Raw genomic sequence first — 56811 nt, 5'->3', positions numbered from 1 at the left:
GGCTGTCCAGGACCCAGCTGATGGCCAAGGAGATGGGCATCTCGTCGGCCTTTTTCGACAAGGCCAACCTCAGGAACGTGTCGTTCTCGCTCGGTACATCGACGCCCAGCGCCATTCGTATGGCAGACGCGTACGGCGCCTTCGCCAACGACGGCAAACACTTTGAACCGTTCTCCGTCACCAAGGTGATCAAGGATGGCAGGGAGCTCCCCGGGTTCGAGAAGCCGGAGGGGGAAGACGCCATGGAGCCGAACGTCGCGAACAACGTGACGGACGTCCTGGAGAACGTCGTCAAGAACGGCACCGGCAAGAAGGTCGCGGACATCGGGTTCCCGGTGGCCGGCAAGACGGGTACGACCGACGAGAACAAGTCGGCGTGGTTCGTCGGCTACACCAGGGAACTGTCCACGGCAGTGACGCTGTTCCGCACGGACCCCGCCAAGGGCAAGCTGCTGTCCATGAACGGCACCGGTGGCGTGCCGTCCATCCACGGTGGTGACATCCCGGCGCAGGTCTGGAAGGACTACATGGTCGAGGCCATGAAGAGCTGGGACACGCCTGAGCCCTTCCCCGAGGCCGAGCCCATCGGTGAAATCATCAACGACACCCCGACACCGAGCGCGATTCCCACTCCCACGGAGACCGAGGAAGAGAGCCCGAGCCCGACGCCGACGCCCTCCGAGTCGCTCACTTCGCCGTCGCCGTCGCCGACCGAGACCTGCGGAGAGTTCGACTGGCAGTGCAACAACGCCAACGGCGGACAGAACGGCGGCTCAGACGGAGGCACGACGACGTCACCGACACCCACGGAGACGGAGACGGACAACTCCGGAGGTAATGCCAACGGCAACGGAGGCATCTTCGGCGGGTCGTCAGGCTAGATCGACAGCCGAACGCGAGGCAGAAGGCCGGTGGCCGGTACCCATGGAGGTGGGTGCCGGCCACCGGCCTTTGTCGCCTCTACGGCCCATCGCATGGCGGCCTGTTTCACGTGAAACGTCGGTTTCACGTGAAACACTCAGCCGCCGCGGGCCCAGCGTCCTCGCCCCGTTCTCAGACAGGTACGGCAGGATGTGCCCCATGCCCAGTGCAGAGACGACGCCCACGAGCGTGCACGAGCCCGACCCGGTGCGGCCGACCGCGGAGGACGAGGTCGCCGCCAACGGGAGTGAGCTGATCGGCGGCCCCATCGGCCGGCGTGCCCTGCTCGGGACGTCCTGGTGGACTCCCGTGCGGATCATCGCGCTCGTGGCGATCGGTATGTTCGCCCTCGGCCTGGTCCAGAAGGCGCCCTGCTACAACGGCGCCTGGTTCTTCGGCGCCAGCTCGCAGTACACACATGCCTGCTACTCGGACATCCCGCACCTCTATCAGGGGCGTGGCTTCGCCGACGGGCTCGTGCCGTACTTCGACAAGCTCCCCGGCGACATGGAGTACCTCGAGTACCCGGTGCTGACCGGCGTGTTCATGGAGGTCGCCTCCTGGCTCACGACCGGGAGCGGCACCATCCAGCACCAGGAGCAGTGGTACTGGATGGTCAACGCCGGAATGCTGATGGCGTGCGCGGCCGTTATCGCCGTCTGTGTGAGCCGCACGCACACCCGGCGCCCCTGGGACGGGCTGCTGGTCGCTCTGGCGCCCGCCTTCGCGCTGACCGCGACCATTAACTGGGACCTGCTGGCCGTCGCCCTGACGGCCGCAGCGATGCTGATGTGGTCACGCGGCCGCGCCCTCGCCTTCGGCATCCTGCTGGGGCTCGCCACGGCCGCGAAGCTCTACCCGGTCTTCCTGCTCGGGCCGCTGCTCGTTCTGTGCTGGCGTGTGGGCAAGTGGCGGGACTTCGGGAAGGCGCTTGGCGGCACCGTAGTCGCCTGGCTGGTCGTGAACCTGCCGGTGATGCTGCTCGCCTGGGACGGGTGGTCGCAGTTCTACCGGTTCAGTCAGGAACGGGGCGTCGACTTCGGATCCTTCTGGTTGATCTTGGCCCAGAACTCCACCGACCCGCTCAGCACAGAGACGGTCAACACGCTTGCCACGCTGCTGATGCTGCTGTGCTGTGCCGGCGTCGCCGCGCTCACGCTCACCGCGCCGCGACGTCCGCGGTTCGCCCAGCTGGCCTTCCTGATCGTCGCGGCGTTCATCCTCACCAACAAGGTCTACTCGCCGCAGTACGTCCTGTGGCTGGTGCCGCTGGCCGCGCTGGCCCGGCCGAGGTGGCGGGACTTCCTCATCTGGCAGGCGTGCGAGGTTGCCTATTTCCTCGGGATCTGGCTCTACCTCGCGTACACAACCAGCGGGGACGCCCACAAGGGGCTGCCGCCCGACGGCTACCACTGGGCCATCGGCGTGCACCTGCTGGGGACGCTGTACCTGTGCGCCATCGTCGTACGGGACATCCTCATGCCGGACCGCGATCCGGTGCGCCGGGCCGGCGAGGACGACCCGTCGGGCGGGGTGCTCGACGAGGCGGAGGACGTGTTCGTGTTCGGGCCCGCGGCCCATCCGCCACGGCACGCGGCCCACTTCGACGGCCCGTATGTGGAGTGGGGCAGTCCGGGGAAGGCGACCGAAGGTTCGCTCTGAGCGAACAGGCAAGGTGGCGCAAACAAATGGCCGTACACGGAGGAGTTCCGTGTACGGCCTTTCGCTGTTAGGGCGCTGTCGAGCAGGTTGCTCAGCGGTCGACGATCCTGTCGAACTGCGTGGTGGTGTGCCGCAGATGGGCGACCAGCTCGTCGCCGACCTTCGGCTCGGGGGCGTCCGCAGGGACGAACAGGATGGACACTTGCATGTGCGGCGGCTCGGCGAACCAGCGCTGCTTGCCGCCCCACACGAAGGGAGAAAGGTTCCGGTTGACCGTGGCGAGGCCGGCCCGGGCGACGCCCTTGGCGCGCGGCATGACGCCGTGCAGGGCCTTGGGGGCCTCCAGGCCCACCCCGTGCGACGTACCGCCCGCCACGACCACCAGGAAGCCGTCGGAGGCCGTCTTCTGCTGCCGGTAGCCGAAGCGGTCGCCCTTGGAGACGCGCGTGACGTCCAGGACCGCGCCGCGGTACTCGGTGGCCTCGTGGTCGCCGAGCCACAGCCGGGTGCCGATGCGGGCCCGGAAGCGGGTCTGCGGGAACTGCTGTTGCAGACGGGCGAGTTCCTCGGCTTTGAGGTGGCTGACGAACATCGTGTGCAGCGGCAGCCGGGCCGCACGCAGGCGGTCCATCCAGCCGATGACCTCCTCGACGGCGTCCGAGCCGTCGGTGCGGTCCAGCGGCAGGTGGATGGCGAAGCCCTCGAGCCGGACATTCTCTATGGCGGCGTGCAGCTGCGGCAGATCGTGCTCGCTCACGCCGTGCCGCTTCATCGAGGACATCACCTCGATGACCACGCGGGCGCCTACGAGGCCGTACACGCCGTCCACGGACGACACCGAGCGGATGACCCGGTCGGGCAGCGGTACCGGCTCCTCGCCGCGCCGGTACGGCGTCAGCACCAGCAGGTCACCACCGAACCAGTCCTTGATGCGCGCGGCCTCGTACGTCGTTCCGACGGCGAGGACGTCGGAACCCAGGCGCGTGGCCTCTTCCGCCAGCCGCTCGTGCCCGAACCCGTAGCCGTTGCCCTTGCAGACCGGGACGAGTCCCGGGAACTGCTCCTGCACGTGCTTGTGGTGCGCCCGCCAGCGCGCGGTGTCGACGTAGAGCGTGAGCGCCATGGCCGGACCTGGAACCTTTCTCGGGGCTGCGGTGTATCAGAGGTATGGAAGCTATCGACGGTGCAGCTGTTGACGGTATCGAAGTAGAGACCGCGAGGTCAGCGACGCGACATGTAGATGTCGAGCGCCTTGTGGAGCAGCTTGTTCAGCGGGAAGTCCCACTCACCGAGGTACTCGGCGGCCTGCCCGCCCGTGCCCACCTTGAACTGGATCAGGCCGAAGAGGTGGTCGGTCTCGTCCAGCGAGTCGGAGATGCCGCGCAGGTCGTAGACGGTGGCGCCGAGCGCGTAGGCATCGCGCAACATCCGCCACTGCATCGCGTTCGAGGGCCGGACCTCACGGCCGATGTTGTCGGAGGCTCCGTAGGAGTACCAGACGTGTCCGCCGACGATCAGCATCGTCGCCGCCGACAGGTTCACACCGTTGTGGCGGGCGAAGTACAGCCGCATACGGTTGGGGTCCTCAGTGTTCAGGGCCGTCCACATGCGCTGGAAGTACGACAGCGGACGCGGCCGGAAATGGTCGCGCACAGCCGTGATCTCGTACAGCCGCTGCCACTCCTCCAGGTCCTGGTAGCCGCCCTGGACGACCTCGACGCCGGCCTTCTCCGCCTTCTTGATGTTGCGTCGCCACAGCTGGTTGAAGTTCTTGTGGACCTCTTCCAGAGACCGGTTGGCCAGCGGCACCTGGTAGACGTAGCGGGGCTGTACGTCGCCGAAGCCGGCCCCGCCGTCCTCGCCCTGCTGCCAGCCCATACGGCGCAGCTTGTCGGCGACCTCGAAGGCGCGCGGCTCGATGAAGTCGGCCTCGATGTCGCGCAGCCGCTTCACGTCCGGGTTCTGGATTCCCTGCTTGATGGAGCCCGCCTCCCAGCGCCGGATGATCACCGGTGGGCCCATCTTCACGGAGAAGGCGCCCTGCTGCTTCAGGTGCGCCAGCATCGGTTCCAGCCACTCCGTCAGATTCGGCGCGAACCAGTTGATGACCGGACCCTCGGGCAGATAAGCGAGGTAGCGCTTGATCTTGGGCAGCTGCCGGTAGAGGACGAGTCCGGCACCGACGAGTTCGCCGCTCTTGTCGAACCAGCCGAGGCTCTCCGAGCGCCACTCAGCCTTGACGTCCGCCCAGGCCGGGACCTGCATGTGGCTCGCCGACGGCAGGCTCTGGATGTACGCCAGATGCTGCTCGCGACTGATCGTCCTCAGGGTCAGGCTCATTCGGGGCGCTCCTCGGGCTGGTGTGTCCCCATGGGTACAGGGGCTCCGGCTCTCGCGCCGAAGCCTACTGCGCCTGGCGAGCGCCCCGACTGGGCGTACGGAAGCTTCGCCCCGGCCTGGTGGCCGCCGAGGCGTTCGAAGGTGCGCTATGCGGGGTTCTACCGGTGTTCGGAGGGCGGTCTCCGTGACCGGTGCGGGGAGGACAGTGCCCCTGGCGTCAGAAGACCCCGCCGAAGAGGCCGCCGTGCGCCATGCCGAGGAAGAAGCCGACCGCCGAGGCACCGAGACCGATGATCAGTCCGAAGCGCTCGCGGGTCGTCTCCGAGATCCACTGCCCGTACGCGCCGGTGAGGATTCCCACCAGGCCGGTCCAGGAGCTGAGCAGGTGCAGGTTGTGGAACATCGCCGTGACGAAGGCCGTGATGCCCAGCACCAGGGTCACCACGAGCAGGGTGTCTTGGAGAGGGTGGGGCTTTCCGTCCGTGGCGAAAAGGCCTCCGACGGTGTTGGGTCGCAATGCCTGTGCCATAGGGCACCTCCTGCGGAAGGCGGCGCATCGTAGCGCCATACACACCCGATGTGTACAGATTGTGGCCGCCGGCGGCCGGATTTCAACCGGAAGCCGGTGTGCGGGTACTGTGTAGCGTCTGCAGCGGTGTCTGCCCGGGCCAGCTCGGGGGCAACCGTGAGGTCACCCCCGATTGTCAGTGGCGGCCGATACCGTTGCGTACGCATCACAACCCTCCTGCCACGGAACGACCGTGGCCGCTGAGTCCAAAGGAGGTGGGTTCCACATGCGTCACTACGAGGTGATGGTCATCCTCGACCCCGATCTGGAGGAGCGCGCTGTCGCCCCCCTGATCGAGAACTTCCTCTCCGTCGTCCGTGAGGGCAACGGAAAGGTCGAGAAGGTCGACACCTGGGGCCGTCGTCGTCTCTCGTACGAGATCAAGAAGAAGCCTGAGGGCATCTACTCGGTCATCGATCTGCAGGCTGAGCCCGCGATCGTCAAGGAGCTCGACCGCCAGATGAACCTGAACGAGTCGGTCCTCCGGACCAAGGTCCTCCGCCCCGAGACCCACTGAGCCTTCCCGCTCAGCTGAACTCGGGATTCGAGTAGCAGCAACCAAGCAGCCAGAGCAGCAAACCCGCCGAGAGGTTCCCCCATGGCAGGCGAGACCGTCATCACGGTCGTCGGCAATCTTGTCGACGACCCCGAGCTGCGCTTCACCCCGTCCGGTGCGGCGGTCGCGAAGTTCCGTGTCGCGTCCACCCCCCGCACCTTCGACCGCCAGACGAACGAGTGGAAGGACGGCGAGAGCCTGTTCCTGACCTGCTCGGTCTGGCGTCAGGCGGCGGAGAACGTCGCCGAGTCGCTCCAGCGAGGCATGCGCGTCATCGTGCAGGGCCGGCTGAAGCAGCGGTCCTACGAGGACCGCGAGGGCGTCAAGCGCACGGTCTACGAGCTGGACGTCGAGGAAGTCGGCGCCAGCCTGCGTAACGCCACTGCCAAGGTCACCAAGACTTCCGGTGGCGCTCGCGGTGGCCAGGGTGGTTACGGCGGCGGTGGCGGCCAGGGTGGCGGCGGCTGGGGTGGAAACTCCGGCGGCGGTCAGCAGGGCGGCGGAGCTCCCGCCGACGACCCGTGGGCGACCGGTGCTCCCGCCGGTGGCCAGCAGGGCGGCGGCGGTGGCGGCGGCTGGGGTGGAAACTCCGGCGGCGGTCAGCAGGGCGGCGGCTACTCGGACGAGCCCCCCTTCTAGGCCCTCGGGCCGAGGGTGGGTCGTACCCACACTTCTTGATCACACAGGAGAAACATCATGGCGAAGCCGCCTGTGCGCAAGCCGAAGAAGAAGGTCTGCGCTTTCTGCAAGGACAAGGTCACGTACGTGGACTACAAGGACACGAACATGCTGCGGAAGTTCATTTCCGACCGCGGCAAGATCCGTGCCCGCCGCGTGACCGGCAACTGCACGCAGCACCAGCGTGACGTCGCCACGGCCGTCAAGAACAGCCGTGAGATGGCGCTGCTGCCCTACACCTCCACCGCGCGATAAGGGAAGGGTGACCGACCAATGAAGATCATCCTCACCCACGAGGTCTCTGGCCTCGGCGCCGCGGGCGACGTCGTCGACGTCAAGGACGGTTACGCTCGCAACTACCTGATCCCGCGGAAGTTCGCTATCCGCTGGACCAAGGGTGGCGAGAAGGACGTCGAGCAGATCCGTCGTGCTCGCAAGATCCACGAGATCCAGACCATCGAGCAGGCCAACCAGATCAAGGGCCAGCTCGAGGCGGTCAAGGTTCGTCTGGCCGTCCGCTCCGGCGACGCCGGTCGTCTCTTCGGCTCCGTCACCCCGGCTGACGTCGCTTCCGCGATCAAGGCCGCCGGTGGTCCCGAGGTCGACAAGCGCCGCATCGAGCTCGGTGCGCCGATCAAGACCCTGGGCGCTCACGAGACGTCCGTGCGTCTGCACCCCGAGGTTGCCGCCAAGGTCAACATCGAGGTCATCGCGGCCTGATTGCCGCGCTCGGCTTGGACAGCTGAGAGGAGGGGCCGTACCCGTTGGGGTACGGCCCCTCCTCTGTGCGGCCAGCGGCAGCGTCTTCCTGGTGCGAGCAGACGGTTTCGAGGCGCGGGCAGCTGATCGCGGCAAGTCCGTTTCACGTGAAACCGCGTGTTTCACGTGAAACATTCAGCGCGTCGCACCCGTGACGATCCAGCGGCCCGAGCGGGTGCGGAGCCAGAGGGTCAGCATGCGCACCGTCATCATCAGCGTCATGGCTGCCCACACTGCGGTGAGGCCGCCGCCGGTCATGGGGACGAGTAGAGCCACTGGAATGAACACAGCCAGGGTGATCACCATGGCCCACGCCAGGTACGGTCCGTCGCCTGCTCCCATGAGGACGCCGTCGAGGATGAAGACGATGCCGCAGATCGGTTGGGAGAGCGCCACCATGAGCAGGGCAGGGAGGGCTGTGTCCTGGACGACCGTGTCGCTGGTGAACAACGGCAGGAAGAGTGGCCGGGTGATCACCACGAGCAGTCCGAGTACGACGCCGGCTGCGATCCCCCACTGCACCATGCGGCGACAGGCAGCTCGGGCGCCCTCGGCGTCGCCGGCACCGAGGTACCGGCCGATGATGGCCTGTCCGGCGATGGCGATGGCGTCCAACGCGAAGGCGAGCAGGCTCCACAACGACAGGATGATCTGGTGCGCGGCGATGTCGGCGTCTCCGAGGCGGGCCGCGACAGCCGTGGCAATCATCAGAATCGCTCGCAGCGAGAGGGTGCGGACCAGCAGCGGCACCCCGGCCTGTGCACAGGCCCTTATGCCTGCCGCGTCGGGGCGTAGGGAGGCACCGTGCTCGCGGGCGCCGCGGACGACGACCACGAGGTAGACCGCGGCCATGCCGCACTGGGCGATGACGGTGCCCCAGGCGGATCCGGCGATGCCGAGGCCGACGCCATAGACAAGGCCTACGTTAAGGACGGCATTGGCGACGAAGCCCGCTCCGGCGACATAGAGGGGAGTCCTGGTGTCCTGCAGTCCACGCAGGACGCCGGTGGCAGCCAGTACGACGAGCATGGCCGGGATACCGAGGGCGGAGATCCGTAGATAGGTGGTTGCGTACGGGGCCGCTGTGTCCGAGGCGCCGAAGAGTTCCACGATGAACGGTGCCATGGGGAGGACGACCGCGACGACGACGGCGCCGAGAAGGAGGGCCAGCCAGATACCGTCCATGCCTTGGCGGATGGCGGCCTGGAGGTCGCCGGCGCCTACGCGGCGGGCAACGGCCGCTGTGGTGGCGTAGGCGAGGAAGACGAACACGCTGACGGCTGTCATGAGGAGGGCTGAGGCGACTCCGAGTCCGGCGAGTTGTGCTGTGCCGAGGTGGCCGACGATCGCGCTGTCGGCCATGACGAACAGGGGCTCGGCGACGAGTGCGCCGAAGGCCGGAACGGCCAGGGCGACGATCTCTCGGTCGTGCTGTCGCCGGGCGGCCTTGGGAGTCGCGGGAGCCTGTGTCATGGCCACCAATCTAATCGTCCACAGGTAAGAGATGCAATGGAGTAGTGACCCTTACTTGCTCACTTGTGGTGTGTGCTTGCGCGCACCGTTCGAAGAGATCTTGGTCCGACTGGGAAAGTTTTTCTTCTGCACAGTCGGTGGACGGTAAACAAGCAGGTCAGGAGCATTGTGTGCGAACCTCTGGGGGCTTGTTCACAGGGCTGTCCACCGTGTCGTGCACAGGTTTCGTGGAGTTCTCCACAGCATCGGGGCCGTCGTCCACATGGCCTGTGGATAACCAGATTGGCTGACGGTGCCGACAGGCCTACCGTGGTCCGGCGCCCACTCCGTCCGTCGGTCGGGAAAACGTCACAAAACCGACGTGCCAGGACCGGAGCTGGGCCTCTTATTTGTCAGTGGCGTGCCGTAGAACTGAGGGGCACGGCGAGGTCCGCTCGGCGGACGGGAGGAGGTGGCTCGGTGAGTATTTCCGAGCCCTTGGACGACCCCTGGGCCGACAGCGGTCCCAGTGATCGTCTGCCCGCCTCCCGCCGACGTGGTGACGGCGGCCGTGGACGCGACGAGCAACATGATCGCGGCCGGGACAGCGGTCAGTGGGACGGCGGAGGTTCGGCCTTCGAGCGGGTACCGCCGCAGGATCTCGACGCCGAGCAGTCCGTCCTCGGCGGCATGCTGCTGTCCAAGGACGCCATCGCCGATGTCGTCGAGGTCATCAAGGGCCATGACTTCTACAAGCCCGCGCACGAGACGATCTTCCAGGCGATCCTCGACGTATATGCCAAGGGTGAGCCCGCCGACCCCATCACCATCGCCGCCGAGCTCACCAAGCGCGGCGAGATCAACAAGGTCGGCGGCGCCGCGTACCTTCACACGCTCGTCCAGACGGTGCCGACGGCGGCGAACGCCGAGTACTACGCGGAGATCGTCCACGAGCGGGCCGTCCTGCGCCGCCTCGTCGAGGCGGGCACCCGCATCACGCAGATGGGATACGCGGCCGACGACGACGTCGACGAGATCGTCAACCGCGCCCAGGCCGAGGTCTACGCGGTCACCGAGCAGCGCACCAGCGAGGACTATCTGCCGCTCGGCGACATCATGGAGGGCGCGCTCGACGAGATCGAGGCGATCGGCTCGCGCTCCGGCGAGATGACGGGTGTGCCCACCGGGTTCACGGACCTCGACTCGCTCACCAACGGACTGCACCCGGGACAGATGATCGTCATCGCGGCCCGTCCGGCCATGGGTAAGTCCACGCTCGCCCTGGACTTCGCGCGGGCGGCGTCGATCAAGCACAACCTGGCGAGCGTCATCTTCTCCCTGGAAATGGGGCGCAACGAGATCGCGATGCGTCTGCTGTCGGCCGAGGCGCGCGTGGCCCTGCACCACATGCGTTCCGGAACCATGACGGATGAAGACTGGACCCGCCTGGCGCGTCGGATGCCTGAGGTGTCGGCGGCGCCTCTCTACATCGACGACTCCCCGAACCTGTCGATGATGGAGATCCGGGCGAAGTGCCGTCGGCTGAAGCAGCGCAATGACATCAAGCTCGTGATCATCGACTATCTGCAGCTGATGCAGGCCGGTGGGTCGAAGCGTTCCGAGAGCCGTCAGCAGGAGGTCTCGGACATGTCCCGTAACCTCAAGCTGCTGGCCAAGGAGCTGGAGGTCCCGGTGATCGCGCTCTCGCAGCTCAACCGTGGTCCCGAGCAGCGTACGGACAAGAAGCCGATGGTGTCCGACCTGCGTGAGTCCGGCTCCATCGAGCAGGACGCCGACATGGTGATCCTGCTGCACCGTGAGGACGCCTACGAGAAGGAGTCGCCGCGCGCGGGCGAGGCGGACATCATCGTGGGCAAGCACCGTAACGGTCCGACGGCGACGATCACGGTCGCCTTCCAAGGGCACTACTCGCGTTTCGTCGACATGGCACAGACCTGATCCACGGTGTAGGTTCTCTGTCTCCGCGTCATTTTCTCTGCCGCCGTGGCATGGCGATGGCAGTCCTGACAGCGTCTGGAGAACCACAGTTCAGGGGCATCACCCGATCAGGTGATGCCCCTGAACTCTGCCTCCTGCGGTTCATGCCCGGTGCGACTCTCGTCGTGTCGAGCTGAGTGGCCGACAGGGGATGGATCGTGGAGATCGGACCGGCCGAGGACGTGACGGTGAGCCGCCGTCGTGTCGATGGGGCTGTGGAGGAGAACCGCCCCTGGGAAGCTGTGGATATCTCCCGGCTGTCGCAGGCATCGCCGTGGCGTACGTACCGCTGGTACAGCGGGCAGCAGCACTACTCGGGTACGTACTGGTCGGTGACGGTACGCGACCACGTGATCTACGAGTCGAGGCTGGAGCTTGCGCGGCTGCTGCTCGCCGACTTCGATCCGTCGGTACGGCACATCGCGGCCCAGCCGTTCCTGCTGAAGGCGCAGGTGCAGGGCAAAGTCCGCAAGCACATCCCCGACTACCTGCTGCTGACGCGGGAGGGCCCGCTGGTCGTCGATGTGAAGCCGAGTCGCCGACTGGAGAACCCGGAGGTGGTCTTCACCTTCGCCTGGACACGCCAGGTCGTGCAGGACCGCGGGTGGGCCTATCAGGTGCTGAGCGAACCGGAGCCGGCGTTGTTGGAGAACGTGCGGTTCCTCGCCGGATACCGCCGTGTCTGGCTCTTCCCCGCTGATGTACTGGAAGCAGCCGATGGGGCCATCGTGGACGGGATGCCCCTCGACGAGGCCCTCGGCGCGGTGGGCGGGTTCGCCCCCGAGCTTGTCCGGGCCGGGGTCTTCCACCTGCTGTGGTCAGGCCGGTTCACGACGGACCTTCGACAACCGCTCGGTCCAGCGCATGTGCTGCGGAGGCCGGCCTGAGTGGGGCGGGCACACGGGTGGGTATCGGCACCCACTTCCATTACGACGGCGAGACCGTCGAGGTGGTGGAGATGGCCGCGACCGCCGCGGGCAACGAGGTGGTCCTCAAGAACGCCCGCGGAGGACTGCTGCGGGTCAGCCTGAAGGAACTGCTCTTCTCCGAGCGGGCAGCAGTCATTCCCTGCTCAGGGCGGCCCCGATGCCACCGACGAGGGGGGACTCGCAGGGGTCGTGCTGGGACAGCTGTCGGAGCCGCAACGACGGCAGGTGATTGAGCAGGCAGAGCACGTCCGGGAGGTGCTGACAGGCTTCCGCTCCGGTAGCCGCGAGCTGTCCCGTGGCGGGGAACCACGCCCGGAGTTCGCACCGGACCTTCCCTTGGACGCTCGTTATGCCGCCAAGGCGGCCGAACTCGGCGTCGCGAACCGCACGGTCCGACGGTGGGCGGCCGCCTACCAGCGCGGCGGCGAAGCAGGGCTGGCGCCGCGGACACGGCCGGCGAAGTCCGCTGCTGACCGGGTAGACGAGCGGTGGGTCGAGACCGCGCTGGAGGTGATGGTCGAGCACACCGACGCCTCGAAGCCGTCGCGCAAGATGGTGATCGACCGTGTCAGGGCCCGCGTCATCGCCCGCTACGGGCCCGAGGTGGTGCGACTGCCGAGCCAAGCGGTCGCCTACCGGGTGTTGGCGGAGCTGGAGTGTCGACATCCGCTGTTCCGGCTGAGTACGAAGCGGAACCGGGACATCGCCGACCGGCCGGAGGGACCTTACGGGAAACTGCGGCCGACGCGACCGGGTGAGTATTTGCTGATGGACTCCACGCGGCTGGATGTGTTCGCGTTCGATCCGCTAACACTGCGGTGGGTTCAGGCCGAGCTGTCGGTGGGGATGGACTGGTACACCCGCTGCATCACCGGAATCAGGGTGACGCCGGTCTCCACGAAGGCTGTGGACGTCGCGGCGGTCCTCTTCGAATCCTTCCGCCCTTGGCCGTTCGGGAAGGACTGGCCGCGCGGGGCGGTCTGGCCCGAGCACGGCATCCCGCGCACCGCGCTGGTCGACGTCGCCGTCGAAGGGATCGGCTTGGCCTCGCCACCGATCGCCCCGGAGACCCTGGTGGTCGACCACGGCAAGGTCTACCTCTCGGACCATCTCAGCAGCGTCTGCCGCAGGATGGGCATCTCCATCCAGCCAGCCCGCTTGCGCACGGGGCGGGACAAGGGGCCGGTGGAGCGGTTCTTCCGCACCCTGCGCGAGGATCTGCTGCAGGCTCTGCCCTGCTACAAGGGACCCGACATCCACTCCCGCGGCGAGTACGTGGAAGGGGAGGCGTTCTTCTTCCTCGACGAGCTGGAGGAGATCATCCGGGAGTGGGCCGCGACGGTCTACCACTGCCGACCGCACTCCAGCCTGGTTGACCCGGGCCTGCCGGGGCTGCGTATGTCTCCGGCCCAGATGTTCGAGCACGGCATGGCCCGAGCCGGGCACATCGAGGTGCCCCGCGACCGTGATCTCGCATTTGAGTTCCTGCCCACGAAGTGGCGCACGATCCAGCACTACGGCGTCGAGATCGACGGCCGCCGCTACCGCGGTCCCGGCCTGCCGGCGGCTAGCACAAAGAGCCCGTACACCTACCGTGGTAAACACGATCACTGGCCGTTCCAGGTCAACCCCGACGACATCACGACGGTTTGCTTCCGTGATACTGACCGGGGCTGGCACAGGCTGCAGTGGGAGCACGCTCCGGTGATCCGGATGCCGCTGAGCGAGGAGGCCCTGGTCTTCGCTCGGCAGCTTGCAAAGAGGAAGTACCGCTACCCCGACGACCAACTCGCCGTCGCCGACCTGCTGGAACGGTGGAACGTCGGACTGGGCACCACCTCGGCCGAGCGGCGCATGGCACTGCGTCTCTCAAGAGAACAGGTCGCCCTGGAGCTGCCCGAGACTGCTGAAGAGACGGCCGTTTCCCTTCCGTCCGTACTCCGGGCCCTGGGTGAGGCGGAGGAGACGTCGTGCCTCGGTCTGGAGAGAGTCGGGGACATGGAGGGCGGGGACGACGACGAGGCGGATCTGGAAGATTCGATGGTGATTTCTATGCCGACGCCTTGGAGGACGCGTGACGGGCGCTGCAAGCCCGGGCCTGGGAAATCTGGCGCTCTCGCGCAAAGAGGGCTTTCGGGCCTTTGCTGAGGCGCCCCGCCGAATCCAGCCCGAACTTCTCAAGCGGACTGCGCTGCAGGGCTTGAGTAGTGACGCGCGAGCTGAGTACGACCGGCGACGCCGGGACTGGCATGCCAATCTCGGCCCGCTAAAGACGCCGCAGTTGGCGTGCCTTGCACGAGGACTTGTGGGACATCCTGGACAGCAATCTGCAGGACGGGGACAAGGCCAAGGGCGCGGTGGCTGTCGATGCCTTTCCCGGGCTGGGGAAGACCACCTCGGTGCTTGCGTTCGCCCGGGATTTCCACTGCCGGGAGATTGCTGAACGCGGCCGTTTCACCGATCAGGGGCACGAGCGGTGGCCGGTCTGCCGGGTGGGCCTGACCGGGAACACCAGCCTGAAGGACCTCAACCAGGCGATGGTGGAGTACTTCGCTCACCCCGGGCGTCTGCGTGGCACAACCGCTCAGCTCGGCCGCCAGGCACTGGACTGCGTGCTGTCCTGCGAGGTACGTCTGCTCATCCTGGACGACCTGCACTTCTTGAAGTGGCGGCACACCAACGGGATGGAGCTGAGCAACCACCTCAAGTGGATTGCCAACGAGTTCCCGGTCACCCTACTCAAGGTCGGCGTCGGGCTCGCTGACAAGGGACTCTTCAGCGAGGGAGAGGCCAGCGGGGATGCCGCCCAGGCCCAGACCGGCCGCCGCACCACCCGTCTGGACATGCCTCCTTTCACGATCACCAGTGAGACGGGCCGTCGTCAATTCCGGAAACTCCTGCTGGCCCTCGAACAGCGTCTGGTTCTGGCCGACAAGTGGCCCGGCATGCTCGCGGACGACCTGTCCGACTACCTCTTCGCCCGCAGCACCGGCCACATCGGGTCGCTGATGACGCTGATCAACCGGGGATGCCAACGCGCGATCCGCAACCGTTCCGAGTGCCTATCCCGGGAACTGCTCGATGGAGTGAAGAACGATGCGGCAGCCGAAGAAGCCCGCAGAGAACTGGAAGTGGCCTTGGACCAGCGGAAGCTGACCAGCCGCCCCCGCGCTGACCGGGGCACCGCGGCGTGAACGCGAACCTGGTGCGGACCCTCCCGATCCGGGTGCGGCCGTTGCCGGGCGAAGGACTCGACTCGTGGCTGGAGACCACCGGTGCCCGACTGGGGGTGAAGCTCGGCCAGCTCGTGACGGCTCTCTCTCCGCCGCGTTCGCCCAGCGCCAGCCGGGCAAACGATGTCACTCACCGGTGGACGGTGCTGCTGCACGCATCCCAGGCCGACTTCTTGTCCGCCGCGACCGGGACCGCAGCGGCTGACCTGCATGCGATGACACTCGCCCGCTTCGACGGCACAGCACTGCTGATCGACCGCACGCGACACCAGATCAACCGCCGACGGCTGTGGGGACGACAGCGCGGATCACGCTTTTGCCCGCAATGCCTGGCCGAGAACGGAGGACGCTGGCCGCTGTCCTGGCGACTGGGCTGGTCGTTCGCCTGCCTGCACCACCAGTGCCTGCTGGCGGACATGTGTGCCTCCTGCGGGCGCATGCAACGTCAGCGCCCCTACGCGGCACATTGCATCCCCAGGCCGGGACTCTGCATGAACACCCATGCTCCAGGGGCAGCGGGCCCTTCCAGCGAGCGATGCGGCTTCCCTCTGTCCGACGTCCGCACACCGCAACTCGCGCCGGACCACCCAGCGTTGACGCTACAGCGGACGTTACTGCTGGGCATGGATCAAGGGCGCATCAGCTTTGGTGTTTACGGTGATCAGCCCCCACAGGTGAGCATGGTGCTTTCCGACATGAGGAGCTTCGCCAGCCGCATTCTCAGCTTCGCGTCCCGAGAAGACCTCGCATCACTTCTGCCGACGGACCTCCTGCATCTGCACGAACAGGCCGCCCAGCACCCGCACCGAGGCAGCACCTACCGACGCGCGGGTTTCATGGCTCCGCCTCACGCCGCCACCACGGCCGTCGGACTCACCGCAGCCGCCCAGATCCTCGGCCAGTCCGACATCCACGAAGCAGGAGCGATGCTGCGGGGTCTGACCAGGACAGGCACCGATGGGGCCCAGCCTCTGATGCCCAACGACATCGCACCCTGGGGAGGAGAAGGCACCAGCACGACACTGAGATCGGTACAGCTCTCCAGTCTGACCCCGAGGATGAAAGCCACCTCGAAACTACGTCACCGGACCGCAGCTCCGGCACCCACGGACCCCGCCCTCACCAGCGCGGCCGAACAGCGGGCCGCGGGCATGCCCTCGATGCTCTGGACACATTGGGCACTACCGCTGACACCCTTGCGCCGCACGAGCCTGCACACGCTGCGAATGGCAATGCCCTGCTGGTTGCTGACCTCCGGCATCGCCATCAACCTGAAATCCGCCTCCGCGCTGCTGGGCACGCTGCTGGAGAACGACACCCTCTCCACCACCCTCCACGAACTCCACATTGGTCCGCACTGGGACACAGTCCACCAAGCACTGATCCGCCTCGCCGATTGCCTGGACGCCTATCCGACGCCCATCAACTACCAGCGCCGCCGGAGGCTGGACTACACCGAGCTATTGCCGAAGGAGACATGGATTCAGGTCTGCGAACGGGCAGGAGTGAACCGAGGACTGGAACGCAAGCACCGTCTCGCCCAGTGCTACCTGTTCGAGCGGCTCAGCACCCTGCCGGCGGTTCGCGCTCCAGCCGCATACGCAATCACCGACAGACATCTACGGCCGAAGCTCGTCGAGTTCCCCAGAAACCTCACCCCCCGCCTGGCAGACGAACTCGACCGCGCAGGTGTCGATTTCCTGGCCCCGCATGCCCCTGGTGAGCCGGTCATATGGGAGCCGCCCCTGCCGCTGCAGGACCTGACGCTGACCGGACCTGATCCGGACAGCGTCGACATCGACAGCCTGCACCACCTGATCCGCAGCGAGAACCTCTCCACACGCCAGGCAGCCGACCGTCTCGCCACCACCTCAGAGGTCGTCCGATACTTGCTGACCCGGCACCCTGCTCCTCCGAGTCCCAGCCGGCAGCGGGCCGTCGGCGCCGCAGCAGCCGACCTCAAGCGGCGACTCCCCGCAGCACGACTGGAGGAACTGCGCCGCACCCGCACTCTCGCAGAGATCGCCTCCCAGTTCGGCACCAACAGAACGATGATCAAGAAACTGAGCAAGCAGTACGACCTGCCGGACCGGTCACACGGGCGGCCCTGCCGCCATCCCGAGGTCAACCGCGAAGGGCTGAGCGAGCAATACCTCGCTCGGCGGAGACCGCTTCCCGAACTCGCCCGGGAAGCCGGGATGAGCACGAGCCAGATGAGCAGGCAAGCGCAGACGTGCGGCATCCCGCTCCGACGGCCCGGCGGGGCCAGTCACGCGGCCATCCTGCAAGCTGAAGCCCGCGCTGCAAACGCACCCAAGGTTCTGCACCCCGTGCTCACAGGACGTCATGCGCGCCAGCGGCTGGCCCGATACGCCGTCGCGATCACATACGACACCCTCACCGGAGGCCGCTATCGGCCTCAGCATGGCCAAGGGGCACCTGATCAACCAGATCGGCATGCTTGAGGCACAACTGGGAGCATCCCTGCTCACCAGGGCTCAGCGCGGGCATCCCATGAAATCGACATCTTTGGGGCGAGAGGTACTTACCGCCATGAAGCGACTCGGCATTACACCCGAGGAAGCCAAGCCAAGCAAGAAGTAGCCCCGCTGACTGTCAGTGAACCTTTCCCGGTAATGGCTCATGACGTTGCGTGATCGTTCAGATGGCTCGGCCGTAGTCGTTGGAGCAGGACGAGAGCTGCGGCGATCGAGCCGCGACTGGCTCCCCAAGTAGGGGGGAGGCTGCCGAGTAGGCGGGAGAGAGCGGGGGCAGTGGATTGCTGCTTGTCTACGCTGGTGCACACATTCACTCGTTGGGGGACTCCGTTGCCAGCGGGATACCGCACCGCCAGCAGTCGTTCGCGTGGTCGTCCTGGCAGACGTAGCCGATGGCACCATCCACGCACCATTCGGCGGCCTCCTCGGACAGCAGGTCGGGCCCGGCAAGGAGCAGCCGACGAAATTCCGTGGTGTCCGCAATGTCGGCCGGCCGGTTGGTGAACCACTCGTCGAACCAAGGCTTGTCCCGGTGTATGCGCCAGTGCGCATTCTCCCGGTCGTCGACAGCCGTAAGGAACCGATCGACGATGCGCCCCCAACTCGGTGCTCCGAACCAGCCGTTGTCGGACGCACAGAAGGATTCGATCAGGGTTCGCAGGCCGAACTCCTTCTGGCGAAGGCAGTACCTTCGCCCCCACGAGATCGCGACCTGTGCCATCTCCGCGAGTTCTTCTCGCGGATCAACCTCGTGCGCCGGGTCGTCAGGGTTGTGGCAGGCCAGCCCGAGCTCGAGTACGGACTGCCCTGTCGGTAGAACCCGGGACGGATTGACGATCGCGAGACCGAGACCGATCCAGTCGACATGGTCGAACGACAGCATCGAGCGCACGAGTCGGGTGGTTGCCGTGTTGATCCGCATCATTGTGCCGTCGTGGAGCGGACTCTTCCCGGCATGCCAGTTCTCGACGGGTGTGTTGCGCCACACGGCGAGCGTGATGCGGGTGGCAGCGAGCCACAGCAGGGCGTCGTCGTCGAGGTGCCCGAACCGCTTGGCACACTCCTGGGCGCCGTAGGTGATCAACTCTTCCGGTTTCGGCCACCTGTGGCTGTCGGGCCCTTCAGGCCCTTCAGGCGCGTACTCGTAGTCGTCGGCGTACTCGTCGAGGATCGCGCTCAACTCGGCTGCGCTGTAAGCCTCGCTGTACTCGGAGCTGTCCGGCTCCTCGACGGTGTACATGTCGTGGTCCCAGGAGACGTACACGTCGCCCCAGAGCACGACGTCATCGCACTCGCTGGCGTTGTCCGTCACAACCGGCCTGATGGTGATCGGAGCAGTACGCCCGTCGGTTCGCTCGCCGTCCTTCTTGGCGGCCCATGCGCTGATGATCCCGAGCGGCTTCGGAAGGAGAGGGCCGACCTCGGTGATGCTGAACGGCTCGTCGTCGTCATCGGTGTCGAACCGGCTGTTGACGAACGCGACCGCCTCGGAGGGCGTGCTGACGATGGACTGGGTACCACTCTGGTTGTCAACCACTCGCCACAACGGGCTGTTCTTCACGATGCTCTCCGATCGCGGTGAGTGCACCCGGGGTGGGTGCGATGCGCCGGGTCGCTCGGCACTGACACCAACTTATGGGCTGATCAACCCATCCGTAGTCCCGAAGGTGCTTGTCGGCGATGACGTTCGGTACGTTCGCGTGCAACCTGCTTTTCGCGACCGCGGCGACACAGCAGAGTCCAACAGCGGAGGAGGCGAAGATGGCGCTGAGCAAGAAGGGTTCCCGGCGCATAACCGTTGACGGGATCGAGTACCGCTGGCGGATCCGCAGGAAGCCCTCCTACATGCAGGGACTCTGCTGGATGCCGATGACCTATGCAGTTGAAGCGGCCAGCGGCAGCCAGCCGGGCGCGACCTTGATCGTCACCAGCGGCCAGGCCCATCCCAGCAACTGGGTGGGTGCCGAGGCAGTGCCCATCCGCCCAGCCCACGTTGCTGCCAGCATCCGAGAAGCACGGGACCGAGGCTGGGAACCAACCAAGGCCGGATCTCCCTTCCAGCTCGACCGATCTGCAAGGTCCATCGCCCAGCCGTGAGACAAAGCGAACAAAAGCAGTCCATATCGGTCGAACTGCCGCAGAGGATCCAGGCCTGGTTCGCCGAGCATGAGGAACGCCTGTAATCCTGCGGAATCACGGGTGCGGTCCAGCAGTCGTCCGAGGACGGCCGAACCAAGAACAGCACCTGGATGACGCTCGAAAACGATGACTTCGTCGCCGTGCTCATCGTCTGGAGCAGCGGGGAAGCCGAGCTTGAGTACGGGGACATGGCAACAGGCTGGGTCCGACAACAGCGCCGGTATCTCTGCACCTTGCAGGACCTCCTCGACGCCATCGAGACCATCCACGAATGGATCCGCATAAAGGGCGAGCCGACCGTGGAAGGGTGACCTCCGGCGAGTTCGAGAAAGCCTGGGCCGAGTTCCTTGACAGATTGCAACCCGACCCCGCCGACCTCTCGGTGTTCCGAGAGCTTCTTGGCATCATCGCGACATGACCCCGACCCTTCCCCGCACCATCCGAGCCGTCGACAGCGCTCAGCTGCTGGACCTGGCCCAGGAGGCCGCCATGCATGGCTTCAGCCAGCGGCTCCCGGTCGACTGGCTACGAGAGCACCTCGCCGCAGAAGCGACGCATTACCTGTTCCCGACGCTCGTGCAGCGGCTCACGCACCGTCCCGAGGTGCCGCTGCAGTGGAGGTGCCAGCAACTGCTGACCGTCAGCACCGGCGAACAGATCTGGGGTCTGATCGATGTCCTTCCCGACACCTTCGACAAGATCCCGGAGACCTTGGACACGGCGTCCAAGAAGGACATCGTCAACCGCATCGAGCAAGCAGTGACGGTGCGGGAGTGGATAGAACGGACGGCTGCCGATGCAGGTTCATGAGGTACGGCGCAGCCGGCTGGGCAGTCTGAGGAAATGACATCGATCTGAGACAGCCGCTTGCCGACACGTCGTGAGACTGGAGGGGAACGTCCAGGTCATAGCGTCGGCGCCTGACACCGAAAGTGAGAACCTACAGCCCCTGCGGGGGATATGCGCTCGACTGCCGGCTGCTCACCGGGATGGACTGGGGGCATGACGACATCTCAGGAAGAGCTGCTGCCCAGCACGCGCCGGGCGCTTCTGCACTGCATCGCCGTGGCCCAGGCCGAAGGCCGTGCGCCCTCGCTGGTCGCCGCGGTGGTACGGGACGGCAGGGCTGTGTGGCACGGCTCGCGTACCTCGGTGGACGGGCATGGACCGGACGAGAGCGTGCAGTACCGCATCGGCTCGATCACCAAGACCTTTACCGCCGTTCTCGTACTACGGCTGCGCGACGAGGGGCTCCTCGACCTCGGCGACCCGCTGGAGAAGCATCTGCCGGGCACCGGTGCGGGGGAGGTGACCATCGCCGAACTGCTCGCGCACACGGCCGGGTTGGCGGCCGAGTCGCCGGGGCCCTGGTGGGAGCGGACTCCCGGGTCGCTGCGGCCCGAGTTGTCGGACGTGCTGGGTGAGCAGCCCTTCCCGCATCCGTCGGGACGCCGGTTCCACTACTCGAACCCCGGCTACACGCTGCTGGGCGCACTGGTCGAGAGGCTCAGGGGCGCGGCCTGGGAGGACGTACTCAGGCGAGAAGTGCTCGAACCGCTGGACCTGAACCGCACGAGTACACGCCCGCAGGCACCGCATGCGGGCGGCTGGGCCGTGCATCCCTGGGCCGATGCGATGCTTCCCGAGCCCAGCGAGGACCTGGGCCGGATGGCGCCGGCCGGCCAGCTGTGGTCGACGACTGCCGACTTGGCTCGGTTCGCCGTCTTTCTGGCCCAGGGTGACGACCGTGTGCTCAGCGACCGGTCCGTACGGGAGATGCGGACGCCGGCAGCGCCGCCCGAGGCCGCGGATGTGGTGGACAGAGCGGCCTACGGGCTCGGTATGCAGATCCAGCACAGGGACGGGCGGCTCCTTGTGGGGCACGGTGGATCGTTGCCGGGCTTCCTGGCGAGCTTGATGATCAGCGTGGAGGACGACGTGGCTGCCGTGGTCCTGGCCAACTGCACCTCCGGACCGCTGGTCTCCCTCGTCGCCGCCGATCTCGTCCGGATCGTCGCGGAGGCCGAGCCGCGGATTCCCGAGCCCTGGCGGCCGATGCATGAAGTCGACGCGGCGGAACTGGAGTTGGCGGGGCAGTGGTACTGGGGGACCCACGCCTTCGCCCTCCGACTGACCGCCGACGGCCTGGCATCGCTGGAGCCCCTGTCCGGCAAGGGGCGCCGCTCACGGTTCCGGCCCAACGGTGACGGCACATGGACGGGCCTGGAGGGGTACTACGCCGGCGAGCTCCTGAAGGCCGTACGACGCCCGGACGGCATCGTGGACCATCTGGACCTCGGGTCGTTCGTCTTCACGCGTCAGCCGTACGGCGAGGGGGCTGCCGTGCCGGGCGGAGTGGATCCGGACGGGTGGCGGGGGAGCGGCTCGTTCTGACGGCCCGGCGCTGCGCTGTTTCACGTGAAACAGCGCAGCGCCCTGTCACAGCTGGAGCTTGAATCCCACATGCGAGGCCGTGAAGCCGAGGCGCTCGTAGAAGCGGTGGGCGTCGGTACGGGAGGTGTCGGAGGTCAGCTGCACCAACTGGCAGTTCTGACGCCGGGATTCAGCGACGGCCCACTCGATGAGCTGCGTCCCCAGCCCGCTGCCGCGCTCATCGGCATGGATGCGTACGCCTTCGACGATGGAGCGCGTCGCGCCCTTGCGGGACAGTCCGGGAATGACCGTGAGCTGGAGCGTGCCGACGATTCGGCCCTCACGGACGGCGACGACCAGATGCTGGTTCGGGTCGCCGCTCAGCCGCTCCAGTGCGGCGAGGTAAGGCGCCAGGTTGTCCGGCGACTCGCGCTGGGCGCCCAGTGGATCGTCCGCGAGCATTTCGACGATCGCGGGGATGTCGTCGGCGACAGCGGCTCGTATCTCAAGATCTCCCATGACCGCACCCTATGCGGGCACCGGGAGTGACTCCACGACGCGGACCAGCGGGGCTAGTTCGGGGTTCTGTGCGGCTTGGGCGAGGGCTTCGCGGAGGGCTTTGTCGTTGGTGGGGCGGGCTTCCTGCAGGAGGTGGAGGCCTGCTTCGGTGACGTCGGTGTAGATGCCGCGGCGGTCGGTGGGGCAGAGGTAGCGGGAGAGCAGGCCGCGGTCTTCGAGGCGGGTGACGAGTCGGGTGGTGGCGCTCTGGCTGAGGGCGACCGCGTCGGCGACCTGTTTCATCTGGAGGTGGCCGCCTTCGCCGTCGTGCTGGCGGCTGAGCACGTCGAGCAGGGAGTACTCGCGCACGCTCAGCTCGTGTCCGGTCTGAAGGGCGCGCTCGATGTGCGCCTCGATCCTTCCGTGCAGCAGGGAGAGCGCGCACCAGCCCTGGGCGAGGGCGGTGAGTGCGGGGTCCGTCGCTGTCATGGCGTATTCCTCCGTCCCGGAGCGGCCTGAAGCCAGGGTAGAGCAAGGCTGCAATAGCCTGCGTTTGCAAGTAGAGCGCGTCTGCAAGTATTGTTGTCGGGCGTAAAGCGCTCCTGCAATCTTCTGGGAAGGTGTACCCCTTCATGCCTCTCGCGCTTCTGGCCCTCGCGATCGGGGCCTTCGGAATCGGAACGACCGAGTTCGTGATCATGGGCTTGCTGCCCGAGGTCGCGGGCGACTTCGGGGTCTCCATCCCCACGGCCGGCTTCCTGGTGACCGGCTACGCGCTCGGCGTGGTCCTCGGCGCTCCCCTGATGACCGTGCTCGGCACCAAGGTCTCCCGCAAGCGGATGCTGATGCTGCTGATGGGACTCTTCATCGTCGGCAACGTGCTGTCCGCTCTCGCCCCCGCCTTCTCCGTCATGCTGATCGGCCGCGTGGTCGCCTCGCTCGCCCACGGCGCCTTCTTCGGCATCGGCTCGGTCGTCGCGGCCAAGTTGGTAGCCCCGGACAAGAAGGCCGGAGCCATCGCGATGATGTTCACCGGTCTGACCGTCGCCAACGTCGTCGGCGTCCCGCTGGGGACGTTCGTCGGACATGCCGCGGGCTGGCGGGTCACCTTCGGCATCGTCGCCGTCCTCGGGCTCGCCGGCCTCGCCGGAATCGCCAAGCTGGTCCCCGACATGCCCAAGCAGCAGGGCGTACGCCTGCGTCACGAACTGGCCGCGTTCAAGAACGCCCAGGTCCTGCTGGCTATGGCGATGACGGTCCTCGGTTTCGGCGGCGTCTTCGCGGCCATCACCTACATCGCGCCGATGATGACCCATGTCGCCGGCTTCGCCGACGGATCCGTCACCTGGCTGCTGGTCCTGTTCGGACTCGGCATGGTCGGCGGCAACCTCGTCGGCGGCAAGTACGCCGACCGTGCGCTGATGCCCCTGCTCTACGTGTCCCTGGGCGCCCTCGCCGTCGTGCTCGCGCTCTTCACGCTCACGGCCCACAACAAGGCCCTCGCGGCTGTCACCATCGCACTGATCGGCGCCCTGGGCTTCGCGACCGTGCCTCCGCTGCAGAAGCGGGTCCTCGACCAGGCGCACGGTGCTCCGACTCTCGCCTCGGCCGTGAACATCGGCGCCTTCAACCTCGGCAACGCCCTCTCCGCCTGGCTCGGTGGCATCGTCATCTCCGCCGGGTTCGGCTACACCTCCCCCAACTGGGTGGGCGCCGCCCTCGCCGCGGCCGCGCTGCTGCTCGCGTTCCTCTCGGCCGCGCTGGAGCGCCGCGCCGGCGACCCTTCCGGCACCGTCGTCACGGGTACGGCGCCCGTCGAGCATCGAGCCGTCGTCCACCACTGAGCCGACCCGAGTGCGGGGTCAGGGCCGCCCCGACCGCACCCCTGTGTCCAAAACGAAAACGCCGGCCCCTGACGGGGGACCGGCGTTTCCTCATGCGTGCCGCAGTCCGCAGCCGAGGACCTCAGCCCGCGGCCACCGTCAACGGAGCGAACCGTCGGGTCCAGTCGCCGGGCAGCTCCGAGAGGCCGGACATCATGACCGAGTTGAAGGTGACGGACGCCAAGCCGTGCTCCTTCGCCCAGATCAGCAGTTCCTCGTGGCGTACGTCGACATCGGTGCGCAGCGGTTGGTCGGTGTGGGCGGCGAGGGAGGCGATGAGCGCCTTCGCGGTCTCCGTGTCGCGAGCGATCAGTGGGCCCACGACCTGCGTGGCCATGTTGGGCCAGGCGCCCGCGTAGCCGATGATCCTGCCGTTCTCCTCGGCGACCCGCAGTTGGTCGAGGAAAGCGGGCAGCCGCGTGATGATGTGCGTGCGATCGGCGCCGAACACCTCCTCGTCGAGCCGGAGGATCGCGCTGAGATCCTCCGCGGTGGCCGCACGGGTGGCCACCGCGGGCTTCCAGGTGCCGGGCACGAAGGTCCCGCGGAGCATCTCCGCCCGGCCCGTTGCCTTGAAGCCGAGTTCCTCGTAGAGCGGCCGTCCGTACGGCGTCGCGTGCAACGTCAGCGGTGTCGTACCCATCGCGGAGATGACGTGTTGCATCAGCCGGCGTCCGATGCCCTGGCGGGCGTGGCGCTCGGCGACCAGGACCATGCCGATGGCCGCCAGGTCGGGTCGGTCCCTCGGTCCGTACTCCGTGATGACGCAGGCGCTGACGAGTCCGCCGGTGGGGTCGTCGATCCCGTAGCCCTTCCCGGCTGTCAGAAGGAAGCTCCACTTGTGTTCCTCACGGGGCCAGCCCCGGTCCTCGGACAAGTCGGCGCAGGCGGTGAGGTCGCGAGGCGAAAGACGGCGGATGGGCAGAGCGGCGAGGGAAGGAGTCGGCACGCAGGTCAGGCTGTCTGACGACTGCACTGGTCGTCCAGCCGTTTCCGGGGAGACGTACGAGCTTTTGGCCATGTCATGGTCCACCGCGTGGCGCGCCGATGGCCGTCGGGTGTTTCACGTGAAACACGGGCGAACGTGGGGCGTCCATCGCGGCAACTCGACCTGGAGACGGAGACCGTCGCGTCGGAGGCGTATGCAACCCCGCTGATCCATGGGGATGGGTCTGTGGGAAGCCCATGAATTGGTGCGCAGACGCCGGTAATTGAGGGAAATGCGGCACGTTCGCCCCTCTACCCATTCGTGAGGAAGGAAGGGGGGACTTGTGATCGGCGTGGCTGCCGGTATGGTCGACTCCGGTTCGTGTCCGAGCTGTGATCGAGGCTCACTGCGGCGACCGAGCGCAAGGCAATGCAGCTTAACGGGACGGAGAGATCGAAGACCCGCGTTCTCGGTTATGCGACCGAGCGTCCGCACGCGATGGGATGCTGCGGTGAGAGTACTGCGGTCAATGTCACACTCTCGCCTTACTTGTCCGTACTGGGTGTGAATACGGGTTGAATGTCGCCGTATTGGGTTGTGGCAACGAACGGCGACAAACGGGGAATGCAAGCCGTCGCGGGGGAAGCAGGCACCTTCCGATCCAGGAAGTGCGCAGACCGACCGAAATATGTTCGAGGCGAGGCACACCATGGACGCTCCGACCACCACGTCGGCCGACAACGGCACTTCAGGCGGCGGGGGTGGCTGGTTCACGCCGCGCGAGCAGTCGGCGACGACTCCGGGCAGCGAACAGGAGACGGCCGAGGGCAGCCGCTTGGCGGCGATGCGCCCGGTGGGCAGGACGGCGACAGCCGATGGCCCGATACCCCCGCCCCAGGACGGCCCAGAGCTCACCACGACGGGCGCTCCGGCAGGACCCACTGTGCCGCCGGACCCCGGCTCCTTCCCCGCCGCCCCGGCGCCCACTGGGCACCAGACCCCGGAGTGGGAGACACCGATGGCGCTATGGCCCCCCGCCACACCCGCCCCGAGCCACCTATCGCCCGCTGCGGCACAGCCGGAGATATCCGGCCCCACCCCCCTCGCCCCGCCCGCCCCGCACGTACGCGTGCCGCCTCAGTGCCCGGCGCCGGCACTCACCGCCTCCCCCGACGCCATCCTGATCCGCCGGACGATGGCCGAGATCGGGCCCGTGGCCGACAAGGTCACCTCCTACTTCTACGCGCTGCTCTTCGTACGCCACCCTGAGCTGCGCTCCCTGTTCCCCGCCGCGATGGACACCCAGCGCGACCGGCTGCTGAGAGCGCTGCTCACCGCGGCCGAACACATCGACAACACGCCGGTTCTCGTCGACTACCTTCAGAACCTCGGGCGCGGCCATCGCAAGTACGGGACCCGGGCCCAGCACTACCCGGCCGTCGGTGAGTGCCTGATCGGCGCGCTCAGCAAGTACGCCACCGGCGTCTGGGACGGGGAGACCGAGGCCGCCTGGATCCGGACGTACACGACGATCTCGCAGGTCATGATCGACGCGGCGGCGGCGGACGAACTACGCGCCCCGGCCTGGTGGTACGCGGAGGTCGTCGCACACGACCTGAGAACCTCGGACGTCGCGGTCATCACCGTCCGCCCCGACCAGCCCTACCCCTTCCTCGCCGGGCAGTACACGAGCCTGGAAACGCCCTGGTGGCCCCGGATCTGGCGGCACTACTCCTTCGCCTCGGCGGCCCGCTCGGACGGCCTGCTGACGTTCCATGTGAAGGCCGTGCCCGCAGGCTGGGTCTCCAACGCGTTGGTGCATCGCGCCCGGCCGGGCGACATCGTCCGGCTCGGCCCGCCGATCGGTTCGATGACCGTGGACCACACCAGCGACAGCAGCTTGCTCTGCCTGGGCGGAGGCACCGGCATAGCGCCCATCAAGGCATTGGTCGAGGACGTCGCCGAGCACGGCGAACGGCGAACGGTCGAGGTCTTCTACGGCGCCCGCAGCAACCAGGACCTGTACGACATCGACACGATGCTCAGGCTCCAGCAGTCCCACCCCTGGCTGGCGGTCCGCCCGGTGGTGGACCGGCACGGACTGCTACAGCTTCCCGACGCCATACGCGAGTACGGGCCCTGGGCCGAGTACGACGCCTATGTGTCGGGCCCGCCCGGCATGATCCGCAGCGGCGTGGACGCACTGCGAGGCGTCGGTGTCCCGTCCGAGCGCATACGCCATGACTCGGTGGAGGAACTCGTCGTCATCGGGGACTGACGAGCCGCCGTCGCGGACGAAGCCGGCGGGCGCGGACAGAGTCGGCGGTCCGTATCAGCCCAAGTCAGGGGCGTGCATGGCGCGGACGCCCTCGATGTTCCCGTCCAGGTAGTGCCGCAGCGACAGCGGTACGAGATGGACGGACGCGATCCCGACCCGAGTGAACGGCACCCGCACGATCTCGTACTCGCCGATGGGTTCGTCCACTTCCGGTCCGTGCCGCAAGGACGGGTCCATGGACTCCAGGTGGCAGACGAAGAAGTGCTGCACCTTCACGCCGGTCGCTCCGCCGTCGTCGCCGATGTGCTCGACGGTGTCGACGAAGCAGGGCACCACGTCGGTGATCTTGGCGCCGAGTTCCTCGTACACCTCGCGGTGCAGGGCGTCGACGACGGTCGTGTCCGACGGCTCGACCCCACCTCCGGGCGTGAGCCAGTAGGGATCCACGCCGGGCTTGGTGCGCTTGATCAGGATCAGGTCGTCACCGTCCAGCAGAACGGCGCGGGCGGTGCGCTTGACCACGGGTCGGACGGTCATGCAGGAAATGTGGCCCGGCTGGTTCCACGTGAAACATCGCGAGACGTCACTGGTCGAGTTCATGGCGTGACGGCCACCGAAGAGCTGATGAGAATCAGTGGAAAACCCCTGATCAGGCCCCGTGGAAGACACTGCTCGGGCCCCGGCCGGCAGGCACTGTTCAAGCCCGTCGGCAGGCGCTGCTCAGGCCCAGTCGGCAGGCGCTGCTCAGGCCCAGTCGGCAGCCGCCCGCAGCAGCCACTCATGGGCCCGTGCGATGTGCGGCATCGCGAGCGTCCCGGTGCGGGCCACCAGGAAGTACGTCCGCAGCGGCGGCACCGGCGGATCGTGCAGCGGGACGACGTCCCCGCGCTCCAGGGCGGCCGCGCACAGATAGCGGGGCAGCACCGCGAGCCCCGCGCCCGCGACCGCACAGGCCAGGGCCGCGCGCAGGTCGGGGACGATCACAGTGCCGGGGGTGGCGGGACGGGAGTCGTAGACCGAGGCCCAGTAGCGGGAGACGAAGGGCAGTGACTCGTGCACCTCCACCACCGGGATGTCCTCCAGCGCGTGCGCCCCCTTGCCGCGCAGCATCGCCGGGCCGATCCGTTCCTCCCAGCGGGGGGCGGCCACGAGGACGTGCTCCTCGTCGCAGAGCGCAGTCGCCGTGAGCAGGGCGCCCCGCGGACGGGCTGTGGTGATGGCCAGATCGTGATGCCCGGCGGCCAGCCCCTCCAGGGTCTCCTCGGCATTGCCGAAGGACGCGCGCAGCGCGAAGCCCTGGCCGTCCTCGCCGGTCAGTTCGGTGAGCGCGGGCAGCGCCCGCTCGGCGGTGAACTCAGGAGGGCCGGCAAGGTGCAGCGTGCGTAAGGAGGACTCGTCGTCGAGGCCCGTCTCGGTGATCTCCACCAGGGCGTCGAGATGTGGGGCCGCCTTGTGCGCGAGTTCGTCGCCGATGGTCGTGGGCGTCACTCCGCGGGCCTGCCGCAGGAACAGGGGGCGGCCCAGCTGCCGTTCCAGGGTGCGGATCTGCGAGGTCACGGCCGGCTGCGACAGCCCGAGCAGCGCGGCGGCGCGGGTGAAGGAGCCGGCCCGGTGCACGGTCACAAAAGTGCGCAACAAGGCCAAGTCCATGCCACACCCTCCCCTTCCCCGCCCTTCTCCCCACCCCCAGGGCAGGGCCCAACTATAAATAAGTCGATAGGTCGCTGTCGCTACTGTGATTGGACACTGACAGAGAGTCAACTAGCCTTGTTCGCGCGGTTCTTCGCGCGCAGAACCGAGGGCGGTCCGAGCCACGAGGGGGGAGGTTCGGACCGCCCGTTCTCCGTAGTCGAACGTAGGTGGACGCAGCAGGACAGCGACGGACGCGGTGCCGGGCCCGGTCACCGATCCGACTCGTCCAGCGCCCGCAGCACATCCGCCACGAGGTCCTCGGGGTCCTCGGCGCCGACGGACATACGGATGAAGCCCTCCGGTACGGCGTCGCCGCCCCAGCGTCCGCGCCGCTCGGCCGTGGAGCGCACCCCGCCGAAGCTGGTCGCGTCGTCGACGAGCCGCAGTGACTCCAGGAAACGCTCGGCACGCGCGCGCGTGGGCAGCGTGAAGGACACCACGCAGCCGTAGCGCCGCATCTGCCGCGCGGCGATCTTGTGCGAAGGGTCGCCCGGCAGCCCCGGATACCGCACCCCGAGCTCCTCCGGCCGGTCCCGCAGCGCCTCGGCGAGCGCGAGGGCGGTGGCGTTCTGCCGCTCCACCCGCAGCTGGAGCGTGGCGAGGGAACGGTGCGCGAGCCAGGCCTCCATGGGCCCCGGGATCGCCCCGACGATCTTCCGCCAGCGCCGTACGGCAGCCATGGCCTCGGCGTCGCGACCGCTGACGTATCCCAGCAGCACGTCGCCATGCCCCGTCAGCTGCTTGGTGCCGCTGGCCACCGAGAAGTCGGCGCCGAGCTCCAGCGGCCGCTGCCCGAGCGGTGTCGCGAGCGTGTTGTCGACGGCGACGAGGGCGCCACCGGCGTGCGCCGCCTCGACGAGTCGCCGGATGTCGCACACGTCGAGGCCGGGGTTGGACGGCGTCTCGATCCACAGCAGCTTCGCGCCGTCCAGGACGCCGAGCTGGGCATCCCCGCCGGTCGGCGCCGTGCGCACCTCGATGCCGTATGCCTCCAACTGCGCGCGCACCAGGGGCAGTGCCTGGTAGCCGTCGCTGGGCAGGACGACCGTGTCCCCCGCCCGTAGCTGCGAGAAGAGCACCGACGACGTGGCGGCCATGCCCGACGCGAAGACCAGCGTCTCGACGCCGTCCTCCCCCGGCGCCTCCAGCTCGCCGATGGCGCGCTCCAGATGCGTCCAGGTCGGGTTCTCGTCCCGGCCGTAGGTGTACGGCCCCGTGGGCTCGCCCGGCAGGTGGAAGTGGGCGGCGAAGACCGGGCCCGGCAGGGTCGGCTCGTACGCCACCGGCTCGGGCAGCCCGGCCCGCACCGCGCGCGTGCCGTCTCCGCCGCCCGACGCCCGTCCCTGGTCCTCCGTACCGCTCATGCCGCCTGCCCTTCCACCTGTTCGCGGACCGCCGTGAGGAGGCCCGTACTTGCCGCCTCCACCATCTCAAGGCACTCCTCGAACCCGTCCCGGCCCCCGTAGTACGGGTCGGGCACGTCGAGGTCGTCGCCCGCGGCGGGGTCGTACGAACGCAGCAGCCGTACCTTCGCCACGTCCTCCGGCGTGGGCGCGAGGCGGCGCAGGGCCTTGAGATGGCCGGTGTCGAGCGCGATCACGAGGTCGACGCGCTCGAACCAGGACGTCTGGAACTGCCGGGCCGTGTGGCCGCTGTCGTAACCGTTCTCCTCCAGGACGGAGACGGTTCGCGGGTCGGCAGGGTCGCCCTCGTGCCAGCCACCGGTGCCGGCGCTGTCGACCTCAACCCGCCCGTCGAGCCCGGCCTCCGCCACGCGGGCGCGGAAGACGGACTCGGCCATCGGGGAGCGGCAGATGTTGCCGGTGCAGACGAAGCAGACGCGGTAGGTCATCGGATGTCAGTCCCCGTCAGGCAGGACGACGTGCAGCGCCCAGGAGACGATCGAGATGATCAGGCCACCGAGCACGGCCGTCCAGAAACCCTCGACATGGAAGCTCAGATCGAACCTGTCGGCGAGCCACGAGGTCAGCAGCAGCATCAGCGCGTTGACGACCAGGGTGAACAGGCCGAGCGTCAGGATGAGCAGCGGGAGGCTCAGGAGTTTCACGATCGGCTTGACGACGAAGTTCACCAGGCCGAAGAGCAGCGCGACGACGAGCAGGGTGCCTATCTTCTTGCCCGTGCTGTCACCGGTGAGGGTGATCTTGTCTATCAGCCAGACGGCGACCGCCAGGGCACCCGCGTTGGCGATCGTCTTGACTACGAAATTCTTCATGTGTCTGATCGTGGCAGACGAAATCGGCCAAGAGCACGGGGACGAGGGCGGACAAGAACGATGAAGGCATTCCGGCTGGACGAACTGGAGGCGGAGCGCGCCGCCAACGAGGGTGCCTACCTGCAGTTTCTGCGGGAGCGCAACATGTCGGTCGGGTTGTACGCGCTCAACGCCGGAGAGCACGATCCACAGAAGCCGCACAACCAGGACGAGGTCTACTTCGTTGTGAGCGGCCGCGCCCACATCACCGTCGGCATGGAGACCACACAGGTGGCGCGCGGCAGCGTGGTGTACGTCCCGGCCGGGGTCGCCCACAAGTTCCACCACATCAGCGAGGACCTGAGGGTGCTCGTGGTGTTCTCTCCACCTGAGAGCTGACACGAGGCCTCGGGGTTCCCTAGGGGATCGATCAGGGGAGGACAAGGGCTGCGAGGGCCCCGCCGGGGCACCTGCCGGACCTAGCATCGAGGGCAGGGAATCAGCGGATTCGACCCGATGGAGTCGAAGTCGGCGGATTCGAAGGATCAGCACCCGGCACAGAGACGGGCGGAGAGGTAAGGACGAGGGCGATGCGTGAGATCTTCGCAGGAATGCCGTGGTGGGTTAAGTGGATCGCGGTGCCCGTCATCGCCCTGGTCGTGTTCGGCGGGCTGATAGCCAGCGTCGTCGGATTCGTCATCGGACTGCTCTTCAAGCTGTTGGTCTTCGTGGCCCTGGTCGGTGGACTGATCTACGTCGTACGGAAGTTCACGTCGAGCTCCTCGTCGCGCAGCGACTGGTGAGGTCCGTGAGGGCCGTGGGGACCGGTGGGCGGTAACAGGAATCACCGGTTCCCTCGGGCGAGGGAAGTTTCCCGGGCGGGGCGTCGGCGAACGGTGGCCGACGCATAGAGTCCGGAAATCGACGCGGGGACCCCCCCGCGTGCGGCGTGCACCCCCACCCGTGTTCCCCGCACGGGCTCCCCCCTCGCGCTCCGGGAGTGACCCATGGCCACGGTTGACACCGCACCTTCAGACCCCCACCCACCCGTCGGGCGACCCCGTTCCGCCGTGCCCCAGGTACCGCGGCAGGCTTCCCCGACCCCCACCGAGCAGCCGCAGTCCGCGACGCTCATCGGATCCGTCCAGCGCGCGATGCGCCTGCTGGAATGCGTCGCCGAGCACGAGTACGGCGCTCCCGCCAAGCAACTCGCCCGCGAGACGGGCCTGGCGCTGCCCACCGCCTACCACCTGTTGCGCACCCTGGTGCACGAGGGCTATCTGCGCCGCGACAAAGGGCTGTTCTTCCTCGGCGAGGCAGCTGTACGGCTGAGCAGCAGCGCGGCCCAGCAGAAACGTCGCAGCACGGTTGCCGACGCGCTCGCTCAATGGCGTGATGTCATCGGTGTCCCCGTTTACTACGCCCAGTACCGCGACGGTGAGATCGAGGTCATGTGCGTCTCGGACACCCCGGGCAATCCCGCGGTGGAGGAATGGGCCGACTTCCGGGAGACCGGCCATGCACACGCCATCGGTCAGTGCCTGCTCTCCCAACTGGACGACGAAGCCCGCCGCGATCACCTCGACCGCCATCCCGTGCAGGCCATCACCCCGTACACCGTGCGCGACAGCCGCACCCTGCTACGACGCCTTGAACGGACCCGTCGGATGGAGCCGGTGACCGAGCGTCAGGAGTACGCGCTGGGCACGGTGTGCGCGGCGATTCCGATCACGGTCGGCACCACCGCCGCGACGATGGCCATTTCCCTGCCCGCCCATCAGGCCGACCGGCTGCTGTCGGCGGCACGGCAGCTGCAGGACGAGATCGGGCGGCTCCTGGGGTCACTCGCGATCTCTATCAGTATCTGAAAACTCACTCCTTGTGATCTCTCGTGTACGTTCAGCAAGATTCCACCAGTGTCGGGCTCCGGTCCCGGCCAGTCGACGGCAAACGACGGGGTAGGCGATGCGCGAGTCCGTAGAGGCAGAGGTCATGATGAGCTTTCTCGTGTCCGAGGAGCTCTCCTTCCGCATCCCGGTGGAGTTGCGCTACGAGACCTGTGATCCCTATGCCGTACGGCTGACCTTCCACCTGCCCGGCGATGCCCCGGTGACCTGGGCGTTCGGCCGGGAGCTGCTGGTGGACGGGGTGGGCCGACCGTGCGGGGAGGGAGATGTACGGGTCTCGCCGGCCGGTTCCGAGACACTGGGCGATGTGTTGATCCGCCTTCAGGTCGGTGCCGACCAGGCGCTGTTCCGTTCCTCGGTGGCGCCGCTCGTGGCCTTCCTCGACCGCACCGACAAGCTGGTGCCGCTCGGCCAGGAGGGCGCGCTCGCCGACTTCGACGCCCATCTCGACGAGGCACTGGACCGCATCCTGGCGGAAGAGCAGAGCGCGGGCTGAAGCGTTACGGCAGCCTGGTGCGGGAGTGGCGTAACGCTTCAGCGGCACGCAAGGGGCGCGTGGGAGCGCTTCCGCATTGCCGGGTGTGCTTCACGCTCCGCCGGACGGGCGGAGTGGTTGCCCCGGCTGGAAGGACTTCGCCCGTCACCGTTTGCGCCGACGCCCCCGCCCACCGCGTCCCGGAGCCGGCTGTGCGCCGGTCGAAGCCGACGACGCGCCCGCCGGGACCGGCTGGGTTCCCGTCGACGCCGCCCCCTTCTCCGGGCGGTCGGCCGAGACGACCAGGGCCGCGAGGGCCGTGGTCACCGGCACCGACGCGACCAGGCCGATGGAGCCCACCAGCGTCCGCACGATCTCCTCCGCCACCAGCTCGCTGTTGGCGACCGTCCCCACACCGCTCTGCGCGATCGAGAAGAGCAGCAGCAACGGCAGCGCGGCACCCGCGTAAGCGAGGACGAGGGTGTTGACGACGGACGCGATGTGGTCGCGGCCGATGCGGATGCCCGCCCGGTACAGCCCGCGCCAGCCCATCGTCGGGTTGGCCTCGTGCAGCTCCCAGACCGCGGACGTCTGGGTGACCGTCACGTCGTCGAGGACACCGAGCGAACCGATGATGACGCCGGCGAGCAGCAGACCGCTCATGTCGATCGACGGATAGAGCCCGTGGATCAGTCCGGTGTTGTCGTCGGTGTTGCCGGTGAGCGCGGCCCAGTCGATGAAACCCGAGCCGAGGAGGCCGATCAGCAGCAGCGAGAGCAGCGTGCCGAGTACCGCCACGGAGGTGCGGGCCGACAGGCCGTGGCACATGTAGAGGGCGATCAGCATGATGGCGCTCGCCCCCACCACCGCCACGACCAGCGGGTTCGAGCCTTGAAGGATCGCCGGCAGGATGAAGAAGGTCAGCACGAGGAAGCTGATGGCCAGGGCGACCAGCGCCATGACACCGCGCATCCGGCCCACCACCACGACCGCGAGCGCGAAGATGCCGGCGAGCAGCGCCATCGGGAACTTGCGGTTCACGTCGGTGACCGAGTACTGGAGATCCTTCGGCGCGGAGGGCTCGTACGCGACCACGACCTCCTGGCCCTCGTGCAGCTGGCGCGACTGGTCGGGCTGCACGATCTCCGTGAACGTACGGCCCTTGTCCTTGCCCGTGTCGACGCGGATCGTCGCCTTCTTGCAGGTGCCGCTCTCCTGCTGCACGGCGGAGGAACCCTCGGCGGTGGAGGTGTCGCCGGTCGGGGGCACCCCCGTGGCGTTGACGTCCTTGCAGCTCAGCGCGACCACCTTGGTGACCGTGGCCTGCTGGGTCTGCCGGTCGAAGCCGACACCGGTGCGCTCGTGCGGCGGGGCACCGCCCGGCCACAGCACCGCGAGCCCCACCACCACCGCCGCGGCGAACGGGATCAGGATCGCCGCGATGACCTTGCGCAGATGCCGGGATACGGGTGCCGCCGGGCCATGGGCGTGACTGTGCGAGTGCCCGTGCCCATGGCCGTCGCCCCCATCACCACCTCCCTGCCGCCCGCCGGATCCGGGGCCGTGACCATGGCCACCACCGGCGTCCTGGCCGGACCGGTCACCCGGACCGTGCCCCTGCCCATGCCTCTGCCCCGGCCCTGCCGAGCCGCCGGCCTGGGCACCGTGGTCGTACGGGCCACCGGAGCCGGGTCCGCGCTCCTGCCCGCCACCGACGCCGTCCCCGTGCGCAGGCATCCCATCCCGTCCGGGGCCGCGCTCGTGCCAGTCACCGGCCCCGCCTTCGCGCTCACCCATCCCACCGGGCCCGGTGCCGTGTTCGTGCCACCCGCCGGTTCCAGCCGCGTGATCATCGTGGCCGTCACCGGAAGCACGGCCGTACGCACCGTCGTATCTGCCTCCGGGCACGCCTGAACCCCGGCCGTCCATACGGCCGTTGCCCCGCACGGGGCCGTTTCCGGGGCCGTTTCCGGAGCCGGAGCCGCGCCGTGGCTCGTGCGGTGGGTAGGGAGGTTCATGCGTCGTGGTCACCGACCGATCATCGCAAGAACGACCGGGGCCCTCTGTTCACCGCGCCCGAATTGACGCTAGCGTGGTGCCACCTTTGTACACGCGGGAGCTCGGAGCACCGGGCTGAGAGGGCGCTGACCTCCGTCCCAGCGATGTTTCACATGAAACATCACCCATCGCGAGTGATGTTTCACACGAAACGTCGGCAGACGGAAGCCGCTGCGTCGACCGCCGAACCTGTTACCGGGTAATGCCGGCGTAGGGAGTAGGTCTCATGACCATCAAGGACGCGCGCACGCCTGCCTCCGTTCAGGACGACAAGTCCGAGGAGGCCGGGAAGTCCATCGGCTGGCACAAGGCGTATGTCGAGGGCTCACGCCCCGATCTGCGGGTGCCGGTCCGCCAGGTGCACCTCACCAACGGGCAGTCCGTCACGCTGTATGACACCTCCGGCCCGTACACCGATCCACTCGCCGACACCGACGTCCGCAGGGGGCTGCCCCCGCTGCGGGAGAACTGGATCATCGCCCGCGGCGACACCGAGGAGTACGCGGGCCGTCCCGCCCGTCCCGAGGACGACGGGATCAAGCACACCTCGCCACGTGGCGGCCTGCGCAACCTCGACGCGGTCTTCCCCGGGCGTCCGCGCCAGCCGCGTCGCAGCCGGGACGGCAAGGCGGTGACACAGCTCGCCTACGCTCGCCGCGGTGAGATCACTCCGGAGATGGAGTACGTGGCCATCCGGGAGAACGTCTCTCCCGAAGTGGTCCGCGAGGAGATCGCCGCGGGCCGGGCGGTGCTGCCCGCGAACGTCAACCACCCGGAGATCGAGCCGATGATCATCGGCAAGCGGTTCCTGGTGAAGGTCAACGCCAACATCGGCAACTCCGCGGTCACCTCCTCCATCGAGGAAGAGGTCGAGAAGATGACCTGGGCGACCCGCTGGGGCGCCGACACGGTCATGGACCTGTCGACCGGCCGCAACATCCACACGACCCGTGAATGGGTGCTGCGCAACTCCCCCGTCCCCATCGGCACGGTCCCGCTCTACCAGGCGCTGGAGAAGGTCGACGGCCGCGCCGAGGAGCTGACCTGGGAGATCTACAAGGACACGGTCATCGAACAGGCCGAGCAGGGCGTGGACTACATGACGGTCCACGCGGGCGTGCGCCTGCCGTACGTCCCGCTCACGGCCAACCGCAAGACCGGCATCGTCTCGCGCGGCGGCTCGATCATGGCGGCGTGGTGCCTGGCGCACCACAAGGAGAGCTTCCTGTACGAGAACTTCGAGGAACTCTGCGAGATCCTCGCCGCCTACGACGTCACGTACTCGCTCGGCGACGGCCTGCGGCCCGGTTCGATCGCGGACGCCAACGACGAGGCGCAGTTCGCTGAGTTGAGGACGCTCGGGGAACTCAACACGATCGCCAAGCGTTTCAACGTACAGACCATGATCGAGGGCCCGGGACACGTCCCGATGCACAAGATCAAGGAGAACATCGACCTTCAGCAGGAGATCTGCGATGAAGCTCCGTTCTATACGCTCGGCCCGCTGACGACCGACGTCGCCCCGGCCTACGACCACATCACCTCCGGCATCGGTGCCGCGATGATCGCCTGGTGGGGCACGGCCATGCTCTGCTACGTCACGCCCAAGGAGCACCTGGGCCTGCCCAACCGTGACGACGTCAAGACCGGCGTCATCACCTACAAGATCGCCGCCCACGCGGCCGATCTCGCCAAGGGGCATCCCGGTGCGCAGGAGTGGGACGACGCGCTGTCCGACGCCCGCTTCGAGTTCCGGTGGGAGGACCAGTTCAATCTGGCGCTCGACCCGGACACGGCACGCGAGTTCCACGACGAGACGCTGCCGGCCGAGCCCGCCAAGACGGCCCACTTCTGCTCCATGTGCGGGCCGAAGTTCTGCTCGATGAAGATCTCCCAGGACATCCGCCGCCAACACGGCGGATCCCAGCAGGAGATCGAGGAGGGCATGGCCCAGAAGTCGAAGGAGTTCGCAGCGGCGGGCAACCGGGTGTACCTGCCGATGGCGGACTGAGCGCGTGACGGCCGGGCAGGGGAGCAAGCTCACCGCACACCGCGGCGCCCCTGCCTGCCGCCCGCGGTAAGTCGGCCGCCCGTAACGGTACGGGCACGACGCTGCTCCGCCCGATCAAGATCTTTAGGGTTTCGTGTGTGAGTGGGATCGATGTCACCAACGGCGTGGTCGGCGCCTTCATCGGCATGCTGTTCGCGGTGCTGTTCCAGCAGCCCCTTCAGAACGGCTGGTACCGGCTGCGCAGGCGGTCGGCGAGTGCGCTACGCAGCATGCGGCGGAAGGAGGAGTCCGAGCCGGCCTGGAGCACGTTCTCGCTGGGGCCGCTGCAGACGTCGGCGCTGATCGTCGAGGGAGACGGAGACAAGCCGATACCCCCGGAGGCGGTGTACATCCATGTGCTCGACGGTGAGGTGGAGTTGCCGTCGGACATGGCCGGCTGGCGTGCGGAGATCGCCGAGGAGAGCGAGCGGCTGAGGGCCGAGGGACGAACCCCGTTGTGGAACGGGCCGCGGTACGCGGTCGAGTCGGTCGACATCTCCCGTACCGCCCTCGAGGAGTCGCCCGAAGTACATCTGCGGTTGCGGCCGACGGATTACTACACGTTCCTGGCCGCTCAGCAGCTCGACCGTCGGCTGCCCGACGGCACGACTCCCCGCTCCCGTTACCTGGATCCGGAGAGGCCGCTCCAGGCACCGGAGTTCCTCCAGTGCAGCTTCGCGGTCAACGTCGCGGTCATCACCGCCGACGACATGCTGGTGGTCAGCCGGCGCAGCGACCGGGTGCGCATGGCGCCGGGCGTATGGAACTCCTCCGTCAACGAGGGGCTGTCGCGGCACATCGACTCCTCCGGCAGAAGCGCACCGGATCTGCACGGGGTGGCCCGGCGCGGCATGCGGGAGGAACTGGCCCTGGAGCCGCACGAGTACACCCTCGAACTGCTGGCGTTCGTGCTGGACATCCACAAACGCCACTGGAGCGGACACTTCTACGCCAGGCTCAAGGAGCTGACGAGCTCGGATCTGCAGGCGCGGATGAGCCGGGGCGTCGCGGACCGGTGGGAGCACGAGACCATCGAGTACGTGCCCTTCCGGCCGGCCGCGGTGATCAAGTACCTGTTGCGTGAGGACCGGGTCCATCGTTGGGCTCCCCTGGCACCGGCCCTGTTCCATCTGTCCCTGGTGCACGCCTTCAGCCGGACGCTCGTGGAACGCGTGGAAGCGCAGTGCCTTCGGCGCCTGTAGCCCCGGCCGACGTCCATGTCCCAGGGCATCGAGGGCCGGAACCTCCGGTTCACCACAGGCCGTATCCCCGACCATGCTGCCCCGTGGATCGGCTCTCGCGCTTGCGCTCCCCAGGACGGGGGCGCAAGCCGAGGGCGCTTTCGGCCGACGTCACTCCGGCTGGTGTTCCGGCCCTCCGAAGTCCGGGCTCGTGTAGTCCGGGCTGGTGTAGCTCGGACGGGAGCCACGGGAGGCGCCGTCGTCCGGGCTGCTGAAACCCGGGCGGTCGTAGCCGAGGTTCGGGATGCGGCCGGCCGGGGTCGACGGTGGCGTGCGGTGCAGGACCGATGCCGTGCCGGGGTCGGCGAGTGCCTCCCGGAGGAAGGGCAGGATGCCGCGCTCAAGCAGGGCCTCGCGCCAGGCTTCCTGGGCTCGGGTGACCTCCTCGCTCAGTTCGCCGTAGGGGCCGCCGTCGAGTGCCGGCCGGTTGCGCAGGGCGGTGAGCAGGAGCCCGACGCCGGCGACCAGGATCGCGGCCGCCGCGACGGCGCCGAAGACCCATCCGGTGGTGAGCATCGTCTGGGCGAACGCCGGCTCGGGGTCGAACATCTTCAGGATGTAGCCGACGAGCAGGAAGATCGCCGCGGCGGTGCCGGCGAGGACGGGTGCCAGGACGGCGAGCACGGCGACCACGCCGGGCCCGGCCGTCTCGGCGACCTCTCCCACAGTGGTGGCGAGCCCCATCGCGCCCGTGCCCGACTCGGAGGAGCCGCTCTCACGGGTGGACGGCGGGGTGGACGGCGCCGGCCGGCGCAGTTCCTCGCGGACCTTCACATAGTGCTGGTACTCGGTCGCCGCGGCCGCCGTGATGAGTGCGGTGGCGTTGAGCGCCATGGTGCGCAGCTGTTCGGGGTTGAGCCGCTGTCCGACAGCGGTCAGTTCCGGGCGGTGTGGTGCGGAGCGCAGCGCCTCATCGAGGATCCGCTCGTATTCCTGGCGGTCCTCGCTGTGCAGGTGCTGCGGAACGCTGTTCATGTGCATCCCCCGATGCTCCGTAGGGCTTGGGGCTCGCATGCCAACGAGCCGTCGGGCAGAAACGGAGGGGAGCCTGCTACGGATAAGCCGATGGTAGAGCGGTGACGGCACACGGTGACAGGGGGTTTGCCAAAATTGGGCCCTGGCCTGCGCCGTCTTCCGTCACTGCGTCATGAGGGGGCGTCTGCCCGGTGAACGCTCAGATATCCAGGGGAAGTTGCTGGACCAGCAGCTTTCCGGCCATGGTCACGCCGCCGTCCATCGCGATGGCGAGGCGTTCGGCGTAGACGTGCGGTCCCTCGACCAGGGGCCCGCCGCTGTCCTCGCTCTCCTCGGAGCCGACCTCGCCCTTCAGATACGGAATGGGGCTGTGGCCGTGAACGATGCGGGTGCCGCCGTACGTATCGAGAAGGGAGCGCACATGGTCGGCGCCGCCCTCGTCGCGGAAGGAGAAGCGCTTGGTGAACTTGCGGAAGAGATCCCAGACCTCGTCGGCGTCGTTGCGTGTGAGTGTCTCGCGGACGGTGTCGTTGACGGCCTCGATCGAGTCGCCGTAGTCGAGATAGGCGGTGGTGTCCGAGTGCACGAGCAGATGGCCGTCGACCTCTTCCATGGCGTCCAGCCGGGACATCCACTGCAGGTGGTGGTCCTGGAGGCGGTCCATGTCGGTCTTCTGGCCGCCGTTGAGCAGCCAGGCGGCCTGGAAGGTGGCGGTGCCCGCGCCGGAGTTGACAGGCGTGTCGCCGAAGCGCTTGGCGCCGATCAGCAGCAGCTCGTGGTTGCCCATCAGCGCCTTGCAGTACCCGCCGGCCGCGGCGGCCTCCGCGGACAGCCGCATCACGAGGTCGATGACGCCGATGCCGTCGGGGCCGCGGTCGGTGAAGTCGCCGAGGAACCACAGGCGGGCGGTGCCGGCGCACCAGTTCGCCGCCGCGTCGATGAGGCCCTTCTCCTGGAGGGCGGCCACCAGCTCGTCGAGATAGCCGTGCACGTCGCCGACGACGAACAGAGGGCCGGGACCGTCCACCGGCTGCGGGGCCGACAGGGAGTCGGGGTCGACGTGCACCTGGACCGTGTCACCGCGGTTGATCACGGGAAGGTCCCGCTGGGTGGGCGTGTACCCCTCCGGGTAGGCCTCGTCGGCGGGCGGGGCGACGTCGCCCGGGTGTGTGCTGTGGGCGTACGGACCGGTCTCGTGCACGTAAGCGGGCACCCGGAAGTCGCGCAACGTCGCCGTCCGCTCCACCTCGGGTCCCTGACCGGCCCCCTGAGTCATCAGACCCCTCCACCATCGCGCCGCAGCTGCACCGCATCGGACTGCCTGGTCGCAGCGGCCCGCGGGTGTCGTGCGCCCATCATAGGAATGCCGATCGCGCCATGTGATGACCCAGGGGTGGTGAATCGGAGCAGGACTCCTGTTCACCGCGGCTTTCGCCCCGATTGCGCCGGGCTTAGGCCGCTCGATGACCTCGCTCCCGTCGCCCCTCGACCTGGGGTCAGCCGCCCCTCGGGGCCCGCTTCTACCGTTCCTCGGGCGACCGGGGCGGGCTGACCGTCGTCCGCGGAGGCCGTCGCTGGGACGAGGTACGCACGATCAGCTCGGTCGGTATCACCTGCTCGACCGGGTCGTCCGACTCGACCCCCTCGATGGCGTCGATGAGGAGCTGGACCACGGCCGTGCCGATGCGGCGCGGCTTGAGGGAGAGCGTGGTGATGGGCGGCTCGGTGTTGGCGTACACCGTGGACTCGCTGCAGCACACCAGAAGCAGGTCGTCCGGTACGCGCAGGCCGTAGCGACGCGCGGCGGCGAGCAGGTCGGTGCCGTTCGGGTCGAACAGGCCGTAGACCGCGTCGGGCCGGTCGGGGCGGGCGAGCAGCCGGTCCGCGGCGACGGCGCCCGCGCACGGGTCGTGCGCCGGGTAGGCCTCGTACACCGGGTCCTGGCCGACCCGCTCGCACCAGCGCAGATACGCGGTGGTCGACAGATGGGTGTACGTGTCCGTCGTGGTGCCCGTCAGCAGTCCGATCCGTCGGGCGCCGGCGTCGGCCAGGTGGTCGAGGATGCCGAGTACGGCGGCCTCGTGGTCGTTGTCGACCCAGGCGGTGACGGGGAGCGAGCCGGCCGGGCGGCCGTCGGAGACGACCGGGAGGCCCTGTCTGACCAGCTCGCTGACGACGGGGTCCTGGTCGGACGGGTCGATGACGACCGTGCCGTCGAGGGCGACGTTCGACCAGACGTCGTGGCGCGAGGTGGCGGGGAGGATCACGAGCGCGTAGCCGCGGGCGAGCGCGGCCGAGGTGGCGGCGCGGGCCATTTCGGCGAAGTACGCGAACTCGGTGAAGGTGAAAGGTTCATCCCCGTATGTCGTCACGGTCAGGCCGATGAGTCCTGACTTGCCGGTACGGAGTGTCCGGGCGGCGGCCGACGGGCGGTAGCCCAGCCGGTCGGCGACCTCGCGGACATGGCGTCGGGTGGCGTCGGGGAGCCGGCCCTTTCCGTTGAGGGCGTCGGAGACGGTCGTGATGGAGACCCCGGCGGCGGCCGCCACGTCTCTGATGCCCGCCCGACTGGGCCGACTGCCTCGACGTGAGGTTTCCGCGCGGCTCACCTGGTGCTTCCCTGCTGCTGTCATGGCGAGCCGATAGTAGGGCTCATTCGGTGGGGTAGTGCGGACGCATATGCAGCCGTTGACAGACACGTTTCTGCAAGGTCATCTGGTGTCAAACTCCTTAGAAAGCAAGGGAGTTGAACGATCCAATGGCAAGACGTGACTTGTCGGCACGCATGGGCCTGCCAAGTGCCCGATGTTTCGAAGAGGTCTCAACTCACCTTCACGGGTGATGCGCGCCACGGCGTGAGCCACCGGCGCATAGATATATGTGTGATGCGCCCCCTAATTCGTACGCCTTCGTACGCTGATGCCCCTGATGCAGGTGTGACAGCTGGGGTCGGCAGGACTCGGCAGGACTTGGCGCGGGTCGGCAGGACGGTCTGCGGAAGGCTGCAGACGGGCGCCCGCACCTGTACGCATCGGCGCCGAATCCTCATAAGGTGAGAAGTATTGGAGCCGGCGGTGGTGATGGGCCGCCGGTGGTCGCGAGGAGGACTGCGGTGAGCGAGACGAGCCCCAAGCTGCGCGCCGAGCTGGAGGGTATCCCCACCTACAAGCCGGGCAAGCCCGCCGCGGCCGGTGGTCCGGTGGCCTACAAGCTGTCCTCCAACGAGAACCCCTATCCGCCGCTGCCCGGCGTGATGGAGACCGTGACGGCCGCCGCCTCGTCCTTCAACCGCTACCCGGACATGATGTGCACGGGGCTGATGAACGAGCTGTCCGAGCGCTTCGGCGTCCCGGCCTCCCACCTGGCGACCGGCACCGGCTCGGTCGGCGTCGCCCAGCAGCTGATCCAGTCCACCGCCGGCCCCGGCGACGAGGTCATCTACGCCTGGCGGTCCTTCGAGGCGTACCCGATCATCACGCAGATCAGCGGCGCCACGTCCGTCCAGGTGCCGCTGACGCCGGGCGATGTGCACGACCTGGACGCGATGGCCGCCGCCATCACCGACCGCACCCGGCTGATTTTCGTCTGCAACCCCAACAACCCGACGGGCACGGTCGTCAGGCGGGCCGAGCTGGAGCGGTTCCTCGACCGGGTGCCCGGCGATGTCCTGGTGGTGCTGGACGAGGCGTACCGCGAGTTCATCCGTGACCCCGAGGTGCCGGACGGTGTGGAGATCTACCGTGAGCGGCCCAACGTCTGTGTTCTGCGGACGTTCTCCAAGGCGTACGGCCTTGCCGGCCTCCGCGTCGGCTTCGCGATTGCGCAGGAGCCGGTCGCGGCTGCGCTGCGCAAGACGGCCGTGCCCTTCGGGGTGAGCCAGATCGCGCAGGAGGCGGCCATCGCCTCGCTGCGTGCCGAGGACGAACTGATCGGCCGGGTCGGCTCGTTGGTGTGCGAGCGCAACCGCGTGGTCGACGGGCTGCGCGCTCAGGGCTGGACGGTGCCCGAGACCCAGGCCAACTTCGTGTGGCTGCGGCTGGGGGAGCGCACGGTCGCCTTCGCTCAGGCCTGTGAGCAGGCGGGCGTGGTGATCCGACCGTTCCCGGGCGAGGGTGTGCGGGTGACGGTCGGGGAGGCCGAGGCGAACGACATCTTCCTGAAGGTGGCGGAAGGCTTCCGCAAGGAGCTGTAGGGCTCGGTCAGAAGGAGCTGTAGGCCCCGTCAGAAGGAACCGCAGGGCTCCGTCGGCAGGTCAGACGTCCACGAGTTCCACGCGCACGGGGTCGCCGGCGCGGACGGTCGCCAGCAGTCGGGGGTCGCCGTCGAGGTGACCGAGGACATTGCACGGGCTCGCGAGGCGGCACTCGTCGCCTCGCGAGATCGGTGTGGGTCCGTAGGGGAGGGCGAGCGCGTCGCCGTCCGTCCAGAAGGCGACCGTGCCCGGCTCGACGACCTGCCGGGCGTTGGTTTCACGTGGAACGGCGATGCCCGTGTCGAAGTAGACCTCCTCGCCCCAGGTGCAGGCGGTGGAGACGAGGGGCAGGGCCTTGGCGAGGGCCTGTGCGGTCGGGGTGTCGTCGAGGGTCGCGGTGAGGTGTCCCGCGGGCCAGGAGATCCGTATGTGTGTCGGCGTGGGTGTCTGCATGCTGCTGATTCAACAATATGTTGAAGTTCGCGCCAAGGGTTGGGTGCGGGGAGGGGACCCCCCTTTGATGGCCCGTGGAGCGGTGCTGCATAATTGCTTGTGAATGTGAACGCTTTCACAAGCGGTTAGTAAGGAGCGGCGACGTGGACCTGGCTTTGGCGCCGGAGACTCTGGCGCGCTGGCAGTTCGGTATCACCACCGTCTACCACTTTCTGTTCGTCCCCCTGACGATCTCGCTGGCCGCCCTCACGGCCGGCCTGCAGACCGCCTGGGTGCGCACGGAGAAGGAGAAGTACCTCAGGGCGACCAAGTTCTGGGGCAAGCTCTTCCTGATCAACATCGCGATGGGTGTGGTCACCGGCATCGTGCAGGAGTTCCAGTTCGGCATGAACTGGTCTGACTACTCCCGTTTCGTCGGTGACGTCTTCGGTGCGCCGCTGGCCTTCGAGGCTCTGATCGCCTTCTTCTTCGAGTCGACCTTCATCGGCCTGTGGATCTTCGGCTGGGACAAGCTGCCGAAGAAGATCCACCTGGCCTGTATGTGGATGGTCTCCATAGGCACGATCCTGTCGGCGTACTTCATCCTCGCGGCCAACTCCTGGATGCAGCACCCGGTCGGCTACCGGATCAACGAGGCGAAGGGGCGGGCCGAGCTCACCGACTTCTGGCTCGTACTGACCCAGAACACCGCGCTCGCCCAGGCCTTCCACACCCTTTCGGCGGCCTTCCTCACCGGTGGCGCGTTCATGGTCGGCATCTCCGCCTTCCATCTGCTGCGCAAGAAGCACATTCGCGAAATGAAGACCTCGCTCAGGCTCGGCCTGGTCACCGTCGTCATCGGCGGCATGCTCACCGCGATCAGCGGCGATGGCCTCGGCAAGATCATGTACGAGCAGCAGCCGATGAAGATGGCCGCCGCCGAGGCCCTGTGGGACGGCGAGGCGCCGGCGCCCTTCTCCGTCTTCGCCTACGGCGATGTCGACAAGGGCCACAACAAGGTCGCCATCGAGATCCCCGGCCTGCTGTCCTTCCTGGCCAAGGACGACTTCAGCTCGTACGTCCCCGGCATCAACGACATCAACAAGGCCGAGCAGGAGAAGTACGGCCCCGGCGACTACCGGCCCAACATCCCTGTCGCCTACTGGGGCTTCCGCTGGATGATCGGCTTCGGCATGACGTCGTTCGCCATCGGTCTGCTCGGACTCTGGCTGACGCGCAAGAAGTTCTTGCTGCCGCAGCACCTGAGGGTCGGTGACGACGAGGTTCCGAATCTGGTGCTGCTGCCGAAGAAGGCCCTCAGCCCGAAGCTCACCAAGTGGTACTGGCGCATCGCCGTTCTGACCCTGGGCTTCCCGCTGATCGCCAACTCCTGGGGCTGGATCTTCACCGAGATGGGCCGCCAGCCATGGGTCGTCTACGGGGTCCTGCGCACCCGTGACGCGGTCTCCCCCGGCGTCTCCCAGGGCGAGATCCTCACCTCGATGATCGTCTTCACCGCGCTCTACGCCATCCTCGCCGTCGTCGAGGTCAAGCTGCTCGTGAAGTACGTCAAGGCCGGCCCGCCCGAGCTCACCGAGGCCGACCTGAACCCGCCCACGAAGATCGGCGGCGACTCCCGTGACGCCGACAAGCCGATGGCCTTCTCGTACTAGGCCGAGGGAGCTGCACAGTCATGGAACTGCACGACGTCTGGTTCGTCCTGATCGCCGTCCTGTGGATCGGCTACTTCTTCTTGGAGGGCTTCGACTTCGGGGTCGGTGTCCTCACCAAGCTGCTCGCCCGCAACCGGCCCGAGCGGCGGGTGCTGATCAACACCATCGGCCCGGTCTGGGACGGCAACGAGGTGTGGCTGCTCTCGGCGGGCGGCGCCACCTTCGCCGCCTTCCCCGAGTGGTACGCCACGCTCTTCTCGGGCTTCTACCTGCCTCTGCTGGTCATCCTGGTCTCCCTGATCGTCCGGGGTGTCGCCTTCGAGTACCGGGCGAAGCGACCCGAGGAGAACTGGCAGCGCAACTGGGAGCACGCCATCTTCTGGTGCTCGCTGATCCCGGCGTTCCTGTGGGGCGTCGCCTTCGGCAACATCGTGCGGGGCGTGAAGCTCGACCAGCGCCATGAGTACGTCGGCACTGTGCTGGACCTGCTCAACCCGTACGCGCTCATCGGCGGTCTGGTGACGCTGACCCTGTTCACCTTCCACGGTGCGGTGTTCACGGCGCTCAAGACCGTCGGGGAGATCCGGGAGCGGGCGCGGAAGCTGGCTCTGGGGGTCGGCCTGGTGGCGGCCGTGCTCGCGCTGATCTTCATGCTCTGGACGCAGATCGAGAACGGCGACGGCAAGAGCCTGGTCGCGCTCGTCGTGGCCGTGGCCGCGCTGGTGGCGGCACTGGTGGCGAACCAGGCCGGGCGTGAAGGATGGTCGTTCGCCTTCTCCGGCGTCACCATCGTGGCCGCCGTGGCGATGCTCTTCCTGACGCTCTTCCCGAACGTCATGCCGTCCTCGCTCAACGACGAGTGGAGCCTCACGGTCACCAACGCCTCGTCGAGCCCGTACACCCTGAAGATCATGACCTGGTGCGCGGTGATCGCCACGCCGATCGTCATGCTCTACCAGGGCTGGACCTACTGGGTGTTCCGCAAGCGGATCGGTACGCAGCACATTGCTGAGACCGTGCACTGAGGTGTGTTTCACGTGAAACCAATCGACCCGCGTCTCCTCCGATACGCCCGCGCCACCCGTCTCTTTCTGATCGCGGTCGTCGGGCTGGGGGCCGTCGGTGCGGCACTGATCATCGCTCAGGCGATGCTCATCGCCGAGGCGGTGGTGGGGGCGTTCCAGCACGGAATGTCCGCAGCCGAACTGCGCACTCCCCTGCTGCTGTTGGTCGCCGTCGCCGTAGGCCGCGCGGTCGTGGCATGGCTCACCGAGCTCGCCGCTCACCGTGCGAGCGCGGCGGTGAAGTCGGAGCTGCGGGGGCGGCTGCTGGAGCGGGCGGCCGCACTGGGGCCCGGCTGGCTGGGCGGACAGCGGACGGGATCGCTGGTCGCCCTGGCCACGCGTGGGGTCGATGCCCTCGACGACTATTTCTCGCGCTATCTCCCGCAGTTGGGGCTAGCGGTCGTCGTACCGGTGGCGGTGCTGGCGAGGATCGTGACCGAGGACTGGGTCTCGGCGGCGATCATCGTCGGCACCCTTCCGCTCATCCCGATCTTCATGATGCTGATCGGCTGGGCCACACAGTCCCACATGGACCGTCAGTGGCAGCTGCTGTCCCGGCTGTCCGGGCACTTCCTGGACGTCGTCGCCGGGCTGCCCACCCTGAAGGTGTTCGGGCGGGCCAAGGCACAGGCCGAGTCGATCCGCCGTATCACCGGCGAATACCGCAGGGCGACCATGCGGACCCTGCGGATCGCCTTCATCTCCTCCTTCGCGCTGGAACTGCTCTCCACGCTTTCGGTGGCCCTGGTCGCGGTGACGATCGGCATGCGACTCGTCCACGGTGAGACGCATCTGTACGACGGCCTGGTCATCCTCGTCCTGGCGCCCGAGGCCTATCTGCCGCTGCGCCAGGTGGGTGCGCAGTACCACGCGGCCGCCGAGGGGCTGTCGGCGGCCGAGGAGATCTTCGAGGTGCTGGAGACTCCGGTACCGGCGTCGGGGACCGCGGCGGTGCCGACGGGGGCGGTGTCCTTCGAAGGCGTCGCGGTCCGTTACCCCGGGCGGTCCGTCGATGCCGTGTCGGGTGCGTCCTTCGCCGTCGAACCCGGCGAGACGGTCGCGCTCGTCGGACCGAGCGGCGTGGGCAAGTCGACGCTGCTGAACGTGCTGTTGGGGTTCGTCCCGCCGACCGAGGGGCGCGTCCTGGTCGGGGGAGCCGATCTCGCCGAGCTGGACCTCGATGAGTGGCGCTCGCGTATCGCCTGGGTTCCGCAGCGGCCGCATCTGTACGCCGGGACGATCGCCGAGAACGTACGGCTGGCTCGTCCCGACGCGGACGACGCCGCGGTCCGCCAGGCGCTGGTGGACGCCGGGGCGGTCGAGTTCGTGGACGCGCTGCCCCAGGGCCTCGACACCATGCTGGGCGAGGACGGGGCCGGGCTGTCCGCAGGGCAGCGGCAGCGGCTGGCGCTGGCACGGGCGGTCCTCGCCGACCGGCCCGTCCTGCTCCTCGACGAGCCGACGGCCGCCCTCGACGGGGCCACCGAGGCCGAGGTCGTGGAGGCCGTGCGGAGGCTGGCGGTGGGACGGACCGTGCTGCTCGTGGTGCATCGGCCGGCGCTGCTGGGTGTGGCCGACCGGGTGGTGCGGCTGACGGAGGCGGAGGCGGCGGCGCCCGAGCAGGCGAGCGCGCCGCCCAAGTCGTCCGTGTCCACCGGCCGTCCGATCGAGCCGGAAGGGCATGGCGGCGTCGCTGAGGACAGGGCCCGGACGACTCCGGTCGACGCCGAGACCGTGTCCCCCACGGCGGGCCCGCGAGGTGCCCTCGCCCGCGTCCGTGGCATGTCCGGCCCCCGGAGCGGTCGCCTCGCGCTCGCGCTGCTGCTCGGCAGCCTCGCGCTCGGCAGCGCCGTCGGGCTCATGGCCACCTCCGGGTGGCTCATCTCGCGGGCCTCGCAGCAGCCGCCCGTGCTCTATCTGATGGTGGCCGTCACGGCGACGCGGGCTTTCGGTATCGGGCGGGCGGTGTTCCGGTACGCCGAACGCCTGGTGTCGCATGACGCGGTGCTGCGGATGCTGGCCGACACCAGGGTCGCCGTGTACCGCAGGCTGGAGCGGCTCGCACCGGCAGGGCTGCGCCGCACACGGCGGGGGGACCTGCTGGCGAGGCTCGTCACCGATGTGGACGCGCTCCAGGACTACTGGCTGCGGTGGCTGTTGCCCGCGGCTTCCGCGACCGTCGTGTCCGCCGCGGCCGTCGGCTTCACCGCATGGCTGCTGCCCGAGGCCGGTGCGGTACTCGCGGTCGGGCTGCTCGTCGCCGGCGCCGGAGTCCCGCTCGTCACGGGCGCCGTCGCCCGACGCGCCGAACGCAGGCTGGCCCCTGCCCGAGGCGTGCTCGCGACCCGCGTGACGGATCTGCTCACCGGCACAGCGGAGCTGACCGTCGCCGGCGCCCTGCCCAGCCGTACCGCCGAAGCACGACGGGCCGACGGGACGCTCACCCGGATCGCCTCGCGGGCCGCCACCGCGACCGCGCTCGGGGACGGACTCACCGCGCTGATCTCCGGGTTCACCGTCGCCGCCACCGCTCTCGTGGGCGCCCAGGCGGTCGCCGACGGACGGCTCGGTGGCGTGGCGATGGCCGTCGTGGTCCTCACCCCGCTGGCCGCCTTCGAGGCCGTCCTGGGCATGCCGCTCGCCGTGCAGTACCGGCAGCGGGTGCGCAAGAGCGCCGAGCGCGTGTACGAGGTGCTGGACGCGCCCGAGCCCGTACGGGAACCGGAGCGGCCCCGGCAGGCGCCCGCGTCGCCCTTCCCGGTCGCCGTCAGGGACCTGACCGCTCGCCACGCGGGACAGGACCGGGACGCCCTCGCCGGCCTCGACCTGACGCTGGAGGAGGGCCGCCGGATCGCCGTCGTCGGACCGTCCGGGTCCGGCAAGACGACGCTGGCGCAGGTGCTGCTGCGCTTCCTGGACGCCGGCGCGGGCTCGTACACGCTCGGCGGCGTGGACGCGTATGCGCTCGACGGCGACGACGTACGGCGGCTCGTCGGGCTGTGCGCGCAGGACGCGCACCTCTTCGACAGCTCCGTGCGCGAGAACCTGCTCCTCGCCAAGAAGGACGCCACCGAGGCCGAACTGCGCGACGCGCTGAAGCGCGCCCGGTTGCTCGACTGGGCTGACGGGCTGCCCGACGGGTTGGACACGCTCGTGGGCGAGCACGGCGCACGGCTTTCGGGTGGGCAGCGGCAGCGGCTCGCGCTGGCCCGCGCACTGCTCGCCGACTTCCCCGTCCTCGTCCTCGACGAGCCCGCCGAGCATCTCGACCTGCCGACCGCCGACGCCCTCACCGCCGACCTGCTGGCCGCCACCGAGGGCCGTACGACGCTGCTCATCACCCACCGGCTGGCCGGGCTGGACGCCGTGGACGAGGTGGTCGTGCTGGAGCAGGGGCGGGTGGTGCAGCGGGGGGCCTTCGCGGAGCTGGCCGCGGTGGAGGGGCCGTTGCGGACGATGGTGGCTCGGGAGGAGGAGGCCGATCTGCTGGTGGGGGCGCCGTAGCGCCCGCGCTTCGTTGCCCGGCTGGCTCCGCGCTCCTGCGGGAGTCCGCGTCAACACCCGTACTGACCCATCCGCAGCAACCCGTCCCCCGGGCGTACGACCTGAACGAGGCCCAGACCCGATCCGCGAGCCAGGATCGCTGGCATGTGCTCACATCGCCGTCGCCTCCTGGTCGTTCCGGCGCTTCTGTGCGCGATCACCTCACTCGTCGCCCTGCCCGTCGACGCGGTCGGTGACGGCAAGGGCGGCCCGAACCGCAACGGCACCGGAACGGGCGGTGACTCGGTTCTCAGCGCGCGGGTGGTGCAGCTGTACGAGGACGCGGCGCTGGCGACGGAGCGGTATGAGGCGGGACGCCAGGAGGCCGAGGCGCAGCGGGCGCAGGCACTGCGGATCGAGAAGCTGCTCGAACGGGAGCGACGGTAGATGGGCGTCCTGCGCGAGGACCTGGGCCGGCTCGCGCGTGCCCAGTACCGCAGCGGTGGCGGGATGCCGCTCACCGCGCAGATCATCCTCGCGACGAGCCCGGACCAGCTGATGCGCGGCCAGCACGTGTTCTCGCAGACGAACCTGGCGGTCGGCAACGCCATCGACAAGAGCCGCCGCGCCGAGGCCCGGCTCTCCCGGGACGAGGCCAGGTCCGCGGCGGCCTGGCAATCGCTGGAGCAGCGCAACACCGAGCTCGCGCGGCTCAAGCGGGGCATCGAGGACAAGCTCGAAGAGGCGCGGTGGCAGTTGCAGGGACAGGCCGACGCCTCCGTCGCGGCCGGCTCCTGCCCCGGTGCCGTCCGGCTCGACCAGAAGAAGACGGACCGTGCGAGCACGTGGGTCACGCCGGTTCAGTCGTACGAACTGTCCGCCGCGTTCGGCAGCGGCGGACTGCGATGGGCGCACCGGCACACCGGGCAGGACTTCGCGGTGCCGATCGGGACGCCCGTGCGCGCCGTGGGGGACGGGCGGGTGGTCAAGGTGGCGTGCGCAGGCGCCTTCGGCATGGAGATCGTCGTCCGGCACGCGGACGGCTACTTCACGCAGTACGCCCATCTCGCGTCCGTCGCCGTGGACCAGGGCGAGCGGGTCGACACCGGGCAGTGGATCGGCCAGTCGGGCACGACCGGCAACTCCACGGGCCCGCACCTGCACTTCGAGGTGCGGGTCACGCCGGAGATGGGCTCGGCGGTGGATCCGGTGCCGTGGCTGGCGGAGCGAGAAGCGCCGGTCGGCTAGGCCCAGGCCCTGGTGCCGTTACGCCAGGAGCTGTTCGATCACGACCGCGACACCGTCGTCGTTGTTGGCGACCGTCCGCCCCGACGCCGCGGCGATCACATCCGGGTGCGCGTTGCCCATCGCGTACGACTGGCCTGCCCAGGTCAGCATCTCGACGTCGTTGGGCATGTCCCCGAAGGCCACGACCTCCTCGTGCGAGATCCCGCGCTCGGCGCAGCACAGCGCGAGCGTGCTGGCCTTGGAGACACCGGGGCCGCTGATCTCCAGCAGGGCGCTGGGGCTGGAGCGGGTGACGTTGGCGCGGTCGCCGATGGCGAGGCGGGCGAGGGTGAGGAAGGCGTCGGGGTCGAGAGAAGGGTGGTAGGCGAGGATCTTGAGCACCGGCTCGCCGGCCCCGGGGGCGTCCGGCGCCAGCAGGTCCTCGGCCGGCGCGAGATTGTCCGGTATCTCCATGTGCAGCTTGGGATAGTCCGGCTCCTGGTAGAAGCCGTACGTCTGCTCCACCGCGTACACCGTGCCCGGAGCCGCGTCGCGCAGCAGCCGTACGGCGTCCAGGGCGTTGTCCCTGGCCAGCTCCCGGACCTTCACGAACCGGTGGGCGCCGGGACCGCCGTGCAGGTCGACCACGGCCGCGCCGTTGCCGCAGATCGCCAGACCGTGACCGTGGACGTGGTCGCTGACGACGTTCATCCAGCGGGCCGGGCGGCCGGTGACGAAGAACACCTCGATGCCCGCCTCCTCGGCGGCGGCCAGCGCGGCGATCGTGCGGGGGGAGACGGACTTGTCGTCCCGCAGCAGGGTGCCGTCCAGGTCGGTGGCGATGAGCCGCGGGCGGACGGCGGCCGCCGGGGTCTGGGGCTGTCGAGTCGCTGAGGTCACCGGCTCATTCTCCCGCATATGCCTGCACGACCGTGCGGGAGTCCGCACATCTGAGGGGCCGCCTGAGGAGAAACCGCCCCTGCCGGCACCGCTTCCAACGCCCTGACCAGCAACAACACCACCGTCGATCTCACCGCAGCTGCGCCGCCGCCTCCATGGCGATCTGCTCGAAGACCTTCTCGTCGGCCGCGAAGTCCGAGTCGGGGATCGGCCAGTGGACGACGATCTCGGTGAATCCCAGCTCCTGATGGCGTCCCGCGAAGTCCACGAAGGCGTCGAGGGACTCCAGCGGCCGGGCACGATCCGGGGTGAAACCGGTGAGCAGGACCTTGTCGATGGCGGCCACGTCCCGACCGATCGCGGCGCAGGCGTCGGCCAGCTTCTCGGCCTGTCCGCGAATGGCTTGAACCGACTGTTCAGGAGTGCCGTTCTCGTACAGCTTGGGGTCGCCCGTGGTCACCCAGGCCTGCCCGTACTGCGCCGCGAGCCGCAGCCCGCGCGGCCCGGTCGCGGCCACCGCGAAGGGCAGCCGGGGGCGCTGCACACAGCCCGGGATGTTGCGCGCCTCGTGCGCCGAGTAGAAGTCGCCCTCGTAGGACACCGAGTCCGAGGCCAGCAGTCGGTCCAGGAGCTGGACGAACTCGGCGAACCGGTCGGCCCGCTCGCGCGGCGACCAAGGGTCCTGGCCGAGCACGGTGGCGTCGAAGCCGGAGCCGCCCGCACCCACACCGAGCGTGAAACGGCCGCCGGAGATGTCGTCCAGGGAGATCAGTTCCTTGGCGTAGGGCACCGGATGCCGGAAGTTCGGCGAGGTGACCAGCGTGCCCAGCCGCAGACGGTCGGTGACGGCAGCGGCGGCTGTCAGAGTCGGCACCGCACCGAACCAGGGACCGTCGCGGAAACTCCGCCAGGACAGGTGGTCGTAGGTGTACGCGGCATGGAAGCCGAGCTGCTCCGCGCGCTGCCATGCCTCGCGGCCCCCCTCGGACCAGCGGCGGTACGGGAGGATCACGGTGCTCAGGCGCAGACTCATATGGCCGAGCCTATGCGGCCGAACGTGTTTCACGTGAAACAGTCACCGCGCGCTGCTGCCCCGCCACGGAGCGAGGCCGAGGGGGAACGGGAGCGGGGCCGAGGGGGAGGGGGAGCGGGGCCAGGGCTGCGGTGGACCCGAGGAAGATCAGTGAGGCTCGCGGGAAGACCAGTGCAACCCGAGGGAAGGATCAGTGCGACTCCGGAAAGCGCAGGTACTCCGGTGGCACGGCCTTCGTCAGCCACACCCCGTTCGCGCTGACGTGGAAGACATGGCCGTCGCGGTGCATGGCGCCTGTGTCCACGGAGAGCACCAAGGGGCGGCCGCGCCGGGCGCCGACCCGCGTCGCGGTCTCGCGGTCGGCGGAGAGGTGCACATCGTGCCTGTTCATGGGTTTGAGGCCGGCGCTGCGAATCGCGTCCAGGTTGCGGGCCACAGTGCCGTGGTAGAGGTACGGCGGCGGCGTCGCGGGGGCCAGTCCGAGATCGACGTCGATGCTGTGGCCCTGACTGGCACGGATCCGGGAGCCCTCGATCGCGAAGCGCTGCTTGTCGTTGGCGGCCACCACATGGTCCAGCTCTTCCCGCGTGAACCGGAATCCGTGCGCGGTCGCGGCGGCGATCAGTGCGTCGATCTCGACCCAGCCGCCCTCGTCGAGAGTGAGCCCGATGCGCTCGGGCTGATGGCGAAGGTGTTTCGAGAGGTACTTCGACACCTTCACGGTGCGTCTTTCGTCCATGCCACCAGCCTGCCGGGAGAGGCAGGAATCACGCGAACGATTTCGCTCCGGACGTTTGATCCACAACCGAGTAAGGTTATCCACAGGGGAATTGGCGATTCTGTGGACAACAAGCCGTTGATTCAAGGGGTTTCGTCAAGATCAACCGATGAACTGTGATTTGAGGCAAGCCGGTCCAAGGTGCGGGCGCGTACTTCCCGTTCAGCCGCCAGAGTGACGAACGTCGCCGCCTGCTGGTGACCAACCAGGCTCTCCACGGCCCGCATTGTCCCTTCGGGAACGAGCACGGTTCTCGTTCGGTTTCGAAGATCCGGCGCCTCGGGAGTCCCCAATTGCTGCCGTAGGTGGCGTACCGCCAATGTGCGCATCGCGCGGGCCAGTTCGGCGTCCACGGTGTGCTGGGCGAGTGGGCGCAGCCGTCGTACCAGGGAGGCCGCCTCGGCCGCTTCCGCGTCTGTCGGGCGATGCGTTCCGTCGAGATAGCGGGCGAAGACGTGCTCGGTGGTGAACTCCAGGAAACGGGCGGCGATGTGCTCGACCTGACCCCTCAACTCCCGTAGATGAGCCGAGATCGCGGACAGCGGGACCCCGGCCGCGTGCAACTCGACGGCCACGGCCAGCTCTTGGGGACTCGGCACGACGAAGGTGTCCTCGTCGTCGAGGACCGGCTCAAGTACGCCGAGCTCCACGGCCTCGGCCACCGCCGCGTCGTCGGGGCTGCCGCCGAAGCGTCGGTCCAGCTCGGCGCGCGAGATCCGTACCGCCTCCTCGTCGGTCCAGGGCCCGTCGACCTCGGCGACGAGCCCGAGTACCCCGCCGAGGCCCCGACCGGCGTCCCAGGCCTCCAGGAGCTCCTTGATGGAGGCCAGGGTGTAGCCGCGGTCGAGGAGGTCGGCGATCTGGCGCAGACGGACGAGATGGGCGTCGGAGTAGAGGTTGGCGCGGCCCCGGCGCTCGGGGCGGGGGAGCAGGCCCCGGTCCTGGTAGGCGCGGATGGTGCGGACGGTGGCGCCGCTGAGGTGGGCGAGGTCCTCGATCCGGTAGGCGGGCGGGGGCGGCCCGTCGGCCATGTCGCCGCCCCCGCCGCGCTGTTCGGCCTGGCGGCCGTCCTCGCTCACAGGGGTGGCTCCAGCCGCGCGATCCTGCGCAGCGCCCTCGGTGTGAACCTCGACATCAGATACGCGCCCCGCGCCTCCGGCGTCACCGGAACCACGGCCTCACCGCGCACCACCGCCCGCAGGATCGCGTCGGCGACCTTCTCCGGCGGGTAGTTGCGCAACCCGTACAGCCGGGCGGACTTCTTCTGGCGCCGTTTCTCCTCCTCGGCGTCGACCCCGGCGAAGTGCGCGGTCGACGTGATGTTGGTGTTGACCAGGCCCGGGCATATCGCGGTGACACCGATCCCCTGTCCCGCCAACTCCGCGCGCAGGCACTCGCTCAGCATCAGCACGGCCGCCTTGGAGGTGCTGTAGGCGGGCAGTGCCCTGGAGGGCTGATACGCCGCCGCCGACGCGGTGTTGACGATGTGGCCGCCCTGTCCGCGCTCGGCCATCTGCTTGCCGAAGAGCCTGCAGCCGTGGATGACGCCCCACAGATTGACGTCGAGGACCTTCTTCCAGTCCTCGGGGGTCGTGTCGAAGAAGGAGCCCGACAGCCCGATTCCCGCGTTGTTCACCAGGACGTCCACCACGCCGTACTCGGTGGCGACCTTCGCGGCGAGCTTCTCCATGGCCTGCTCGTCGGATACGTCGACGGTCTCCGC

General features: G+C 68.4%; 51 protein-coding genes and 1 pseudogene (2 of these 52 only partly in view). 29 read left to right on the top strand and 23 right to left on the bottom strand.

All coding sequences use genetic code 11. The features are described from left to right. Both AQJ67_RS24130 and AQJ67_RS24125 read left to right on the top strand, forming a co-directional pair. On the top strand, positions 1-881 hold the 3' end of the coding sequence (locus AQJ67_RS24130; protein ID WP_079056131.1) for a transglycosylase domain-containing protein. The gene continues 1750 nt to the left of window position 1, outside the view; the window shows 881 of its 2631 coding nt (coding positions 1751-2631); the start codon falls outside the window, past its left edge; its stop codon occupies positions 879-881. Between the two features lie 199 nt (positions 882-1080). Continuing rightward, the gene (locus AQJ67_RS24125; protein WP_062721161.1) at positions 1081-2583 is read left to right on the top strand and encodes a glycosyltransferase family 87 protein; all 1503 of its coding nucleotides are present in this window, start codon (positions 1081-1083) and stop codon (positions 2581-2583) included. A gap of 91 nt (positions 2584-2674) precedes the next feature. On the opposite strand, the gene AQJ67_RS24120 is transcribed toward AQJ67_RS24125, so the two are convergent. The 3 genes from AQJ67_RS24120 to AQJ67_RS24110 all read right to left on the bottom strand — a co-directional run bounded on the left by AQJ67_RS24120 (position 2675) and on the right by AQJ67_RS24110 (position 5452). Beyond that, on the bottom strand, positions 2675-3706 hold the full coding sequence (locus AQJ67_RS24120) for an alanine racemase (RefSeq protein ID WP_062721160.1): 1032 nt from the start codon (positions 3704-3706) through the stop codon (positions 2675-2677). A 98-nt stretch (positions 3707-3804) separates the two neighbouring features. Further along, on the bottom strand, positions 3805-4923 hold the full coding sequence (gene femX, locus AQJ67_RS24115) for a peptidoglycan bridge formation glycyltransferase FemX (protein ID WP_062721159.1): 1119 nt from the start codon (positions 4921-4923) through the stop codon (positions 3805-3807). Between the two features lie 217 nt (positions 4924-5140). After that, positions 5141-5452 carry a hypothetical protein gene (locus AQJ67_RS24110; protein ID WP_062721158.1) on the bottom strand — a complete coding sequence of 104 codons (312 nt, stop codon included), beginning with the start codon at positions 5450-5452 and terminating at the stop codon, positions 5141-5143. Between the two features lie 265 nt (positions 5453-5717). On the opposite strand from AQJ67_RS24110, the gene rpsF reads away from it, so the two are divergent. The 4 genes from rpsF to rplI all read left to right on the top strand — a co-directional run bounded on the left by rpsF (position 5718) and on the right by rplI (position 7445). Then, a complete protein-coding gene (gene rpsF / locus AQJ67_RS24105) occupies positions 5718-6008 on the top strand; it encodes a 30S ribosomal protein S6 (RefSeq protein ID WP_010353482.1) in 291 nt (96 codons plus the stop codon). 81 nt (positions 6009-6089) lie between these two features. Then, a complete protein-coding gene (locus AQJ67_RS24100; protein ID WP_062721157.1) occupies positions 6090-6686 on the top strand; it encodes a single-stranded DNA-binding protein in 597 nt (198 codons plus the stop codon). A 57-nt stretch (positions 6687-6743) separates the two neighbouring features. Continuing rightward, positions 6744-6980: a 30S ribosomal protein S18 gene (gene rpsR / locus AQJ67_RS24095; protein ID WP_003949403.1), complete on the top strand. Its 237-nt coding sequence runs from the start codon at positions 6744-6746 to the stop codon at positions 6978-6980. Between the two features lie 18 nt (positions 6981-6998). Continuing rightward, complete coding sequence (gene rplI, locus AQJ67_RS24090; RefSeq protein ID WP_062721156.1) at positions 6999-7445, top strand: 50S ribosomal protein L9; 447 nt, start codon at positions 6999-7001, stop codon at positions 7443-7445. 174 nt (positions 7446-7619) lie between these two features. On the opposite strand, the gene AQJ67_RS24085 is transcribed toward rplI, so the two are convergent. Next, complete coding sequence (locus AQJ67_RS24085; RefSeq protein ID WP_062721155.1) at positions 7620-8957, bottom strand: MATE family efflux transporter; 1338 nt, start codon at positions 8955-8957, stop codon at positions 7620-7622. Positions 8958-9416: 459 nt separating this feature from the next. On the opposite strand from AQJ67_RS24085, the gene dnaB reads away from it, so the two are divergent. The 5 genes from dnaB to AQJ67_RS45490 all read left to right on the top strand — a co-directional run bounded on the left by dnaB (position 9417) and on the right by AQJ67_RS45490 (position 17561). Continuing rightward, a complete protein-coding gene (gene dnaB / locus AQJ67_RS24080; RefSeq protein WP_062721154.1) occupies positions 9417-10895 on the top strand; it encodes a replicative DNA helicase in 1479 nt (492 codons plus the stop codon). A 197-nt stretch (positions 10896-11092) separates the two neighbouring features. Then, the gene (locus tag AQJ67_RS24075) at positions 11093-11821 is read left to right on the top strand and encodes a TnsA-like heteromeric transposase endonuclease subunit (RefSeq protein WP_244190570.1); all 729 of its coding nucleotides are present in this window, start codon (positions 11093-11095) and stop codon (positions 11819-11821) included. Between the two features lie 378 nt (positions 11822-12199). Then, entirely contained in the window at positions 12200-14011 is a 1812-nt protein-coding gene (locus tag AQJ67_RS24070) for a helix-turn-helix domain-containing protein (RefSeq protein ID WP_244190569.1), read from the top strand. Positions 14012-14154: 143 nt separating this feature from the next. Continuing rightward, positions 14155-15057, top strand: coding sequence for a TniB family NTP-binding protein (locus AQJ67_RS24065; RefSeq protein WP_244190568.1), 903 nt, complete (start codon positions 14155-14157; stop codon positions 15055-15057). Beyond that, positions 15054-17561, top strand: coding sequence for a TniQ family protein (locus AQJ67_RS45490; RefSeq protein WP_079056129.1), 2508 nt, complete (start codon positions 15054-15056; stop codon positions 17559-17561). The genes AQJ67_RS24065 and AQJ67_RS45490 overlap by 4 nt, the downstream gene beginning before the upstream one ends. Positions 17562-17904: 343 nt before the next feature. Here the strand turns inward: AQJ67_RS45490 and AQJ67_RS24050 are convergent, their stop codons facing one another. Continuing rightward, positions 17905-19155 carry a hypothetical protein gene (locus AQJ67_RS24050; protein ID WP_244190567.1) on the bottom strand — a complete coding sequence of 417 codons (1251 nt, stop codon included), beginning with the start codon at positions 19153-19155 and terminating at the stop codon, positions 17905-17907. A 119-nt stretch (positions 19156-19274) separates the two neighbouring features. Here AQJ67_RS24050 and AQJ67_RS24045 point away from each other — a divergent pair, with 119 nt between their 5' ends. The 4 genes from AQJ67_RS24045 to AQJ67_RS24030 all read left to right on the top strand — a co-directional run bounded on the left by AQJ67_RS24045 (position 19275) and on the right by AQJ67_RS24030 (position 22127). Further along, positions 19275-19691, top strand: a complete 417-nt coding sequence (locus AQJ67_RS24045) for a hypothetical protein (RefSeq protein WP_425264179.1) — start codon at positions 19275-19277, stop codon at positions 19689-19691. 152 nt (positions 19692-19843) lie between these two features. Beyond that, on the top strand, positions 19844-20044 hold the full coding sequence (locus AQJ67_RS49495; protein ID WP_244190566.1) for a hypothetical protein: 201 nt from the start codon (positions 19844-19846) through the stop codon (positions 20042-20044). A gap of 103 nt (positions 20045-20147) precedes the next feature. Further along, complete coding sequence (locus AQJ67_RS24035) at positions 20148-20543, top strand: hypothetical protein (RefSeq protein WP_062721150.1); 396 nt, start codon at positions 20148-20150, stop codon at positions 20541-20543. Positions 20544-20735: 192 nt separating this feature from the next. Continuing rightward, positions 20736-22127 (top strand): serine hydrolase domain-containing protein, encoded by a 1392-nt coding sequence (locus AQJ67_RS24030; protein ID WP_062721149.1) that lies wholly within the window; start codon positions 20736-20738, stop codon positions 22125-22127. A 45-nt stretch (positions 22128-22172) separates the two neighbouring features. Here AQJ67_RS24030 and AQJ67_RS24025 read toward each other — a convergent pair whose 3' ends face one another. Next, positions 22173-22625, bottom strand: a complete 453-nt coding sequence (locus AQJ67_RS24025) for a GNAT family N-acetyltransferase (protein WP_062721148.1) — start codon at positions 22623-22625, stop codon at positions 22173-22175. A 9-nt stretch (positions 22626-22634) separates the two neighbouring features. Next, entirely contained in the window at positions 22635-23093 is a 459-nt protein-coding gene (locus AQJ67_RS24020) for a MarR family winged helix-turn-helix transcriptional regulator (RefSeq protein WP_062721147.1), read from the bottom strand. Between the two features lie 143 nt (positions 23094-23236). Between AQJ67_RS24020 and AQJ67_RS24015 the strand changes: the two genes are divergently transcribed. Next, entirely contained in the window at positions 23237-24448 is a 1212-nt protein-coding gene (locus tag AQJ67_RS24015; RefSeq protein ID WP_062721587.1) for an MFS transporter, read from the top strand. 121 nt (positions 24449-24569) lie between these two features. On the opposite strand, the gene AQJ67_RS24010 is transcribed toward AQJ67_RS24015, so the two are convergent. Then, complete coding sequence (locus tag AQJ67_RS24010; protein WP_062721585.1) at positions 24570-25436, bottom strand: GNAT family N-acetyltransferase; 867 nt, start codon at positions 25434-25436, stop codon at positions 24570-24572. A gap of 667 nt (positions 25437-26103) precedes the next feature. On the opposite strand from AQJ67_RS24010, the gene AQJ67_RS24005 reads away from it, so the two are divergent. Further along, positions 26104-27693, top strand: a complete 1590-nt coding sequence (locus tag AQJ67_RS24005) for a globin domain-containing protein (RefSeq protein ID WP_079056128.1) — start codon at positions 26104-26106, stop codon at positions 27691-27693. Between the two features lie 54 nt (positions 27694-27747). Here the strand turns inward: AQJ67_RS24005 and AQJ67_RS24000 are convergent, their stop codons facing one another. The 5 genes from AQJ67_RS24000 to AQJ67_RS23980 all read right to left on the bottom strand — a co-directional run bounded on the left by AQJ67_RS24000 (position 27748) and on the right by AQJ67_RS23980 (position 31621). Continuing rightward, a complete protein-coding gene (locus tag AQJ67_RS24000) occupies positions 27748-28230 on the bottom strand; it encodes an NUDIX domain-containing protein (RefSeq protein WP_062721145.1) in 483 nt (160 codons plus the stop codon). Positions 28231-28437: 207 nt separating this feature from the next. Beyond that, positions 28438-29343: a LysR family transcriptional regulator gene (locus AQJ67_RS23995; protein WP_062721144.1), complete on the bottom strand. Its 906-nt coding sequence runs from the start codon at positions 29341-29343 to the stop codon at positions 28438-28440. A gap of 251 nt (positions 29344-29594) precedes the next feature. After that, positions 29595-30749, bottom strand: a complete 1155-nt coding sequence (locus AQJ67_RS23990) for a cystathionine gamma-lyase (protein WP_062721143.1) — start codon at positions 30747-30749, stop codon at positions 29595-29597. Beyond that, positions 30746-31237 carry a low molecular weight protein-tyrosine-phosphatase gene (locus tag AQJ67_RS23985; RefSeq protein ID WP_062721142.1) on the bottom strand — a complete coding sequence of 164 codons (492 nt, stop codon included), beginning with the start codon at positions 31235-31237 and terminating at the stop codon, positions 30746-30748. Before AQJ67_RS23985 ends, AQJ67_RS23990 begins: the two co-directional genes overlap by 4 nt. Before the next feature lie 6 nt (positions 31238-31243). Continuing rightward, positions 31244-31621, bottom strand: coding sequence for a phage holin family protein (locus tag AQJ67_RS23980; protein WP_062721141.1), 378 nt, complete (start codon positions 31619-31621; stop codon positions 31244-31246). A 60-nt stretch (positions 31622-31681) separates the two neighbouring features. Here AQJ67_RS23980 and AQJ67_RS23975 point away from each other — a divergent pair, with 60 nt between their 5' ends. From AQJ67_RS23975 to AQJ67_RS23960, 4 genes are all read left to right on the top strand, one after another. Beyond that, entirely contained in the window at positions 31682-31999 is a 318-nt protein-coding gene (locus AQJ67_RS23975) for a cupin domain-containing protein (protein WP_062721140.1), read from the top strand. A 191-nt stretch (positions 32000-32190) separates the two neighbouring features. Continuing rightward, a complete protein-coding gene (locus AQJ67_RS23970; RefSeq protein ID WP_062721139.1) occupies positions 32191-32403 on the top strand; it encodes a DUF5326 family protein in 213 nt (70 codons plus the stop codon). A 204-nt stretch (positions 32404-32607) separates the two neighbouring features. After that, positions 32608-33468 (top strand): IclR family transcriptional regulator, encoded by an 861-nt coding sequence (locus tag AQJ67_RS23965; RefSeq protein WP_244190564.1) that lies wholly within the window; start codon positions 32608-32610, stop codon positions 33466-33468. Positions 33469-33565: 97 nt separating this feature from the next. Then, positions 33566-34003: an SsgA family sporulation/cell division regulator gene (locus AQJ67_RS23960; RefSeq protein WP_030048438.1), complete on the top strand. Its 438-nt coding sequence runs from the start codon at positions 33566-33568 to the stop codon at positions 34001-34003. Positions 34004-34147: 144 nt separating this feature from the next. Here the strand turns inward: AQJ67_RS23960 and AQJ67_RS23955 are convergent, their stop codons facing one another. Continuing rightward, positions 34148-35719, bottom strand: a complete 1572-nt coding sequence (locus tag AQJ67_RS23955) for a YibE/F family protein (protein WP_079056127.1) — start codon at positions 35717-35719, stop codon at positions 34148-34150. Between AQJ67_RS23955 and AQJ67_RS45485 the strand changes: the two genes are divergently transcribed. The 3 genes from AQJ67_RS45485 (at position 35708) to AQJ67_RS23940 (ending at position 39292) form a co-directional block, all read left to right on the top strand. After that, positions 35708-35896 (top strand): hypothetical protein, encoded by a 189-nt coding sequence (locus AQJ67_RS45485; RefSeq protein ID WP_079056126.1) that lies wholly within the window; start codon positions 35708-35710, stop codon positions 35894-35896. The two genes, AQJ67_RS23955 and AQJ67_RS45485, sit on opposite strands and share 12 nt — an antisense overlap. Before the next feature lie 370 nt (positions 35897-36266). Beyond that, the gene (gene thiC, locus AQJ67_RS23945; protein ID WP_062721136.1) at positions 36267-38051 is read left to right on the top strand and encodes a phosphomethylpyrimidine synthase ThiC; all 1785 of its coding nucleotides are present in this window, start codon (positions 36267-36269) and stop codon (positions 38049-38051) included. A gap of 137 nt (positions 38052-38188) precedes the next feature. After that, a complete protein-coding gene (locus AQJ67_RS23940; protein ID WP_062721135.1) occupies positions 38189-39292 on the top strand; it encodes a hypothetical protein in 1104 nt (367 codons plus the stop codon). Between the two features lie 150 nt (positions 39293-39442). Here AQJ67_RS23940 and AQJ67_RS23935 read toward each other — a convergent pair whose 3' ends face one another. The 3 genes from AQJ67_RS23935 to AQJ67_RS23925 all read right to left on the bottom strand — a co-directional run bounded on the left by AQJ67_RS23935 (position 39443) and on the right by AQJ67_RS23925 (position 42939). Continuing rightward, a complete protein-coding gene (locus tag AQJ67_RS23935) occupies positions 39443-40312 on the bottom strand; it encodes a hypothetical protein (protein WP_062721134.1) in 870 nt (289 codons plus the stop codon). A gap of 193 nt (positions 40313-40505) precedes the next feature. After that, positions 40506-41582, bottom strand: coding sequence for a metallophosphoesterase (locus AQJ67_RS23930; RefSeq protein ID WP_062721133.1), 1077 nt, complete (start codon positions 41580-41582; stop codon positions 40506-40508). A gap of 244 nt (positions 41583-41826) precedes the next feature. Continuing rightward, positions 41827-42939, bottom strand: a complete 1113-nt coding sequence (locus AQJ67_RS23925) for a LacI family DNA-binding transcriptional regulator (protein WP_079056125.1) — start codon at positions 42937-42939, stop codon at positions 41827-41829. Between the two features lie 479 nt (positions 42940-43418). On the opposite strand from AQJ67_RS23925, the gene hisC reads away from it, so the two are divergent. Further along, complete coding sequence (gene hisC, locus AQJ67_RS23920; protein WP_062721131.1) at positions 43419-44498, top strand: histidinol-phosphate transaminase; 1080 nt, start codon at positions 43419-43421, stop codon at positions 44496-44498. 60 nt (positions 44499-44558) lie between these two features. Here the strand turns inward: hisC and AQJ67_RS23915 are convergent, their stop codons facing one another. Next, positions 44559-44951, bottom strand: coding sequence for a cyclophilin-like fold protein (locus tag AQJ67_RS23915; RefSeq protein WP_062721130.1), 393 nt, complete (start codon positions 44949-44951; stop codon positions 44559-44561). Between the two features lie 143 nt (positions 44952-45094). On the opposite strand from AQJ67_RS23915, the gene AQJ67_RS23910 reads away from it, so the two are divergent. The 4 genes and pseudogenes from AQJ67_RS23910 (at position 45095) to AQJ67_RS23895 (ending at position 52398) form a co-directional block, all read left to right on the top strand. Beyond that, positions 45095-46603 carry a cytochrome ubiquinol oxidase subunit I gene (locus tag AQJ67_RS23910; protein WP_062721129.1) on the top strand — a complete coding sequence of 503 codons (1509 nt, stop codon included), beginning with the start codon at positions 45095-45097 and terminating at the stop codon, positions 46601-46603. Between the two features lie 20 nt (positions 46604-46623). Continuing rightward, positions 46624-47628 (top strand): cytochrome d ubiquinol oxidase subunit II, encoded by a 1005-nt coding sequence (gene cydB / locus AQJ67_RS23905; protein WP_062721128.1) that lies wholly within the window; start codon positions 46624-46626, stop codon positions 47626-47628. Positions 47629-47640: 12 nt separating this feature from the next. Continuing rightward, entirely contained in the window at positions 47641-51171 is a 3531-nt protein-coding gene (gene cydD / locus AQJ67_RS23900) for a thiol reductant ABC exporter subunit CydD (protein ID WP_062721127.1), read from the top strand. Positions 51172-51315: 144 nt separating this feature from the next. Next, positions 51316-52398: pseudogene (locus AQJ67_RS23895) on the top strand (M23 family metallopeptidase). Between the two features lie 18 nt (positions 52399-52416). Here AQJ67_RS23895 and AQJ67_RS23890 read toward each other — a convergent pair. From AQJ67_RS23890 to AQJ67_RS23870, 5 genes are all read right to left on the bottom strand, one after another. Next, positions 52417-53277 (bottom strand): Cof-type HAD-IIB family hydrolase, encoded by an 861-nt coding sequence (locus AQJ67_RS23890; protein ID WP_062721126.1) that lies wholly within the window; start codon positions 53275-53277, stop codon positions 52417-52419. Positions 53278-53407: 130 nt separating this feature from the next. Beyond that, positions 53408-54310, bottom strand: a complete 903-nt coding sequence (locus AQJ67_RS23885) for an LLM class flavin-dependent oxidoreductase (protein WP_062721125.1) — start codon at positions 54308-54310, stop codon at positions 53408-53410. A 190-nt stretch (positions 54311-54500) separates the two neighbouring features. After that, positions 54501-55049: an RNA 2'-phosphotransferase gene (locus AQJ67_RS23880; protein WP_062721124.1), complete on the bottom strand. Its 549-nt coding sequence runs from the start codon at positions 55047-55049 to the stop codon at positions 54501-54503. 122 nt (positions 55050-55171) lie between these two features. Then, a complete protein-coding gene (locus AQJ67_RS23875) occupies positions 55172-56119 on the bottom strand; it encodes a MerR family transcriptional regulator (RefSeq protein WP_062721581.1) in 948 nt (315 codons plus the stop codon). A gap of 44 nt (positions 56120-56163) precedes the next feature. Further along, positions 56164-56811: the end of an SDR family oxidoreductase gene (locus tag AQJ67_RS23870; RefSeq protein WP_062721579.1), read on the bottom strand. The gene runs 1110 nt beyond the window's last position; the window shows 648 of its 1758 coding nt (coding positions 1111-1758); its start codon lies beyond the right edge, outside the window — the gene reads right to left on this strand; its stop codon occupies positions 56164-56166.

Source organism: Streptomyces caeruleatus (assembly GCF_001514235.1).
GTDB classification, from domain to species: Bacteria; Actinomycetota; Actinomycetes; order Streptomycetales; family Streptomycetaceae; genus Streptomyces; species Streptomyces caeruleatus.
This window is presented reverse-complemented; position numbering and strand designations above follow the sequence as displayed.

Excerpts from the sequence above, each read along its gene's own strand:
- AQJ67_RS24125 (WP_062721161.1), top strand. The coding sequence starts at position 1,081 with ATGCCCAGTGCAGAGACGACGCCCACGAGCGTGCACGAGCCCGACCCG.
- AQJ67_RS24120 (WP_062721160.1), bottom strand. The coding sequence starts at position 3,706 with ATGGCGCTCACGCTCTACGTCGACACCGCGCGCTGGCGGGCGCACCAC.
- femX (WP_062721159.1), bottom strand. The coding sequence starts at position 4,923 with ATGAGCCTGACCCTGAGGACGATCAGTCGCGAGCAGCATCTGGCGTAC.
- AQJ67_RS24110 (WP_062721158.1), bottom strand. The coding sequence starts at position 5,452 with ATGGCACAGGCATTGCGACCCAACACCGTCGGAGGCCTTTTCGCCACG.
- rpsF (WP_010353482.1), top strand. The coding sequence starts at position 5,718 with ATGCGTCACTACGAGGTGATGGTCATCCTCGACCCCGATCTGGAGGAG.
- AQJ67_RS24100 (WP_062721157.1), top strand. The coding sequence starts at position 6,090 with ATGGCAGGCGAGACCGTCATCACGGTCGTCGGCAATCTTGTCGACGAC.
- rpsR (WP_003949403.1), top strand. The coding sequence starts at position 6,744 with ATGGCGAAGCCGCCTGTGCGCAAGCCGAAGAAGAAGGTCTGCGCTTTC.
- rplI (WP_062721156.1), top strand. The coding sequence starts at position 6,999 with ATGAAGATCATCCTCACCCACGAGGTCTCTGGCCTCGGCGCCGCGGGC.
- AQJ67_RS24085 (WP_062721155.1), bottom strand. The coding sequence starts at position 8,957 with ATGACACAGGCTCCCGCGACTCCCAAGGCCGCCCGGCGACAGCACGAC.
- AQJ67_RS24045 (WP_425264179.1), top strand. The coding sequence starts at position 19,275 with ATGACGTTCGGTACGTTCGCGTGCAACCTGCTTTTCGCGACCGCGGCG.
- AQJ67_RS49495 (WP_244190566.1), top strand. The coding sequence starts at position 19,844 with ATGACGCTCGAAAACGATGACTTCGTCGCCGTGCTCATCGTCTGGAGC.
- AQJ67_RS24035 (WP_062721150.1), top strand. The coding sequence starts at position 20,148 with ATGACCCCGACCCTTCCCCGCACCATCCGAGCCGTCGACAGCGCTCAG.
- AQJ67_RS24030 (WP_062721149.1), top strand. The coding sequence starts at position 20,736 with ATGACGACATCTCAGGAAGAGCTGCTGCCCAGCACGCGCCGGGCGCTT.
- AQJ67_RS24025 (WP_062721148.1), bottom strand. The coding sequence starts at position 22,625 with ATGGGAGATCTTGAGATACGAGCCGCTGTCGCCGACGACATCCCCGCG.
- AQJ67_RS24020 (WP_062721147.1), bottom strand. The coding sequence starts at position 23,093 with ATGACAGCGACGGACCCCGCACTCACCGCCCTCGCCCAGGGCTGGTGC.
- AQJ67_RS24015 (WP_062721587.1), top strand. The coding sequence starts at position 23,237 with ATGCCTCTCGCGCTTCTGGCCCTCGCGATCGGGGCCTTCGGAATCGGA.
- AQJ67_RS24005 (WP_079056128.1), top strand. The coding sequence starts at position 26,104 with ATGTTCGAGGCGAGGCACACCATGGACGCTCCGACCACCACGTCGGCC.
- AQJ67_RS24000 (WP_062721145.1), bottom strand. The coding sequence starts at position 28,230 with ATGACCGTCCGACCCGTGGTCAAGCGCACCGCCCGCGCCGTTCTGCTG.
- AQJ67_RS23995 (WP_062721144.1), bottom strand. The coding sequence starts at position 29,343 with ATGGACTTGGCCTTGTTGCGCACTTTTGTGACCGTGCACCGGGCCGGC.
- AQJ67_RS23990 (WP_062721143.1), bottom strand. The coding sequence starts at position 30,749 with ATGAGCGGTACGGAGGACCAGGGACGGGCGTCGGGCGGCGGAGACGGC.
- AQJ67_RS23985 (WP_062721142.1), bottom strand. The coding sequence starts at position 31,237 with ATGACCTACCGCGTCTGCTTCGTCTGCACCGGCAACATCTGCCGCTCC.
- AQJ67_RS23980 (WP_062721141.1), bottom strand. The coding sequence starts at position 31,621 with ATGAAGAATTTCGTAGTCAAGACGATCGCCAACGCGGGTGCCCTGGCG.
- AQJ67_RS23975 (WP_062721140.1), top strand. The coding sequence starts at position 31,682 with ATGAAGGCATTCCGGCTGGACGAACTGGAGGCGGAGCGCGCCGCCAAC.
- AQJ67_RS23970 (WP_062721139.1), top strand. The coding sequence starts at position 32,191 with ATGCGTGAGATCTTCGCAGGAATGCCGTGGTGGGTTAAGTGGATCGCG.
- AQJ67_RS23965 (WP_244190564.1), top strand. The coding sequence starts at position 32,608 with ATGGCCACGGTTGACACCGCACCTTCAGACCCCCACCCACCCGTCGGG.
- AQJ67_RS23960 (WP_030048438.1), top strand. The coding sequence starts at position 33,566 with ATGCGCGAGTCCGTAGAGGCAGAGGTCATGATGAGCTTTCTCGTGTCC.
- AQJ67_RS23955 (WP_079056127.1), bottom strand. The coding sequence starts at position 35,719 with ATGCCTGCGCACGGGGACGGCGTCGGTGGCGGGCAGGAGCGCGGACCC.
- thiC (WP_062721136.1), top strand. The coding sequence starts at position 36,267 with ATGACCATCAAGGACGCGCGCACGCCTGCCTCCGTTCAGGACGACAAG.
- AQJ67_RS23935 (WP_062721134.1), bottom strand. The coding sequence starts at position 40,312 with ATGCACATGAACAGCGTTCCGCAGCACCTGCACAGCGAGGACCGCCAG.
- AQJ67_RS23930 (WP_062721133.1), bottom strand. The coding sequence starts at position 41,582 with ATGACTCAGGGGGCCGGTCAGGGACCCGAGGTGGAGCGGACGGCGACG.
- AQJ67_RS23925 (WP_079056125.1), bottom strand. The coding sequence starts at position 42,939 with ATGACAGCAGCAGGGAAGCACCAGGTGAGCCGCGCGGAAACCTCACGT.
- AQJ67_RS23915 (WP_062721130.1), bottom strand. The coding sequence starts at position 44,951 with ATGCAGACACCCACGCCGACACACATACGGATCTCCTGGCCCGCGGGA.
- cydB (WP_062721128.1), top strand. The coding sequence starts at position 46,624 with ATGGAACTGCACGACGTCTGGTTCGTCCTGATCGCCGTCCTGTGGATC.
- AQJ67_RS23885 (WP_062721125.1), bottom strand. The coding sequence starts at position 54,310 with ATGAGTCTGCGCCTGAGCACCGTGATCCTCCCGTACCGCCGCTGGTCC.
- AQJ67_RS23880 (WP_062721124.1), bottom strand. The coding sequence starts at position 55,049 with ATGGACGAAAGACGCACCGTGAAGGTGTCGAAGTACCTCTCGAAACAC.
- AQJ67_RS23875 (WP_062721581.1), bottom strand. The coding sequence starts at position 56,119 with ATGGCCGACGGGCCGCCCCCGCCCGCCTACCGGATCGAGGACCTCGCC.